A 57,671-nucleotide genomic window follows, 5' to 3' on the forward strand; every position below is an offset into this window, starting at 1 on the left:
ACGTTGGCCAGCGTCACGTTGAGGGCGGTGATGAGCATCTGCGCGTTGACCTGCGACGGCTCGCGCAGCGTCATCGCCGAGGCGAAGCCACTGGTGGCGCTGGTGGCCACCAGCGACGTGGACAGGCCGTGGCCCGTCACGTCGCCAATGCCAATGACGATGCGCCGGTCATCCAGGGCGGCCCGGAACCACCAGTCGCCGCCGCACGCATCCGCGGTGACGACCAGGCCGGCGATGCGCAGCGGCCCCACCTGCACGCCCTCGCGCCCCGGCAGCAGCGTCTCCTGCACGGTGCGCGCGAGCGACACCTCGCGCTCCAGCTGCGCCTTGGCGCGCACGTCCTCCAGCAGCACCTTGATGCGCTCGGCCATGTGGTTGAACACCACGCCCAGCGTCACCACCTCGCGGCCCGCGCCCTGCGCCGTTCCCGCCCGTGCGCTCAGGTTGCCGGCGGCAAGCTGCATCACCTTGCCGGTCAGCATGCCCAGCGGCCGGGTGATGCGCCGGCTCTGGTAGGCCACCAGCACGCCCGCCAGCACCACGAAGCCCAGCCCCAGCCCCAGCATGCGCAGCGTGGTGGCGCGCACCGTGGCGCGCTTGTCCTGCTCCAGCGACGCCAGCTGCTGCTGCAGCCCGCCCAGCGAGTAGCTGATGACGACCAGCCCCTTGCCGCTGCTGGAGCCGTAGTCGATGGGCTCCTGGATTTCGGAGATGGGCTGCCCCCGGTAGAAGGCGCTCACCAGCCGGCGCTCGGCGCGGCGGACCGGCGCGGCGTCCTCCTTGTCCTCGCTGGCGCCTTCGCTGTCCGCCATCCGGACCCCGTCCGGGTCGAAAATCTGCACCCGGAGGATGTTGGGGTTCGTCTTGACGATGGAGCCCGCCACCTCTTCGAGGAAGGCGTAGTTGTTGTCGCGCAGGTTTGTGGCGGAGGTGAGCGCGATGGTCTGCCCCACCGTCTGGCCCAGCTCGCGCGCCTGCTCCTGGATGCGATCCTTGGAGACGAGCGCCGTCTCCTCGAACTGGGACTTGGTGGAGGCCACCGACAGCGCCGCCAGCAAGCCCACGATGAGCACCACCAGGACGCCGGTGGTGAGCAGGAGAATCTGGTCCAGCCGCAGGCCCTTGATCTGGGCCACGTTGGGCAGCTCGCCCGCCTCCAGTGGCGCGATGAGGGTGCGGGTGCCACCCTCCGCCAGCCCCAACGGGCCCGTCAGGCGCGTGGCGGTGGACTCCCGCGCGCCGGTGACTTCCTGGGTGCCTGTCCGCTCGGACGGCGGGAGCGCGGCGTCATCCGGGGACTCGTCGGACGCGGGCGCGGACTTCAGTCGCGTATTCGTACTGGACAAGGGCGGGCCGGGGTGGGGACGCGCTGGGGGAGCGCGGGGGAAACAGGGGTGTTTCGAGACTCTATCTCACTTCTCGTGCTTCGCGAGGCCCTGTCCCCACATCCACGCCGCGCCGGGGAAGACGCCACGGCCGGCATGTCACTGAAGCCATGTCATGCCAATGTCATGGCCCTATTGGAACCCCGCGTCATTCATCCGGGGTACGCCGCGCCCCTCCCCCTTCACCGGGCGCGATGCGGGTGTGCCCGTTACAGTCGGATGTCCATGCGGCCCCACTTCCACGTGGCCGGCTTTCCCGTCCGGCTCCATCCGCTCTTCTTCCTCGTCGCGTTGATGACGGGCTGGACGCTCATCTCCGAGCCCGCTCGGCTCGCGTTGTGGGTGGGCATCGTCTTCGTGTCCGTGCTCCTCCATGAACTGGGGCATGCGCTGGCCTTCCGCCGCTACGGCTGTCCCGCTCGAATCGAGCTGCACGGCATGGGCGGCACCACCCAGACCCACGACGCCGCGCACCTCACTCACCCGCAGTCGGCCTTCGTGAGCTTCGCCGGGCCGGGCATCGGCTTCCTGGCGGGCGGGCTCGTCTGGGGCCTGTCGCAGCTCGTTCCGCTGGGTGAGCCGGGCGGACTGGCGGACCAGGGCGTGCGGCAGTTCCTGTGGGTCAACATCGGCTGGGGGCTCTTCAACCTGCTGCCCATGCAGCCACTGGACGGTGGCCATCTGCTGGCGGACCTGGTGCGCGCCCGCAGCGGCTACCGCCACGAACGGGTGGTGCTTGGCATTGGCATCGCCACGGCGGTGGTGGTGCTGGGACTGGCCATCTGGTCGAAGCAGGTCTGGCTGGGAATGTTCGCGATGATGCTGGGAATGATGAACGTCGAGCAGCTCCGCCGGACGCCGAAAGTGCGCCCCGCCGAGCCGCGGTTCGCCGCCCCCCGCGTCGTCCGCAAGCCCCGGACTGCACCGGCGGGCGCCATCTCCATCGAGGGGCTGATGGACGAGCTGCGGGGAACGCCTCTCCCCCCGGACGCGGCTGCCGCGGATGATGACCTGGAGGGCCCTCACGACCCGGCCCTGGTGGGCGAGATGCTCCTGGACAGCGGGCTGCCAGAGCTGGCCGTGGGCTCGCTCCAATCCGCCTTCACGCAGGCGCCCCTGCCGCGCACCGGCCATGCCCTGGTGCTGGCGCTGCTGCACACCGGGCGGCTCCAGGAGCTGGCCTCGCTGCTGGACAGCTCGCACGCCCGGCAACTGTCCGAGGACACCCTGGCCCTCATTTCCGAGCACGCCGGGACGGCCAGCGAGGCCACACTCACCGAGCGAGTTACCGCGCTGCGGCACGGGCGGACTCCTGCCACGGATGAGCCCCGCTGATTGCCGCGCCGCGCCAGAAGGTGCTCTCCGCCTGACGTCCCGGCAGGCGGCCCATCAACTGCCTTGAGCGGGAGGCACCCATCCGGGTTATAGGGGCGTCCCCTCCAGCCAGAGGAAGGTCGCGCGTGTCTCGTCCCCGACTCATCAAAGAATCCTCAGAAGCGTCCGCGCCGCTCGAGCGGGAGCTCCTGGTCCGCATCCATGACCTCATGGTGAAGACGCGCGTCCTCGAGGAGCGCCTCATCCAGATGTACAAGCAGGGCCATGGGTACTTCTGGATTGGCGGCCCCGGCGAGGAGGCGTTCAACGTCTCCCTGGGCCTGCTCATGAAGAAGGGCCAGGGCCCCGACTTCGACTATCTGCATGCGCACTACCGGCAGTCCGGCACCCTGCTCGCGCTGGGTGAGGAGCCCATCGGCTCCCTGCGGCAGATGAAGAACACGGCCACGGACCCGTATTCGGGCGGCCGCAACTTCGCGGGCCACTACTCCGCCCGGAAGTACAACGTGGCGCCGGTGTCCTCACCCATCGAGGTCCAGTACGCCATCGCCCCGGGCACGGCCATGGTGCAGAAGCGCCACGGCGGTGACGGCATCACCATCGTCACCGGTGGCGACGCTGGCACGGCCGAGGGCGATTTCGCCTCGTGCCTGGTGTGGAGCAGCCGCCCCGCCAACCCGCTGCCCATCCTCATCATCGTCACCAACAACAAGTGGGGCATCTCCACGGCGGCGGAGGGCCAGCACGGCGAGCAGCGCATCAGCGACCGCGGCAAGGCCTTTGGCATCCGCAGCAAGACCATCAACGGCAACGACGCCGTGGAGGCCTACACCGAGCTGCGCGAGGCCATGGCCTACGTGCGCACGGAGCGCAAGCCCTTCCTCCTGGAGGCCAACGTGTCGCGCCTCTACGGCCATTCGTCCGCCTCCGGTGCCAACTACGTGGGCAACGAGGTCGACTGCCTCAAGGACTTCGAGGCGAAGCTGGAGAAGGACGGCGTCCTGACGCGAGAGCAGATGGACGCCCTGCGCAACAACTACACCGAGGAGATGGCCGCCGCCGCCCGACTGGTGCGCGACGAGCCACAGCCCGACCCGGAATCCATCTGGAAGCACATCTACGCGGAGGACAAGTAACCCATGGCGAACATGGCACAGGCCATCCGCATGGCCCTGCACTACGCCGAGGAGCACCTGGGCGTCACCGACATCTTCGGCGAGGACGTGGGCGCCCCCCTGGGCGGCGTCTTCACCTGCACGCAGGGTCTGAAGACGACGTGGAACTCTCCCCTGGACGAGCGCGGCATCATCGGCGCGGCCATGGGCATCGCCATGGCCGGCGGACGGCCGGTGGCGGAGATCCAGTTCTGCGACTACGTCTACAACACCATCGACCTGCTGAAGCTGGCGGGCAACACCAGCTGGTCCACGTTCGGTGACTGGAACCTGCCCATGGTGGTGCGCACGCCGGTGGGCAGCGGCATCCGCGGGTCCATCTACCACTCGCACTCGTTCGACGCGACGATGACCCACATCGCCGGGTGGAAGGTGGTCATGCCCTCCACGCCGCTGGACGCGTACGGGCTGCTCATCACCGCGTGCCAGGAGAAGAACCCCGTCATGTTCCTGGAGCCCAAGGCGCTCCTGCGCGTGAAGGGCGAGGAGCGGATTCCGGGCGAGCCGGATGATGAGCGCGCGCTGTCGAAGCTGATCGACGCGCCGCTGGGAGACCGCTCCCAGTGGAAGCCGCAGTGGCCCGCGGGCCTGGAGGCGTACGCGGTGCCCTTCGGCAAGGGCAAGATCGTGCGCGAGGGCACGCAGCTCACCGTGGTGAGCTACGGCCGCACCCTGCCCCTGTGCGCGAAGGCCGCGGAGACGCTGGCCGCGGACGGCATCAGCGCGGAGGTCATCGACCTGCGCTCGCTGTGGCCGTACGACTGGGAGCTCATCAAGGCCTCCGTCCAGAAGACGGGCCGCGTCCTCTTCGTCAACGAGGACACCGAGGTGACGAACTTCGGAGAGCACCTGGTGCGCCGCACGGTGGAGGAGCTGTTCTACTCGCTGCTGGCGCCGCCCCGGCTGCTGGCCGGCAAGTTCCTGCCGGGCATCGGCCTGGCGGACGCGCTGGAGATGGCGTCGGTGCCGCAGTTGGGTGACATCACCACCGCCATCCGCTCGCTCGCGGGCGAGCAGCCGTAAGAGCGACACCCACAGTCCCCTGCTCGTGAGTCCCTTGTCTCACGGGAGAAGCACCCCGGGCCGCCATTCCTCTTTGGAGGGATGGCGGCCCATTCGTTAGACTCCGAAGGCTTTGTCACAGCCAATCGTCCGGACAGTCACTCCCGTCGCTGGTGCCGATGCGCCGGCCTTCCGTATTCGTCGCGCCCGCCGGGGTGACGCTGAAGCCATGGCGTCACTCCTCAAGGAGCTGGGCTACCCCCAGGGGACGGACCAGCAGACGGTCCACTGGGTCGTCAGCCATCCGGAGATTGAAATCTTCGTGGCCGGCGACCCGCAGGACCGGCCCGTGGGCATGGTGTCCTTCTCCCACCGTCCCCAGCTCCGGCTGCGCGGGCGCGTGGCCACCATCGACGAGTTGGTGGTGACGGAGACCTGGCGCCGCCGCGGCGTGGGCCGCGCGCTCATCCGGCAGATTCTGGAGCGCTGCAAGGTGCTGAGCGCGAAGCAGCTCCAGCTCGTCTCGCCCATGACGACGACGCCGGAGACGCGCAACTTCTACACCGCGTGTGGGTTCTCCGAACTCGACTCGGGCGTGTTCCGCCACGTCGATACGGAGTCCCAGCGCTAGGGAAGCGCCGGGGCTTGCCCCCGGCTGCTACCGCTTGATGCTGTCCACCACGCGCTGAAGCCGGGCCCGGTCCTCGTCGCTCAGGTCCGTGAAGCGCACGCCAATGGCCTCGGCCTCGTCGCGCACCCAGGCGATGACGCCGGTGAGGTGGAACTCCTCGCCTTCAATCGCCATGGACAGCCGGACGTGGGAGCCCACGTCGTAGGACTTCCGCGTCAGCAGGCACAGGCCGCCCGCGGAGATGTTGATGGAATACGCACGCAGCGCCCGCGCCGCGTCCTGCGTCTGGTTGAAGCGAACCTCGAACCGCGCCGCCACACGCTCATCCGCCCGCCGGTTCGCGTATGCGGCTGGATCCCCGTTCTCCATGTCATCCGCCGTCTTGGTTGTCATACGCACCCGATAGCCCCCACGTTCGACGCTACTGGCGAACACCACGCTGCTTCCCACACCCACAGTTCCACAGGGTGACGCGCCGGGCCAACCTCGAGGTCCCGGGCGTCCGCCAAGTGTCCGCTGCTTTCCACGCCTGATTCAAGGGGCCCCCTCTATCGAATTCGGGTGCCTATGTCCTCGGTGACTTCCCCGGGAGAGCTCTGGAATGCGTGTGGACCGCCTCTATGTGTTGACTGGAACCCTGGCTTTGGCCCTCTGGGCCGCCGCCTGCAACGGCGGCAACGGGCCGGGCTCTGGCGGCAAGAGGGACGCGGGCACGGATGGAGGCGGAACGCCCACCGTGGACGGTGGCGGGACGGACGCGGGCGGCGGCGGGCGGGACTTCGCCTGCAACGTGGCGCGGCAGGAGGGCTGTGCCGACGGCCAGGACTGCTACTTCGCGGACCTGGCGGACGGCGGCACCGGCAGCCGCTGCTTCGAAGCGGAGTGCGACGTGGTGGCCCAGGACTGCGCCCAGGGCCAGCGCTGCACGTATGCGATGGAGAATGGCGTCACCCAGCGGCGCTGCGTGGCCCCGGGCACCGCGGACGAAGGCGCGCCCTGCACGCTGGCTCCCAGTGACGGGGGCCTGGCCTACGACACCTGCCGGCAGGGATTGTTCTGCCGCGAGGCACCTGACGGCGCAGGAAGTGGCTTCACCTGCCAGCGCCTGTGCCATGCCACGACCCAATGTGGGAACGCGAGCGAGTGCAACACCGTGCTCCGCCTGGAAGGCACCGACGAGCTGCCGCTGGTCTGCGGCCCGCCGTCCACGGCGTGCAACCCCTTTGGCGAGGACTGCGATGCTCCACTCAGCTGCTACCCGTCCACGTCCGGTCCGCTGTGCGCGGGCAGCGGCAATCGGACGGAGGGGCAGTTGTGCGACTTCAGCAATCAATGCGCGCCGGGAAGCGCGTGTGTGAATGCGGGAGGCGGCCTCACCTGCCGTCCGCTCTGTCAGCCCGGTGGCACGCCCGCTTGCTCTACGGGCAGCTGCCGGGCGTTGGATAGCAACCCAGGCGTGGGGGCTTGCGTCCCCTAGACAGCAGGCCGGTCGCTGTGGCGGGCGGCCAGGCAGACGAGGCTTCGGAGGCGGAGGGTTCCCAGACGGCCGGCTGGCAGGGCACGGTGTGGTGTGCATCCTGCAAAGCCGGGAGGAATGGGAATGGGAACGAAGCCGGGGTGGCGGAGGGTCGTCGTGTTCGCGAGCAGCGCGCTGCTGGCGTGTGCTGGCGGCGTGGCGGACTCACCCGACGGGGACCTGCCGCCAGACGACGACAACCGCACTTCCACGATGGAGCAGAACGCGCCGGACGCGTCACTGGAAGTCGCGCCCGTGTTGGTGCTGAACGACGGGCGGCAGGTGCAGGCCGTGCCGCCCTTCGCGCCGTCGGCGACTTCGTTCCAACCGGGCTTCCATCAAGCGCTCCGCGCGTCTCACTCAGCGGGAAGCGTGACGACCTTCCGCATGCGCGTGCCAGTGGCGCGCGACGGCGGGCGCATCCGCGTGACGTTCCGCGCGGGCGACGGAAGCATGACGCTGGTGCGCGCCACCGTGGCCCAGGCGGGCGCCAATGGAGCGCTGGTGTCCACGCCGGTGAAGCTCACCTTCGATGGCGCGGAGGGCTTCACCGTGGACGCGCGCTCGCGGAAGACGTCGGACCCGGTGGACTTCCCGGTGGCGTTCCGGGACGAGCTGGCCATCACCTTCGAGGCCCGTGGCGCGCTGGCGGCCAGCGCCATCAGCGCCTTCCCAGGCAGCTTCGCGCGCGCGGGGAACCATGCGCTCGTGACGGGCGCGCTGGGCGGCACCCTGTTCGACCGCGCCGTCGGCGTGGCCACCGTCGACGTAGAAGGCCCCACGGGCCGCGCCTTCGTGGCCATCGGAGACAGCATCACCGAGGGCTACGTCGACACGAAGAACGACACGCGCAACGCCTGGCCCGCCAAGGTGGAGGCCGAGCTGGGCGTGCCCGTGGTGAACGCGGGCGTGAGTGGCCAGGGATTCTACGACGCGCTGGCGCTGCTCGACGGCGAGGTGCTGGCGCTCCGGGGCATCACCGACTGCATCGTCCTGCTGGGCACCAACGACCTGGGCGACAAGGACTCCCTGTCCGTCATCCAGGCGCGGATGAACACGATGCTGGGCCGGCTCGCGCCGTTCTGCCGCACCTGGGTCAGCACCCTGCTGCCCAAGGAGAAGTCGAACTACGCGCCCTACGAAGTGGTGAAGACCCAGCGGCTGGAGCTCAACACGTGGCTCCGCGGCGGCGGCGCCGGCCCGGAGCTCATCGACCTGGAGGCGGTGACGCGCCAGCCAGCGAACGTGCACCTGTTCCTCGACGGGCTGGAGGTGGACGGCATCCACCCCAGCGTCGAAGGCCACCGGGTGATGGCGGACGAAGTCACGCGCGTGCTGCGCGAAGAGGGCGGCCTCTAGCCGCGCCCCCGCGCTCAACCCTGGCGCGAGCCGAGCACGCCGTGGAGCACCAGCAGCTCCGCGAGCCCCGGCGGCGCCAGAATCCAGTCGTCCTCCGTGGGCACCCAGCGCACCGGGGCCCCGGCCCCCTCCAGCAGGCTGTTCACCTGGAGGAGCAGCGGCTCGAAGGTGGAGACGGGGGCCTCGCGGCTCCCCTCCGGGGCCGACACCTCGTGTCCACCGGGCTCCAGGCGGAAGGCGGCGCGGCCTGACTGGGGCGTCACCTCGAAGCCGGGCAGGTACGGCTGCATGGCGGCCTGGAGCCGCTCCAAGAGTGCGCCGTCCTCGTAGGGGTGGGACAGCTCCCAGTCGAAGAAGGTGGGCAGCTGCGCGAGCAGCTCCTGGTGCAGCGGGTTGGCGCGGCTCTGCCGCCAGTGGTGCTCGGCCAGGTCATAGGCCGTGGCGGGCACGCGCAGCTCGTACTTCTCCAACTTCGCGAGCAGCTCGCCCATCCGCTCCACCAGGTCCGCGGGCGGCTCGGCGCGGGACACCCAGCCCCAGTCCGCCACCGACTGCCCGCGCCGCTGGCCCTCCACCCGGTCCCCTTGACGCAGCTGGAGCTGCGGCTCCGGGGCCTCCTCTTCCGGGTACAGCCCCGCGTGCAGGAGCGGCCCGCCCGATTCGGGCCGCAGCCGCGCGAAGCGGTGCGCCGGGTTGACCTCCACCACGCTGAACGTCTCCCTGGCCATCGCCGTCTCCTCGGATGTCCGACGTCGCGGAGCCTACCCGGTGTTGCGCATTCCGGCGGCGATGCCGTTGAGCGTGAGCAACAGTGGACGATCCACCTCCGCCTGGCCCTCGCGCTTGCGCTTGAGCAGCTCCACCTGGAGGAAGGACATGGGGTCCACGTAGGGGTTGCGCAGGGAGATGCTGCGCTGGAGCTGCGGGTTGTTGTCGAGCAGCTTCGACTCGCCCGTCAGCCGCTTCACCTGCCTGCGCGTGCGCCGGTGCTCCTGCTGGATGCGCCGCCACAGCGAACGGGTGGCGGGAGGCGCCAGCGACGCGTAACGCCCGGCGATGGCCATGTCCGACTTCGCCAGCACCATGGTGACGTTGTCGATGACGGCGCGGAAGAAGGGCCACTCCCGGTACATGCGCTTGAGCTGCGCCGCCCCACCCTCCTCCTTCGAGAAGGCCTCCAGCGCCGAGCCCACGCCGTACCAACCCGGGAGGATGGCCCGGTTTTGCGTCCAGGCGAACACCCACGGAATCGCACGCAGCGTGTCCAGCCCCCCCGCCCTGCGCTTGCTGGGGCGCGAGCCGATGGGCAGCGACGCAATCTCCTCCACCGGCGTCGCGGCGGTGAAGAACTCCAGGAACCGCGGGTCCTCCCACACCAGGGCGCGATACGCCTTGCGCCCCGACTCCGCCAGCGTGTCGAACACGGTGCGGAAGGTGCGCTCGGCCTCGGGCTCCGGTCGCGGCTGCGCATCCAGCGTGTGCAGCAGCACGCCGCCCAGGATGAGCTCCAACGTGCGCCGCGCCAGCTCCGGGCGCGCATACTTGTGGTCCAGCGCCTCGCCCTGCTCCGTCGCCTTGTAGCCACCCGCCACCGCGCCAGGCGGCAGCGCGAGAATCGCCTCCTGCGCGGGACCACCGCCACGCGCCACGGACTCGCCGCGGCCGTGGAAGAGTCGCAGCGGGACGCCCGCCTCGCGAGACACCGCCGTGAGCGCCACCTGCGCGCGGTACAGCGCCGCGCTGGCCGCCAGGAGCCCCACCTCCTTGCCGGAGTCGCTGTAGCCCACCATCACCTCCTGGCCACCGCGCACGTCCAGGTGCTTGCGGTACTCCGCGTCCGCGAAGAGCGTGCGCAGCACGTCCGGGCCCGAGTCCAGCGCGCCCAGCTGCTCGAACAGCGGCACCACATTCACCGTGGCGCAGCCCCGCATCTCGTCCCACAGGCCCGCGTGCTTCAAGCAGCGGAAGGCCGCGAGTACGTCCTCGGCGGTGCTGGCCATGCTGAGGATGAGCGTGCGGCACGCGGGCTCACCCGACTCCGATTGGGCCTCCTTCAGCCGCGCCAGCACTTCCAGGAGCCGCGCCCCGCCTTCCGTCGGCGCCGGGCCCCCGTTGAACGAGCCCGCCGCGCTCACCGCGTCCTCGGCCGGCGCGCGCACCTCCAGCTCCGCCAGCGACAGTCCCAGCGCGAGCACCCGCTCCCGGACCTGCCGCACGTCGCGAAGTCCCGCGTGCGTGCCCTTCGACGCCTCCAGCGCGCGGCCCAGCACGTCCAGGTCCGCCAGCAAGGCCTCCGGCGTGCGGTAGGCGCCCTGCGGCATGGGGACGCTCGCCCCGGCGCGCTGCTGCGTCACGTAGTGGAGCGCACGCTGCAGCCGCTCCTCCATGAAGCGCAGCTTGTGCCGCAGCGGCTCGCCCGGGGTGCGGGGACCGTAGCGGCGCTCGGCGTCGGGCAATTCCTCCGCGTCCTTCGCCACCGAGTTCAGCAGCTCCTCGGACGGCTTCGCGTGACGCGCCGATTGGGACAGCCGACCGCCCAACCGCTCCAGGTCATACAGCAACCGCCGCAGTCCACGGGCCCGGTGCGCGCGCAGCGTGTCCGCGAACACGTCGGGCGTCACCAGCGGGTTGCCATCCATGTCCCCGCCCACCCATGAGTGGATGCGCACGGGCGTGTCCACCGGCCCCAGCGGCTCGCCGTAGGCACGCTCGAAGGCCCAGTCCAGCAGCTCGGGCAGCAGGGCCAGCTCGTCGGCGAGCACCTCCTCCACGTACCAGAGGACGTTCTTCACCTCGTCACCCACGGTGGGGCGCTCGCGGCGCAGCTCGTCCGTCTGCCACAGGAGGGTGATTTCCTCGCGCAGCAGCGCCAGGTTCACCGAGGACTCGCGCTGCGTCAGCTCGCAGCGGTCCCGCTCCTCCAGCAGGCCCGCCATGCGGTAGAGCTTCTCCAGCAGCGTGCGGCGAACGGCCTGCGTGGGGTGCGCGGTGAGCGTCAGCGTCACGCGCATGGTGCGCATGGCCTCGCGCACGCGCTCCGCGGGGATGCCCGCTTCCTTGAGCACGAGCAGCGTTGCCTCCAGCGAGCCGCGCTGGGGCTTGGCGGACGCGGCCTCCGCGTGGGTGCGAGCGCGGCGGATGCGGTGGTGCTGCTCCGCCAGGTTCACCAACTGGAAGTAGACGGAGAAGGCGCGCAGCACCGGCTCGGCCTGTTCCAGCGGCAGGCGTTGGAGCACCTCCGCCAGCTCGGCTGCCACCGCGCGCCGGCCGGCCACGGGGCCTCTGCGGCGCTGGATGGCGAGGCGGCGCACTTCTTCTTCCAGGTCGAAGAGCGCCTGCCCTTCCTGTTCGACGAGGACTTCTCCCAGGAGCCGGCCAAGCAGGCGGACATCCCGGCGCAGCGGCTGATCCACGGCACGCAGTCGGGCCATATGGTGCGACGGTAGCCGCTGAGCGGCGGACTGGCCCGCATTTCCGCGCGAGAAAGTGACGTGCGCCCGCGAATCACGGCGAGGTGGCTGTCATTCCCGACAGACTCGGTCCCGAAACGCGCCAGCACGCGCCACCGCCCGAAAGCCACCCGACCCCGTGGCTCCAGAGCCACACACCCGCCCGGTCCAGGCCTTGCACAACAGGCCACCCGTGGGCCGCGAACGACACCGCGGCCGAGGAGCTTGTCGCCATGTGGACGATGCGGGGGTGGAAGGTGACGTTGCTGTGTGGCTGGCTGGCCGCGCCGGTGGCCCAGGCCGAGACGGCGATGCTCGACGGGGTGCCGCGGGAGGCGAGGGCCGCGCGGAGCGCGGAGCTGCTCCCCTCCGAGCCGATGTTCCCCGACGCGGGCCCAGGCGAGCTGGACGGCCCCGTCCTTCGCTACGCGGAGCCGGTGTCCTGCCCCGCCGCGCCCGAGGGCCGGGTGTGGGTGGCGGAGACGCAGGCGTGCGACGACGCCGGCTGCGAGTCGCTCACGACGGTGTGGGCGGGCTCGTGGACCGTCGAGGACGCGGGGCTGGAGGTGCGCTGTGAGACGGACCGCGTGGTGCTGGCCGCGGGCGAATGGCGGATGGTGCTCACACGAGGCGCGGGCGGCGGGCTCGAGGTGAGTGAGCTGACGCCGCCGGAGCCCGAGTCGCTGTCGGCGGCGCGTCCCTCGGAGCCACCGGCCTCCGAGGGCTGAGCCGGGCTACACGCCGATGCGGCGGAGCATCAGAATGGGGCCTTCATCCAGGCGCCTGTCCCGCAGGTCGATCTCGCAGTCGATCATCCAGTCGCCGTGCCCTTCCGGGTCGATGATGCGCTGCTGGGTCTCCCACAGCCGCGTGCCCGACTCCTTCAGGAAGGTGTTGGCGGGCTTGCGCGCCTGGGGCGTGAGCACCACGACCTTGTGCTCCTCGAAGTACGGCGCCATGGCCTGCTCCAGCTTGGGGGCCGTCCATTCGCCCAGCGCGTTGTCCAGCATGGCCAGCGCATCCATGTAGCGCTTCTGGCCCAGCGCCTTGAGCAGCCGGTGCAGTTCTTCGCGCACGCGCGCGGCGAAGGCCTTCGGGTCGTCGGTGAGTTCCTTCGGCTTGAGCTCCACCACCGGCTTCGCCTCGACGGCGGCGTCCGGGTTGCGCATGCGCTCCCACTCATCCAGCAAGCTGGAGTCCACCTGTCGGAGCGTGGCGCGCAGGTGGTCGATGAAGTCCTCCACCTCCTCCGTGCGGAAGCGCTCTGGCACCGTCTGCACCAGCGTCTTGTACGTGTCGTTCACGTACCGCAGCAGCACGCCCTCGCTGCGCTGGAGGCCGTACTCACGGATGTAGTCCGGGAAGGACATGAACCGCTCAAACATGTCCCGGACAATGGACTTGGGCCGGATGTTCTCCTCGCCCACCCACGGGTGCTTCTGCGCGAACTTGTTGAAGGTGCCGTAGATGAAGTCGCGGTTGGGCTTGGGCCACTCGAGCTTCTCCAGCTCCGCCATGCGGTCGTCGTACTCCACGCCCTGCGCCTTCAGCTCGTTGATCTTCTCGCCCTTGAGCTGGTTCAGCTGCGCGTAGAGCACCACGTCCGGGTTCTCCAGGATGGCCTCCACCAGCGACACCACGTCGAGCGCGTACGTGTCCGTGGTCGGATCCAACAGCTCCAACGTGTCGAGCAGGTACAGCGACAGCGTGTGGTTGAGGCTGAAGTCGTGCTGCATCTCCCCCGCCACCTTCACCGTGGCGCCCGAGCCGCCCTGCCCCTTCTCCACCTCGATGATTTCCGCGTCGCGCAGCGTGCGGAAGTCGCGCGCGGCCTCCTTGAGATGCCGGCGCTTGAGGTAGTCCGAGTCGTGGCTGCGCTGCACCAGCTTCACCAGCCGCTTGTACCCGCCATTGCCTTCTGTCTGGTGGTCGCTCTGGAGCAGGTTGAGAATCATCCCGTGCGACACCGCGAAGCGGGACTCCAGCGGCTCCGGCATGCCGCTCTGGAGCCGCTCGAAGGTGCTCCGGTCGTACTGGACGAAGTTCTTCTGGGGCGGCTTGGCCTTGGGCGTCTTCTTCTTGCCCGCGGCCTCCTTGGCGGCCAGCTTGATGTTCTCGATGACGTACTCGGGCGCCTGGGCCACCACGCTGCCCTGCGTGTCGAAGCCCTTGCGGCCCGCGCGGCCGGCAATCTGCTGGAAGTCGCGCACGCTCAGCGTGGTCAGCTTCTCGCCGTTGAACTTGAAGAGCTGCGTGAAGAGCACCGTGCGGATGGGGATGTTGACGCCCACGCCCAGCGTGTCCGTGCCGCTAATGACCTTGAGGTGCCCGTGCTGGGCCAGCTTCTCCACCAGCAGGCGGTACTTGGGCAGCAGGCCGGCATGGTGCATGCCGATGCCGTGGCGCAGGAAGCGCTGGAACTCCTTGCCGTAGGGCGTGTCGAAGGGCGCGTCCTGGAGCGCCAACCGGATGGCCTCCTTCTCCTCCTTGGTGGAGAAGTCCACGCTCATCAGGTTCTGCGCCTGCTCGGCGGCGGTGCGCTGGGTGAAGTTGACCAGGTAGATGGGGTACTTCCCACGAGCAATCAGGTCTTCAATCGTCTCGTGCAGCGGCATCTCACGGTAGTCGAAGTCCAGCGGCACGGGGCGCTCGGCGCTGCGCACGGTGGCCACTTCCCGGCCGGTGAGTTTCGCCAGGCTCTCCTCGATGACGTGCGTGGGGCCCAGCGTGGCGGACATCAGCAGGAAGGTGGTGTCCGGCAGCGCGATGAGCGGCAACTGCCAGGCCACGCCGCGCTCGCGGTCCGAGTAGTAGTGGAACTCGTCCATGACGACGTAGTCCACGCGTGCGCTCGCGTCGCGCAGGGCCAGGTTGGCGAGGATTTCGGCGGTGCAGCAGATGATGGGCGCGTCGCGGTTGATGCTCGCGTCGCCGGTGAGCATGCCCACGTTCTCCGCGCCGAAGGCATCGCAGAGGGCGAAGAACTTCTCGTTCACCAGGGCCTTGATGGGGCAGGTGTAGAAGGAGACCTTCCCCTCCGCCATGGCCTTGAAGTGGAGCGCCGTCGCCACCAGCGACTTGCCGGAGCCGGTGGGCGTCTTGAGGAACAGGTGCTTGCCCGCCAGCAGCTCCAGGATGGCCTCTTCCTGGGCCGAATAGAGGCTCAAGCCATTGGCCGCCACATAGCCGACGAAGCGGTTGAGGATTTCGTCCGCGTCCAGGGGCGGTTCGCCCTTCTTGGGGAGCAGTGCGGCGAGCGGCGCTTGGGTTTCAGGGGTGGCCATCACCCGTGGACAATAGGCGGCGCGCCCGGCCCCTACCGGGAAAATCGCAATCGGCGGCACGGGGCGTGACGGCAGGCGCCCCCTTCCCGCACGGAAGGGCCGGGGGAAGGCCCCCCTGGAGGGGTGTCCACGAGTCCCCGTGAGCAACGGCCGGGGGCGCGATACCCGGGCCCCGGCCCCCTCCATACCGTTGCCCCTGGACTGAAGCTCAGGGGGTGGGGATGCGGAGAACCGTCAGACAGAAGATGACGCGCCTCAAGCGCGCGGCACTGCTGGGAGGTCTGGCTTCCGCGCCCTGCCTCTGGAGCGGCTGTGAGCAGCGACGGGGCCCCACGGTGGACGAGGCCGATGTTGCCGAAGCCCCGATTGTCGCGGGGCTGGAAGGCGGTCCCCCCACCGCCACGATTCCAACGGCTGACGGCGGGAATGCTGGCGCAGGGCCGGGCCCAGCACCAGGCCACGCCGATACCGGCACGGGTGGCGCGGGAGCCCACGGCGGGACCGGCAGCCGGAGCGAGACGCCAGGCACGAGCGCATACATACCCGGCAGCGGCCCGCGGGACAGCGGCAGCAGAGCCGGTGGTGGCAGCGCCCCCCGGAACAGCGGCAGCTGGACCGTTGGTGGCAGCGGCCCGCGGGACAGCGGCAGCCGGACCGGTGGTGGCAGCGGCGCTGGCCGAGGTCGCTTCGGAGGTGGGGGAAGCCTCACGGGTGGCCACAGCGCCACCGGTGGGGACAGCCTGTCGAGCGGCAACAGTGTGACGGGGGGCGGCAGCAGCACCGGCCAAGGCGGCAGTGGCTCGGGTCGAGCCACGGGCTTGCGCAACTGAGGAAGCAGCGCGGGTGGCTCGGCCTCGGGAAGTGGAGGGCTGGACAGTGCCAGTGGCGGCGACAGCGCGTCCGGCGACGGCAGCGGCGAGGGAGGCTCGCGGTCCGGTGGGATGCTGGGGCTCTGACGCCGCCTCACGCGGTGCACCTCACCGCCACGCCGTCGCAATCGCGCTGGAGGAACGGCCGGAGCGCGTATCGCCTGGACCCGACGCGCCTCGAAAAGCAAACGGGATGAGCGGACCGTGCCGCCCATCCCGCGCGTTCAAGCCCAGGTGACGCGGCCTCCGTCGTCGGCTGAGTCGTCTGGATGACCGGGGCCTGCGCTCCCTGCTGCCTGATGTCCTCCAGCACGTCGTTCATCGACGCCATCAGCGCATGCGGCCCGGAGCCCGTCCACGTCCCGGCTTCCTGGAGCATGGGAGCTGGCGGCGCGGCAGGTCCACGCGCTGTCCCGCCTGGCCAGCGGTCCCTTCATCGCCGTCAACTGCGGCGCGCTGCCACCAGAGCTGCTGGAGAGCGAGCTGTTCGGCCACGTCCGGGGCGCCTTCACCGGCGCCACGAAGCCGCGCGAAGGCCTGTTCGGCGTGGCGCGCGGCGGCACCCTCTTCCTGGACGAGGTGGGCGAGGCCTCTCCCCGCGTACAGGTGAAGCTGCTGCGCGTGCACCAGGAGCGGCGCTTCCGCGAGGACCTCTATTACCGGTTGGCCGTGTTGCCCATCGTCATGCCGCCGCTGCGCGAGCGCATCGAGGACATCCCGATTCTGGCCACGCGGTTCCTGGAGCAGGCCGCCGCGCGCAACGGCCTGCGGCTGCCGCTGCTGGCGCCCGAGGACGACGTGCGCTCGGAGCACGTGGCCCGCATGTTCGACCCGCCCACCTCCGCGCGAGCGCGGTCGGATTCCACGCGCGAGGAGGAGCCGGAGCTGCTGAGCGCCTCCGGTGAGCTGCCGACGCTGCGCGAGGCGAGAGACCGCTTCGAGCGGCGCTCCAAGGGCAACGTGGCCGCCGCCGCGCGCATGGCCAGCCGCAACCGCACGGACGTCTACGAGCTGCTGCGCCGCCACGGGCTGTCCCCCGCCGACTTCAAGTAGCGGCCGTCGCCCCCCCGTCCACCGAAGCGTTGTCGCGTGCACATCTCGCTCGTGCTTCACGGCCATGGCGGTGTGCTTTTCAACTGCCCAACCTTCAGCTGAACAGCAGTTGAGGGGGACGACAGTCATGCGAATCACACGAGCGATGTTGGGTGTGGCGATGGTGGGGACGGCCGTGATGCTCGCCGGCTGCGGAGAGAGCAGCGCTAGCGAGAACACGCTGGGGCCCCAACAGGCGGCCGCGGGTCATCCAGTGACGCTCACGGACGGCCAGATTCTGGGCGTGCTCCTGGTGGCCAACGCGGGCGAGGTGATACTGGGCCAGGTGGGCCAGGCGCAGGCTACCGACCCGACGGCGCGTGACTTCAACGCACGCATGGTCACCATGCACTCAGAGGTCATCCAGCGCCTGGAGAAACTGGCCATGGCCCAGGGCATCGCGCCCGCGGAGAGCCCGGTGTCGCAGCACCTCCAGCAGACGGCGCAGAAAACCGTCGACCTGCTGAGCGCCACGCAGGCCCCTGCCTTCGACCTGTCGGTGATGGATGCGCAGGTCGCCGCCCACGCCGGTACCGCCCTGCTGGGGGATTCTCTGCTCGCGATGCAAGTACAGAACCCAGCGCTCAAGGAAGAGCTGATGGCGATTCGGAAGACGGTCCAGGCCCACCTCCAGGAGGCCTCGAACATCCAGACCACCCTCTACAACGCGAAGCAGCCGTAGCCGCGACGCGCAGCCGTCCGCCCGGCAGTCGCAGCCCCGGGCGTGACGGCGCTTCGCGCGTGACGGCTTCCGAACAGTGCCCCTGTCCCTGGGGGCGATTGCATGGTGAACGCCCGGTTCCAGCGAGTGCTGGGAATTGGTGGAGCAGCCGCCACCAGGCCCCGTCAGAGCGACGCGCGCTTCAAAGCACCTTCACGGCCTTCACCATATCTGGCGACAGCTCCTCGTGCTGGAGGATGGAGAAGCCCAGCTTCCGGCTGATGGTCTGCATGGCGCGGTTGCCCGCGAGGATGTCCGCGACGATGCGCTCCATGCCCCAGTCCCGGCCGATGTCCACCAGTCGCTTCAGCATCTCCGCGCCCAGCCCCTGCCGCTGCACCGGGTCGCTGATGAGGATGGCGAACTCCGCGTCGCGCGTGCCTCGCAGCCGCGTGAGCCGTCCCACGCCGAGCAGCTCTCCGTCCTTGCGCTCCGCCACCAGCGCCATCTCCCGCGCGTAGTCGTTGAAGCAGATGCGGGACAGCCGCTCGTGCGCCACGCGCGTGCTCAGCTGCATCAGCCCCGCGTAGCGCAGGAACACCGTCTGCTCCGACAGCGTGCGGTGGAACTCCGCCATCTTCGGCTCGTCCTCCGGGCGGATGGGCCGCAGCAGAATCTCCTCGCCGTTGCGCAACCGGTAGGGCGCCACGTACTGGTTCGGGTACGGCTCGATGGCCAGCTTCGGCAGCTCCGCCTCCGTCACCGAGGCCGGGTGCAGCACCACGCGCGCGTCCAGTGCCAGCAGCCGCTCGGGCGAGGCCAGCAGCGGGTTGATGTCCACCTCCTTCACGAAGCGCTGCTCCGCCACCAGCTGGCTGAAGCGCACCATGAGCTGCTCCAGCGCCTTCAGGTCCACCGGCGGGCGGCCCCGGACGCCCTTCAACGCCTCGTAGATGCGCGTCTGCTCCATCATCCGCCGCGCCAGCGTGGTGTTCAACGGCGGCAGCCCCAGCGCCCGGTCCCTGAACACCTCCACCAACGTCCCGCCCGCGCCGAAGAGCAGCACCGGACCGAACTGCGCGTCCACGCTGCTGCCCACGATGAGCTCATAGCCATCCAGCCGCACCATGGGCTGCACGGAGACGCCGTCGAACGCGCTCCCCTGCCCCATCGCCTCCAGCCGCGTCCGGATGTCCCGGAAGGCGGCGCGCACGGCCTGCGCATCCGGAAGGTTCAGCCGCACGCCGCCAACTTCGGTCTTGTGCGTCACCGTGAGCGAGTGGAGCTTCACCACCACCGGGAAGCCCAGGGCCGCGGCCTCCGCCACCGCGGCGTCCTCCGTCACCGCCAGCCGCGTCTCCACGGTGGGGATGCCATACGCGGCGAGCAGCTTCTTGGACTCGTACTCCGTCAGCAGCGTCCGCCCTTCCGCGCGCGCTGACTCCACCCACCGGCGCACTTCGTCCCGGGCGCTGCCCACCGCCTGCGCCAACGCGGGCGTCTCATACAGGCCCGCCAGGTTGTACGTGTATCGCCACATGTAGTTGAAGATGCGCGCCGCCGTGTCTGGATAGCCGAAGGTGGGGATGCCCGCGTCGTTGAGGATGCGCTCCCCCGCCGCGACCTCCGAGCCGCCCATCCAGCTGGCCAGCACCGGCTTGCCGTGCAGCTTCGCGTAGGGCTTGAGGCGGTCCGCCGTCTGCGTGGGCTCCGTCATGTCCTGCGGCGTGAGGATGACGAGCAGCCCGTCACTGCCTTCGTCCTGGCCGGTGACTTCCAGCGCCTTCGCGAAGCGCTCCGGGTCCGCGTCTCCCAGGATGTCCACCGGGTTGCCGTGGCTCCACTGCGGCGGCAGGAAGGCGTCGAGGGCCTGGAGCGTGGACGCGCTGAGCGTGGCCAACTCACCGCCCCCCGACACCAACGCGTCCGTGGCCAGCACCCCGGGGCCGCCCGCGTTGGTGAGCACCGTGAGGCGCCGGCCCGCGGGGCGCGGCTGCCGGGCCAGCGTCTCCGCCATGTAGAAGAGGTCGGCGATGGAATCCACGCGCAGCACGCCGGTGCGACGGAAGGCGGCGCTGAGCACCTCGTCACTGCCCGTCAGCGAGCCCGTGTGGGACGCCGCCGCCTGCGCGGCCTGCGCCGTGCGGCCGGCCTTGATGACGATGATGGGCTTGGTGAGCGCCACCTCGCGCGCCGCGGAGAGGAAGGCCCGCGCGTCGCCAATGGACTCCATGTACAGCAGGATGGAGCGCGTCATCGGGTCGTCGGCCAGGAAGTCGATGAGGTCGCCCCAGCCCACGTCCAGCATCGAGCCCACCGACACGAAGGCGCTGAAGCCCACCGCCTCGCGCAGGCTCCAGTCGAGGATGGAGGTCAGCAGCGCGCCGCTCTGGCTGATGAAGGCCACGTTGCCCGGCCGGGCCATGGCGCCGGCGAACGTCGCGTTGAAGCCGCTGGGCGGGCGCATCACCCCCAGGCAGTTGGGGCCGATGATGCGCACCTGGGCCGCCTGAGCGATGCGGAGGATCTCCTGCTCCAGGCGCTCCCCCTCCGCCCCAATCTCCTTGAAGCCCGCGGAGAGGATGATGGCGCCCCGGATGCCCAGCTCCGCGCACTCCTGGATGACGCCGGGCACCGCTTGCGCGGGCGTGACGACGATGGCCAGGTCCACCCGCTCCGGCAAGGCCCCCAGGGACGGCCATGCCTTGATGCCCAGCACGTTCGGCCGCTTCGGGTTGATGGGGTAGACGGTGCCGCCAAAGGGGTTGCTGATGAGGTTCCACAGCACGGTGCGCCCCACGCTGCCGGGCCGCTCGGTGGCCCCGACGACGGCCACGCTGCGCGGCGCGAAGAGGACGTCCAGCGGCAGCCGCGTCCGCTGCAGGTGGAGCACGTTGTAGGACGGGTCCGTCTTCGAGGTGCCAGGGGCGCGCGTGTCCATGGCCTCCGTCATTGCGGCCGGGCTCGCCAGGGCGCAATGGCCTTCTCGTGCCTGCCCCGTGAACGCCCCCCTCCCAGGTCCTCGCATGAATGGGATAGAACGGGAATAACTGCACTTCCCGTCAAGGAACCAGGAGGCGCGCCCTGCGCATGTCACCCACATGTCGCTCTGACAGCCAGTACGTGACGCAGGTCGATCTGACACTCGCGGACAGTTTCACTGAACGAACTTTCACCGGTAGGCGAGCATCCCACGACCCGCTCGGTGTATACGGGGCGCCTCTATGACTCCTTCCGAGAAGCTTGTTTTCAACCAGACCGTCGAGGCGCTCTTCGTGCGCGCCCTCGAGAACCGCCTCACCCCGGCGTGCCGTGAGCACCTGCGCCGGGCGGGGTTGGAGCTCGACCAGAAGTTGGAGCGGGCCTACACCCTGGAGCAGTGGAAGGAGTTCCTCCGAATCGCCGCCGGCCACGTCTACGGCGGCGTCCCCGCCGAGGCGGCCTACTACTCGCTGGGCGAGCGGTTCATGGACGCGTACTTCGGCACCTTCTTCGGCCGGGCCCTGCTGGGCGTCGTCCGGCTGGCCGGGCCCCGGCGGATGCTGCTTCGCGCGGGCATGGGCTTTCGCGCCGGCAACAACTTCAGTGTGGTCGAAATCGTCGAGCGCAGCCCCACTTCGGTGGAGCTGCGGATGAATGACGTGCTGGCGGACCTGCCCACCTTCTCCGCGGGCCTGCTGGCGCGCGCGGTGGAGCTGTGCGGTGGGTGGCGGGTGGTCAGCATCCCCGAGGAGTTCGACGGCACCGCGGCCACCTTCCACATCCGCTGGTCCGAGGCCCCGGCCGAGGCCGCCCTCACCGCCACGGATGACGACTCGGGCGCGTCCCGGCCTCGCGCGTAGCAACCCCCTGCGCGCCCCGTGGCGCTTCGCCACGGGATGCCGCGCAGCACGCCACGCTCGCAAGACAGCCGAGCGTGGCCACGGGGCCACACGGCGGCCTGCGTCTCAGAGGGAAACGCGCGGCTTCACGGCGGCGCGGACCTGCTGGCATCGCGGCTGCAATCCCATGCGGCATCCCTCGGAGGATGGACGCATGAGCAACCCTGAAGTGGTGACGAAGTCCCCGCGCCGGATGCACTGGGGCGTGGGCGTGGCGGCGCTGGTGATGCTGTTCGCGGGCGTGGGCACGTGGCTGGTGCTGCGCCAGTCGGCGACGGAGCTGCCGCATCCGTCCATGGCGGTCATCCCCAAGCCATCCCATCCCGGCGTGGCGCCGCGCGCGGAGCCGCCGCTGCCCTCCTCCTCGGAGATGGACGCGCTGCTGCGCACACGGCTCGCTCGGGCGTCGCTCATGCCGGAGTTCGCCACGTGGCTGAAGGAGCAGGACCTGCTGCGCCGCTTCGTCACCGTCGTGGGCAACGTGGCCAACGGTGACAGCCCCCGCGAGGCAGTGAGCTTCCTCGCTCCGGCCGGCACCTTCGAGGCACGCCGCAAGGCCGGCAAGCTCGTCATCGAAAAGCAGAGCTACGCGCGCTACGATGTCATCGGCAAGGTGGTGGGCTCGCTCGACGTGGGCGTGCTGGTGTCCACCTACCGCGAGGTGCGTCACCTGGCCGAGCGCCTCCACAAGGAGACGGCCCGCCCCGGAAGCACCTTCGACGCCACGCTCCACCTCGCCTTCGAGCAGGTGCTCGCCGTCCCCGTCATCGACGGTGACGTCGAGGTGCTCCCCAAGGGCGCGCTGTTCGTCTACGCCGACCCGAAGCTCGAAGGGCTGACGGCCGCGCAGAAGCACCTGCTGCGGATGGGGCCGCAGAACCTCCGCCGCATCCAGGACAAGGTGCGCGAGGCGTCCCAGCAGCTTACCCAGCAGGCGTCCCGCCGCTGAAGCGGTCACCAGCCCCACCCGCCTGCCTTCGCCAGCGCGCGTCACCCGCGCTGGCCCTGGCAGGATGCAACGGGGGCCATGCAGATTGCGGCGCTCCGCCATGGGGCGCCGCCTCCGCGCAGAGGGACAAGCCGGGGGCACGGGCGTTGCTACCGGAGAAGCTTTCCTCCGGGACGAAGCGCTGCCAGGCGGCGTGGAGGCCCGGCAAGCACCGGAGCCCCCGCGCCGGTGTCGCCCCTGCGTCCCGTGTTCATGCGCCTGCCTGTCCTCCCCGTGCTGCTGCTGTGTCTGATGCTCTCCGGCATCATCGCGGGCGTCCTGCACTTCATGCAGCGCGACCGGCAGGCGCTGGTGGACCAAATGGCGCGCGAGCGACAGGCGCAGCTGCTGGAGGCCGTGCGCGGCGTCTCCGCCGCCCTGGAGAGCGCGGAGGAGGACCTGCGCTTCGCGGGCGAGCTGCTGGCCCAGCCGGGCACCGCCGAGGAGCACCGGCGCGAGATGCGCGCCCTGCTGGAGGCGGCGGGGCAGTACAAGGCCATCCTCGTCTTCGGAACGGACGGCCAGGAACGGCTCCGGCTGGTGGACCGGCGCAGCGCGGCGGCGATGACGCACCAGTTCACCGCGGAGGACCTGGCCCTCACCGTGGCGCAGGCCCGAAGTCATCCGCCGGGCCACGTCGTCTCATCCCCGCCCCTTCCCCGGGCCCAATCGGGCTGGCTGCGCGCCTTCGCCACCGCGCTGCCGGAGGACGCGCAGGACAGCGGCGCCGTCGTCGTGGTGCTGGTGGACGCCGAGCCGCTCTTCGCCCCGCTGAAGCTGCTCGCGTCGGACTCGGAGACGCAGCTGCTGGTGCTGGGAGTCCATGGAACGCCAACAGCGTTGACCCACCCGAACCTGGCGGACAGGTACCGGCGGCTGGACACCGACGGCCACCAGACGCCGGGCCTCACGGCGCTGGCGCGGGCGCTTCGCGCGGGCGAGTCGGGCACGCACGTCATCGAGCGCAAGGAGGCCGCCCGGCTCGGACTGGGCGACTCGGAGGTGGTGGCCACCTTCAGCCCGGTGCGGTTCAAGAATGGCGCGGCATGGCCGGTGGCGACGCTCGCGTCGACGCGCGTGCTCCGGACCCATGAGCGCGGCCTGGTGCTGCGCCTGTCGCTGGCGGCGGTGCTCGTCTCCGGGTTCCTCATCGCCTTCGGTGTGTACGTGGTGCTCGCGCACAGCCGGGCGGAGGCCCTGCGGGAGAGCCAGCTCCATGCGCAGCGGCTGGCGCACCTGCACGACAAGACGCAGAAGATTCTCGACAACATCCCCACCGGGGTCCTGGCGCTCTCCTCCTCCCGGCACATCTCCGCCGCCAACCGCGCGCTGAGCGCCCGCATGCCGGCGGAGGTCGTGGGCCAGCCCCTGACGGCGGCCTTTCCCCAGGCCCAGGCCCCCGTCATCCAGCGGCTGGAGGACCTGGTCCACGCGGCCACGAGCGACGGCCGGGTGCGCAGCCTTCACGGTGAACCGCTCTGCCTCTTCGAAGAGCCCGGCCAGTACAACGTCCACGCGGTGCCGCTGGAGCCGAACACGCCGGAGGTCCACACGCTGGTCGTCATCGAGGACCTGAGCAGCCTGCGCGCGCTGGAAGGACAGCTGCTGCGCGCGGAGAAGCTGGCCACGGTGGGCGTGCTGGCGGCGGGCATCGCCCATGAGATTGGCACGCCGCTGGGCATCGTCCGCGGCCGGGCCGAGTACGTGCAGGAGAAGCTGGGCCGCGAGCACCCGCAGGCGGCGGGCCTGGGCACCATCGTCGAACAGATAGACAGGGTGAGCCGGACGCTGCGCCAGCTGCTCGACTTCTCCCGGCTCCAGCCAGCGGACGCGCAGGCGGTCCCGCTGGAGCCGCTGGCGCACAGCGTGCGGGAGCTGCTGTGGATGGAGGCCGAGCGGCGGCGCCTGAAGCTGGAGGTGACGGTCGCCTCGCCCATGCTGGCGGTGGCGGCCGACCCCGACCAGTTCCAGCAGGTGCTCATCAACCTGGTGCTCAACGCGTGTGACGCGTGCGAGGCCGGCGGACGCGTCCGGCTGAGCGCGAGCATGGACACCGCAGACGCACCGGGCGCCTGGGGCATGGTGCGCGTGGACGTGGAGGACAACGGCTGCGGTATTGCCCCCCGCCACGTTCATCAGGTCTTCGACCCTTTCTTCACCACCAAGAAGCGCGGCCAGGGCACCGGATTGGGCCTGACGATGGTGGCGCACATCGTGCGCAACCACGGAGGCCGTATCGAACTGGACAGCGCGCCAGAGCGAGGCACCCGCGTCACCGTGCGCTGGCCCGCCGCGGCGCCCGCCGGAGAGGAGCGACATGTCGTCTAGAGCCAGGGTCCTCGTCGTCGACGACCACGTCGAGATGGGGCAGATGTTGAGGGAACCGCTGACGGACGACGGCTACAAGGTCGACATCGCCACCGGCGGCGCGGATGCCATCGCCCAGCTGCGCGCACGCGTCTACGACGCGGTGCTGTGCGACCTGCGAATGCAGGACGTGGACGGCTTCGACGTGCTGGACGCCGCGCGCAAGCTGGACCCGGACCTGCCCGTGGTGATGATGACGGCCTTCGGCGGCGTGGAGAGCGCCGTGGAGGCGATGAAGCGCGGCGCGTTCCACTACTTCACCAAGCCCTTCCGGCTGGACGAGGTGCGCCTGTCCCTGGAGCGCGCGCTGGAGCAGCGCCGCCTGCGCACCGAGCACCGCACGCTCAAGCAGCAGGCCGCGGACCGCGGGGGCCTGGGCGCCCTGGTGGGCAGCAGCGCCGCGATGCGCGACCTCTACGCGTTGATTGAGCGGGTGGCCTGGTCCAGCGCCCCGGTGCTGGTACGCGGCGAAAGCGGCAGCGGCAAGGAGCTGGTCGCCCGGGCCCTGCACTTCGAGGGCACCCGGCGCGCGGGGCCCTTCGTGGCCGTCAACTGCACCGCGCTGCCACACGCGCTTCTGGAGAGTGAGCTGTTCGGCCACGTCAAAGGCGCCTTCACCGGCGCCACCACGGCTCGGCGTGGCCTCTTCGTGGAGGCGGACGGCGGCACCCTGTTCCTGGACGAGATTGGCGACATGGCCCCCGAGCTCCAGGCCCGGCTGCTCCGCGTGCTGGAGGACGGCGAGGTGCGGGCCGTGGGCGCGGACGGCACGCGCACGGTGGATGTGCGGGTAGTGGCCGCGACGCACCAGGACCTGGAGACGCGCGTCAAGGAAGGCCGCTTCCGCGCGGACGTCTTCTACCGGCTCAACGTCGTCACGCTGCGGCTGCCACCCCTGCGCGAGCGCCGCGAGGACATCCCCGCGCTCATCGAGCACTTCCTCCAGCAGGCCAAGGCACGCAATCCGCGCTCCACGGTGCAGCGGTTCTCGCCGGAGACGCTGGCCGCGCTGGGGGCCCTTCCCTGGGCGGGCAACGTGCGCGAGCTGGAGAACCTGGTGCAGCGGCTGGTCGTGCTCGGCTCGACGGAGGTGGTGGACCTGCCGCAGCTGCGTCCCCACCTGCCCTCGGACACCAGCCAGGAGAACCACCCGCTGGCCGCGGCGCTGCGCACCATCGTCCCCCTGAGGCAGCTGGAGACGGAGTACATCGCCTGGGCCGTGGCCCGCTGCGGGGGAAACAAGACGAAGGCGGCGGAGCTGCTCGGCATCGACGTCTCCACCATCCACCGGCGCGAGCGCGCGGAAGGCAATCCGCAACGCTGACCTGGGCACGCTGCAACGGTGAGCGGGCCAGGGTTGAGATGTCTCAGAGGGACGGGAGCACGGCACGGGCCTTGTAGATGACACAGGGCATGAACCGAACCCTCCTGTCTCTCCTTGCCGCGGTCAGTCTGGTTGGTTGCGCCTCCAAGCCCAAGACGTCCTCCGTCACGGACAACCTGCCCGACCGGCAGCGCAGCCCCGCCGCCACGGCGGAAACGTCCAACCGGACCTCCGATGAAGACGAGGACGCGGCCCGCCGGGCCACGGGCCCGCTGTCCGCCGAGCCGGTGTACTTCGAGCTCGACTCGGCCACGCTGCGGCCCGAGTCCCGCGACATGCTCGCGCAGCTCGCCACGGGCCTGCGGGAGCGGCCCCTCACGCGGGTGACGGTGTCGGGCCACACCTGCGAGCTGGGGACCACGGAGTACAACATCGCGCTGGGCCACCGGCGCGCGGCCGTGGTGCGCGACTACCTGCGCAACCTGGGCGTGGAGCCCAAGCAGCTCTCCATCGTCTCCTACGGCGAGGAGCGGCCGCTGTCCGAGGCCCACACAGAAGAGGCGTTCCGCAAGAACCGCCGCGCGGAGTTCACCTTCTCCTCGAAGGAGCAGGCCACGCGCGGGGGGCTATAATCGCGCGCGCGATTGATAACCCAGCGCTATCAATCCACGAACAACTTGTTCCTCCCAGTGTTCGACGTGCGCCGCTACCTTCCGGCTTCCACAAGGGGGGACACGCATGAAGACGTGGGTGAAGTGGCTCTGGGGTATCTCGCTGGATGTCGTGGTTCTGGGAGTGGGCGCCGTCGCCAGCTTCGTCGCCTTCGCCGCCTGGTCCGAAGGCACGCTCACTCAGTACTGGACCTTCCGTGTGGGGTTCATGGCGGCCCCCGCGATGGTCATCGCGCTGATATCCGCGGGCGCCCTCCGCGATGCCGCCTGGCATTGCTGGCTGCGATTCGGACTGTTCGAAACGGTTTCGGTCCTGCTGGTCTGGGCGGTGCCAGGCAGTCCCTATGTGGCGGGGACGCGTGTCAGTGAAACCAACGTGCTCTTCAGCCTGGCTGTGCTCCTGGACGTGGCCGTCTACGGGCTGGGGTTGTTCCTGATGAATCGATTCATGCGGCGGCGGTCGCGAGGCCCCTCCGTCGAGAGGCGGGTCCAGACGAAGCGACTTCCCTCCACCGGAAGGTGGCCGACACCTGGAGGGGCGGGCCACTGACCTGCCCCGCTCGTTCTCGACTGTCGGAACAATTGGGACGGCTCAACGCACGGAACTGGCCGCCGCGCGGGCTGTCTCCAGGCCGTCGAGGAACGCGAGGATGCGCTGTGCGCAGCGCTCCGGCTGCTCCAACGGAAAGAGGTGTCCCGCGCCGGGAAGCTCCTCCGTCTGAGGCTCATTCAGGGTGAGGCGTGCCCGCTCCAGCGCGTCGCCCGTCAGCGTGTCGGACTCGCCGCCGCGAATCACCAGGGCCGGGACGTTCACGGTGCCCAGCTCCCGCCAGACGTCCTTGGGAGACGTCTCGAAGACACGCGCCTCCCAGGCCTTGGGGATGGTCAGCTTGAAGCCACCGTCCGGGGCCTCGGTGAGGCCGTGGGTGATGTAGTCCTGGAAGCACTCCGGGTCGAAGCGCGCGAACAGCGGCTTCTTGCCGTAGCTTCGCGAGGCCTCTTCCCGTGCGCCCCAAGACTCACGCCGCCGCCTCGCCAGACTCGCGGGAGGCACGCGGCTTCGCAACCCGAGCAGCGTCAAGGCACGGAGCGCCCATTCCCGCGCCCCCGTGAACAACACCGGGTCCAACGCCACCACGGCCCGGAAGAGCGCGGGAGCCTTCGCGCACGCGAGCAGCGTCGCCACGCCGCCCATGCTGTGCCCCACGCCCACGATGCCCTGCACGCCCTGAGCACGCAGGGCGTGAATCAGGTCATCCGCCATGTCATCCCAGGTCCGCATCTCCAGCGGGTCCGAGCCCGGCACGAGACACCGCGTGCGAAGCGTGAAGACGTGGTAGCGCGGCTTCAGGTGCTCGATGAGCTTCCGGTAGCACCCCGGAGGAAAGCCATTGGCGTGGGCCAGGTGCAGCACCGGACCGGTGCCACCCCAGTCCTCCATCTGAAGGGCTTCGCGCATGTCCCGTCGATTACCCCGGACCGCGGCGAATGTCTTCCGTCACTCGGAGGCGGACCGCCACTGCGGGTGCGCCAGCACGCGCGCCTCGATGTCGGGCGTGAGCTGCCCGCCATGAGGCGCCCGGGAGGACGAGCGCTTCCATCGCTCCAGCCACCGCTCTCCGAGCGGCGCCTCCAACGACTCCCGCCGCGTGGCGCCCACCGTCGTCTCGCCCTTCGTCCCCGTCGACACACCCGCGCCCACGAAGAACCCGGCCAGCAGGAGCGTCACCCGCGTGGGCGTGGCCGCGCTGTACGTGAGCAGCAGCGTGCCCACCCCGTCCTCGCGGCAGTGCCGGCGCACACGGGCCAGCACCGACTCGGTCCACATCTCCGGATTGGACGCCGGTGAGAACGGGTCGAAGTAGACGAGGTCCGCCACGGGCAGCGCGCCATCCAGGTGCGGCACCGCGTCCCCCAGCAGCAGCCGCCAGCGGATGCCCTCCGCCTCCCACACCCCGTCGCGCATCAGCGTCTGCGCCGCGTCACGAAACGGCTGGAGGAAGGGAAAGCCCTCGGCGTCCGCCAGTGCCAGCCGCAGCGGCGCCAGGTCCACCTCGAAGCTGACCACCTCCAGCAGCCGGCGCTGCTCCGCGCCCAGACTCCTGGCACAGGTGAGCGCGGCCACCGCGTTGGTGGCGGCGCCCAGCCCCACGTCATGAATCACCAGCGGCGGCCCTGGCTGACGCAGCCGGTCCGCCAGCCGTGCCTGCTCCACATAGAGGCGCAGCGCTTCCTGCCACGGCCCCACGGAGGGGTGCATCACCTCGCCATGGCCCAGGTGCCGCACGGCGCGAGCGCCATTGCGCAGGGTGATGAGCTCGAAGTCGCCGTCGCGCGGGTTGGCTTCGGGTGCGGTGCTCACCCGACCTCCTTCAGCGTCACCTCGCGCGCGTTGGCCTCGTCCTTCAAGTCCTTGGGCGTGGCGATGGCCGCCTTCAGCTCGCGGTACACCTGCGCGTACGTACCACTCAGGATGCCCTCGCGGATGCGCCCCATCAGCTTCTGGTAGTGCCGGACGTTGTGCACGGACAGGAAGCGCGAGCCCAGGTGGTGCTTGCCCCGCATCAGGTGCTGCAGGTAGCCGCGCGTGTAGCGCTTGCACACGTAGCAGTCGCACTCCGCGTCCAGCGGCTCGTCGGAGAGGCGGAACACGCTGCGGGAGATGCGGATGAGCCCACTGAACGTGTACGCATACCCCTGCTGCGCCATCTTGGTGGGGATGATGCAGTCGAACATGTCCACGCCGCGCAGCACGGCTTCCACCAGGTCCGTGGGCGTGCCCACGCCCATCAGGTAGCGCGGCTTGTCGGCGGGCAGGGACGCGGTGGCGCGCAACGTCATGGACTCGCGCTCCACCTTCGTCTCGCCCACGGCCAGGCCGCCAATGGCGAAGCCGTCGAAGGGCAGCTTCGTCAGGAAGGCCGCGCTCTCGTCACGCAGGTTCGGGAAGACGCCGCCCTGGACGATGCCGAACATCGCCTGCCCGGTGTCCCGCGCCGCCTTCGCCTCCAGGCTGCGCACCGCCCAGCGGTGGGTGCGCTCCATGGCCTCGCGCGTGCCGGCCTCGTCGGTCCGCGAGTCGATGCACACGTCCAGCACCATCATGATTTCCGAGTTGATGGCCTGCTGCATGGCGATGCTCGACTCGGGGCTGAGGAGCTGCCGGCTGTTGTCGTAGAAGCTGCGGAAGTGGGCGCCCTTCTCCGTGATGAGCCGGTCCTCCGGCAGGGAGAAGATCTGGAAGCCGCCCGAATCGGTGAGCACGCCCCCGTCCCACTGCATGAAGGGGTGGATGCCGCCGAAGCGATTGAAGACCTCGGCGCCCGGCCGGAGCATCAGGTGGTAGGTGTTGGCCAGCAGGATGCTGGCACCCGCCTCCTTCACCTCCTCCATGGCCAGGTGCCGGAAGCCCGCGTGGGTGGCCACCGGCATGAACATGGGGGTTTTGAAGGAACCCCGGCGTGTGTGCAGGATGCCTGCACGGGCGCCCGTGGGGTCGGTGGTGAGGAGCTCGAAACGAACGGCCATGGGCCGGCCCTTATACCCGTCATGCCCGGCAGGCACCGCATCCATCTGCCCTGCCCGCTCCCCCACCCGCAATCCAGGCCTCCTGCCCTCCTGGACAGCCGTACAGGCATCCTGGCATTCCGTCCGAGGCGGAACGCCGCCGGCCTCCCGGCATCTCACGTCCTCCGCCGCCGCTTCCGAGGTCCGAAGTCGACACCGGGGAGGCATTCTCCCGCCTCCCCAGCGGTTACATGGAGTCCTCGCGGTCTCCTGCAGAACGCGAAACACCACGCCGCTTTGGCCCACCGCACCATTTCCGCTACAACGCCGCCGCCATGTTCAACGTCATCAACGTCTCCAAGGCCTACGGGCCCAAGAAGCTTTTCGAGGACGTCAACGTCACGTTCTCGCCGGGCCGCCGCTACGGCCTGACCGGTCCGAACGGGGCCGGGAAGTCCACGTTCATGAAGATCCTCGCCGGGGACGAGGAAGCGGACATGGGCAACATCGTCCGGCCTCGCAAACTGGGAATCCTGCGCCAGGACCACTTCCGCTACGAGGACAACCGCGTGCTCGACGTGGTGCTCATGGGCAACCGAGCCCTGTGGGCGGCCATGTCCGAGAAGAACGAGCTGCTGGCCAAGTCCGACATCACCGAGGAGGACGGCAACCGGCTGGGCGACCTGGAGGGCGTCATCGCCGAGGAGGACGGCTACTCGGCGGAGAGCGACGCGGCCACCCTGCTGGCGGGCCTTGGCATCGACCAGGCCTTCCACGAAGAGCCCATGAAGCAGCTCACCGGCGGCCTCAAGCTCCGCGTGCTGCTCGCACAGGCGCTGTTCGGCAAGCCGGAAGGCCTGCTCCTCGACGAGCCCACGAACAACCTCGACATCGACTCCATCCGCTGGCTGGAGAGCTTCCTCCACGACTACGAGGGCGTGCTCATCACCATCAGCCACGACCGGCACTTCCTCAACGCCATCTGCACGCACATCGCGGACATCGACTACGAGACCATCATCCACTACCCCGGTGGGTATGACGACATGGTCCGGCAGAAGGCGCAGGTGCGCAGCCGCGTCGAGTCCGAGACGGAGGAGAAGAAGAAGAAGATTGCCCAGCTCCAGGACTTCGTCGCGCGCTTCCACGCCGGTACCCGCGCCTCGCAGGTGCAGAGCCGCATCAAGCAGATCGACAAGCTGAAGTCGGACGACCTCAAGCGCTCCAACATCGCGCGCCCGTTCATCCGCTTCGACCAGAAGGTGGTCAGCGGCAAGCAGACGCTGATGGTTGAAGGCATCCACAAGTCCTTCGAGGGCCAGGAGGTCATCAAGCCCTTCAACACCCTGGTCTGCAAGGGCGAGAAGGTCTGCGTCATCGGTCGCAACGGCGTGGGCAAGTCCACGCTGGTGAAGATGATTGCCGGCCAGTTGGAGCCGGACGGCGGGAAGATTGGCTGGGGCCACCAGGCCTCCGTGGGCTACCTGCCGCAGGACCACCATGGCGTCGTGCGCAAGGGCACCACCTGCTTCGGCTGGCTGCGTGACCTGCACGACAAGCTCACCAACGAGGAGATCTCCGGCGTGCTGGGCCGGATGCTCTTCTCTGGTGAGGAGCGGATGAAGAACACCGACACCCTCTCCGGTGGTGAGACGGTGCGGCTGCTCCTGTCCAAGCTGATGATCATGCAGGACAACGTGCTGGTGCTCGACGAGCCCACCAACCACCTGGACCTCGAGTCCATCGCCGCGCTGGCCGAAGGCCTCCAGAAGTACGAGGGCACGGTCATCGTCGTCACGCACGACCAGGAACTCATCTCCGAGGTGGCCACCCGCATCTGGTCGCTCCAGGCAGGCAAGGAGGTGCTCGACTTCAACGGGCCCTACTCGGAGTTCGTGGAGAAGCACTCCGACGTCGCCGCCCGCCGCCGGTAGTCCGACAGACACTGGTGGAAACACGAATCGCCGCCCGGCCCGGGGATGCGCTCCCGGGACGAGGCGGCGATTGCCGTTTCACCCTGCCCTGGCGGGACTACGGGTTCCGGACGCCGAACGAGGAGCCGCCCACGAACCAGTCATCCCGCGTGTCCGAGTCCGTGGCACCGATGCGCTGCACGGAAGAGGACCGGCCCTGGGTGACGAAGGCCTGAGACCAATCCACGGAGACCTCCCATGCAGTCGGGAAGCTCGCATACGTGCACAGCGCGCCGTTGCAGTTCGCCGGCAGCCACAGGGACTCGTCTTGGAGCGCCTGGAGCAGCGCGGGATAGCCCGCGAAGGAATTGCTCGGAACGACGACAGCCAGCGCATCCTGGGTGACGTCGAATCCGTCCTGGATGCGCAAGGTCCGGTTGCCGGTCCCCACGCCGAGCGTGGTGCCATGGAAATCCCAGGCGGTGTCATAGTTCCAGAAGAAGGAGGAGGCGGGGTACTGCGTCTTGCTCAGCGTCTCCGAGCCCGGGGCATCCGCGCCCGGTGTAACGCGGTCCGGGTTGAGGTGGATGACGATGATGTCCCCCGACGCGACCTGCACGTCCGGCAGCGTCGCCAGGGTGGCGTTTCCATCCAGGAGCGTGGCCCCCATGACGGAGCCGCTCGTCAGGACAACCAACTCCACCAGGTCCCGGTTCTGCTGAACATTGGGCGCCACCTCGGACAGACGCAGCCGGGCCGGCACCTGGTAGCCCGTGAAGCTGGTCGAAGCGGCCGTGCTGTCGACGGAGACGCCGCGCCGGTCCCGCACGCTGCTCGCCACCGTCACCGTGTACCGCTGCCGCGGCGTCTGGCTGGCGGTGCTGAGCCAGACCTCGCCGGTACTCAGCACGACCGCATCCATGACGCTCAGTCCAGGGATGGAGAACTGGCTGCCGTTGCGCTGGACAGAGAGCGGGTCGATGGCGCGGGTGAATCGCAGGATGACCGAATCGTGGTGCATCGCCTGCGCCCCCGTCACCCGAGGCGCCGGGCAGGAGTGGACGGTGGCCTGGCTCTCCGTCCACACGGAGGGCTGGATGGTATGAGTCGTCTGTGTCCCGCTCATGAAGACCCAGAGCGGAGACACCACCGTCAGTGAGCACCCCTGCGAGAGCGCCAAGGTGTCGTGGAACGGCTCCGCGACGCGCAGCCGCAGGGCCGCCGCGCCTGGAGAACCTTCGGGAACGCCCGCCGTCGTGAATGGCGCCTGGACATGGCCGAGCCCGGCATTGGAGAAGCCCGGGTTGCCAATGGTGCCGGTGATGGAGATGTACTCGGACTCGTAGGCGGGCGGCGTGCCCGTGGTGACATCCACGCCGCTCACGTCCTGGACCAGGTCCGACAGCGAGTGGCCCGTGCTGAGCACGGCGTACGCGGAGATGCGGGCGCGCGTCTGGCCATTCACAAGGCTCTTCTCGGAGACGGTGACACGCACCCGGGCGCCCGCTTGCGGCGCGGGAGAGAGCGTGAGCGGGTCCACCTCGACGAAGAGCGCGGGCCCGGCCTGCTCGGCCTGGAGGAAGAAGCCCGCCGCGTCATTCACCACGTTGCCCACGGCCGGCTTGACATAGGTGATGCGAGCACCGCTGATGACCAGGTTCACCGTGCCGGTCGCGGCATTGCGAACCGCCTGGATCTGCTCCGAGGCGAGCCGGTCCAGGGAGGGCAGCACATAGACGGCCTGCTTCGCCAGCTCCACGTTGCCCGCGTGGTCCACCGAGGCGAAGCGCAGCGTCGTGCTGGCGGAAATGGAGATAGGTCCCGCGTACACCGGCGAGCCCGCCTCCGGCGCCGAGCCGTCCAGCGTGTAACGCGTCTCGCGGCACCCCGAGCCGTTGTCACTGCACGACAGCGTCACGGTGACGGCATCCGTGTACGAGCCGCCCCCGGGCGAGACCGTCGTCACCGGGGCCACCGTGTCCAGTGTGTACTGTTCGGACTTCGCCGGCTCGGCGTTGCCCGCCAGGTCCACGGAGAAGAAGCGCAGCGTGGCGCTGGTAGAGATGGAGATGGCCGCCGAATAGCGGAGGCTGGAAGTCGTGGGCGCACTGCCATCCAGCGTGTAGTACGTGGCCGCGCAGCCACTGCCGTCGGCGTTGTCCGTGCAGGCCAGCACCACCGACTGCGTGCTCCGGTAGGTGCCGCCCGCGGGCGTCGCCGTCGTCACCGGGGCCACCGTGTCCAGCGCATACTGTTCGGACTTCGCCGGCTCGGCGTTGCCCGCCAGGTCCACGGAGAAGAAGCGCAGCGTGGCGCTGGTGGAGATGGAGATGGCTGCCGAATAGCGGAGGCTGGAAGTCGTGGGCGCACTGCCATCCAGCGTGTAGTACGTGGCCGCGCAGCCACTGCCGTCGGCGTTGTCCGTGCAGGCCAGCACCACCGACTGTGTGCTCCGGTAGGTGCCGCCCGCGGGCGTCGCCGTCGTCACCGGGGCCACCGTGTCCAGCGCATACTGTTCGGACTTCGCCGGCTCGACGTTGCCCGCCAGGTCCACGGAGAAGAAGCGCAGCGTGGCGCTGGTGGAGATGGAGATGGCCGCCGAATAGCGGAGACTGGAAGTCGTGGGCGCACTGCCATCCAGCGTGTAGTACGTGGCCGCGCAGCCACTGCCGTCGGCGTTGTCCGTGCAGGCCAGCACCACCGACTGTGTGCTCCGGTAGGTGCCGCCCGCGGGCGTCGCCGTCGTCACCGGGGCCACCGTGTCCAGCGCATACTGTTCGGACTTCGCCGGCTCGACGTTGCCCGCCAGGTCCACGGAGAAGAAGCGCAGCGTGGCGCTGGTGGAGATGGAGATGGCCGCCGAATAGCGGAGGCTGAAAGTCGTGGGCGCACTGCCATCCAGCGTGTAGTACGTGGCCGCGCAGCCACTGCCGTCGGCGTTGTCCGTGCAGGCCAGCACCACCGACTGCGTGCTCCGGTAGGTGCCGCCCGCGGGCGTCGCCGTCGTCACCGGGGCCACCGTGTCCAGCGCATACTGTTCGGACTTCGCCGGCTCGACGTTGCCCGCCAGGTCCACGGAGAAGAAGCGCAGCGTGGCGCTGGTGGAGATGGAGATGGCCGCCGAATAGCGGAGGCTGAAAGTCGTGGGCGCACTGCCATCCAGCGTGTAGTACGTGGCCGCGCAGCCACTGCCGTCGGCGTTGTCCGTGCAGGCCAGCACCACCGACTGCGTGCTCCGGTAGGTGCCGCCCGCGGGCGTCGCCGTCGTCGTGGGCGGGGTACGGTCCTCCGCTGAAGCCTCCCGCGTGTAGAGCTCCGACACCACGTCGGAGACATTGCCCGCCCAGTCCACCGCGATGAAGCGCACGCGGGTGGTGGCCGTCAGCACCAACGGCCCCTGGTAGACGGACGAGTCCAGGGAGGGAATGGCGCCATTGGTGGTGTAGTGGATCGCCGCGCAGCCGCTGCCCTCACCGTCGTCACACGTCAGCGTCACCACGCGCGTCCCGGTGAACGTGCCACCCCGTGGCGTCGCGGCCACCTGGGGCGCCTCCGTGTCCACGACGTAACGCGCCTGCCGCACCGCCTCGACGTTGCCCACCCGGTCCACGGAGAAGAAGCGCAGCGTGGTGGACGTGGCGATGGACAGGGGCGCCGTGTAGCGCGGCGAGGCCTGCGTGGGAACGCTGCCATCCAGCGTGTAGTGCGTGGCCGCGCAGCCGCTGCCCGCGCCGTCGTCACACGTCAGCGCCACGCTCCGGGGGCTGCTGAACGAGCCGCTCGCGGGGTTGACCACCGTGCTGGGCGGCTCCGTGTCCGCCGAACCCACCAGGGTAAATGTCGCCGTCCCCGGCGCCTCCGCGTTGCCCGCCGCGTCCATGGAGTAGAAGCGCACCGTGGTGGTGCTCCCCAGCGTGAAGGGCTCGCGATACTGCGTGGAGCCGGTGCCGGGCGTGGAGCCATCCAGCGTGTAGTACGTGGCCGCGCAGCCACTGCCGCCGCCGTCGTCACAGGCGAGCGTCACCACCACGGAGGTGGTGAAGTCGCCTCCCGCGGGCGTGGCGCGCGTCGCGGGCGGCGTGAGGTCGGTGGGAGGTGGAGGCTTCGATTCGCCGCCGCCACAGGCAAGGACGAGTTGAGCCGTGAGAAGCACCGCGCCGCAGCGCAGTGGCCAGAAGGGGGTCTGAGACATCGGAACTCCAGGGCGCACGTCGAGCGCGCGCCGGGGCAATCAGGGTGCGGGGGGAATGTCCGAGGGGGACTGCCAGTGGACGACGGCAGCCACTGTCGTCCAGCCAACAAGGCGCGCACGCTCGCACTGGGGGTAGGCGCTCCGCAAGCCCGCTGCGACGACAACCCTTCACACCGGAATTGCGCCGCGAGTCAAAAGCCACCCGTCGTCACGCACGAACGCCCCGGCTTCACTGGGAAAAGAAAGACGCTCTACCGGGGGGCCGACTTGCGCAGCAGGAACAACCCCAGGCCCATGCCCACGGTCCACTTGAAGGCCGCCGCGAGCGGCGTGTCGCGCAGCCTGGGCGGAGCAGACGGTGGGTCATCCAGGGGCCGGCCCGTCACCGGGTCCACCACGGGCTGGAAGCCCGGAGCGCCCGGAAGCGACGCGCCTCCCGCCTCCAGCTCCGTCTTGGTGGCGGCCAGCGCCTTGCCCTGCTCCGGGACCTTCTGGCCCGGCGCCTTTCCGTCTGGGGAGCGGTGCTCGAGGATGGCGTTGATTTCCGCGCCCAGCAGGATGACCTGCGCGGAGATCCACATCCACAGCAGCATGACGATGACACCGCCGATGGCGCCGTAGTTGACGTCGTACCTGCCGAAGTTGGCCACATACTGGGAGAAGCCCCACGACGCGAACACCCAGATAAGTACGCCCACCACCGAGCCCGGGGTGATGAAACGGAACTTCTGATTCACGTCCGGCAGCACGTAGTACAGCACCGCCCACAGGAACATCATCATCAGGCCCGCTACCGGGAGCCGCAGCCACATGAGCACGGTGCCCAACCCTCCGGGAAGCTTGCCAGCGATGACGGGCGTGACGATGACCGCGAACGCCGCAAGGATGGCCACCGCCGCGCCGCCCAGCGTCACCAGCAACGCGATGCCGCGCAGCCTCCAGATGGGACGCGACTCCGTCACGCCGTAGACCTTGTTGAGCGCCGTCATCAGCGCCACCACGCCCGCGGAGGCCGCCCAGACGGCACCGACACCGCCCACCGTCAGCAGCCCCACCGGCCGGCTGTTCGCCAGCGCCTCGATGCGCTCGCTCAGGATGGACGTCACTTCCCGGGGCGCCACCCGCGCCAGTTCCTGGATGAGCACCTGGGCCTGGGCGGGCTCGATGAGGAGGCCCGCCAGCGACACCAGGAACAGCAGGAATGGGAACAGTGCCAGAATCATCCGGAAGGTGAGCGCGCCAGCGACGTCCCCCACCTCGTCGCGCGTCCACTCGTCCTTCAGCGCCAGAAAGAACTTCTTCCAGCTCATTCCCTTGCCAGGGAGAACCATTCCGCCTCCTCGGAGGTGTTGCGACCGGGGGAACGATGCGCATTCCCCACACCCCAGGCGACCTCCAGCCCCCAGCTTCCCTGCATGCGGCCGGAGGACAGGCGAGCAGGAAGGCCCTGGAAGGCGCCTTCCCAGAAATCCCTCCGTTCTCGGGGCTCCCCCCTAGGCAGGAGAGCGTTCATTGGCGTACACCTTGGACGGGGGCCGCCGGTCGGTTCCGCCGCGGCCCCCTCCCCCGAGGACGCCATGTTCGTCTCCTGTCTCCTGAGTGTCAGCCTGGCGCTGAGCGCCGGCGCCGCACCCGGAATGCCCCCGGGCACCCAGGCACCCACCCCTTCGCACACGCTGTGGCTCGTCCAGGCCCTGTACCCAGGACAGGACGCGTTGCTGCAACGCACCGAGGAAGGGATTGCCGCGCTGATACCGCAGGACGTGCAGGCGGAGCAGCTCATCGGCCGGGGCGCCCTGGCAATGCACCTGAAGGGCCAGGGCGGCGACCTGCGCTGCGTGTCCGGCGAGGCGCGCTGCCGGGAGCCGCTGGAGGCGTACCTGGAATCACTGGGCCTGGAGCGCGTGGTGCTGGTGCAGGTGGGCCAGGACGACGCCGGCTACCGCTTCCGCGCCGTCAGCGTCCGGCCCGGCACGGGCGCCCGGGGCCAGGCGGAGACGGCGAACCCGGCGTTCGAGAAGGCCCTGGCCGGCGTGCTGGTGAAGTTCCTGTCACTCAACGCCACGGTGGTGGCGGAGACGACGCCCGCGGGGGCCACCGTCTTCATCGACGGCGTGAAGGTGGGCTCCACGCCCTTCACCACGGAGGTACTGCCGGGTGAGCACACCTTCCGCTTCGAGCTGGCTTCGCACCTTCCGAAGGAAGAGACGCGCGTGATGAGCTCGCGCCAGCAGGTGAAGCTGGACGCCGCGCTGGAGAAGGTGCCCGCGCGGCTGGTGGTGAAGGCGCAGCCGGAGGGCGCGGAGATTCGCGTGGACGGCCAGCCGGTGGGGACCACCGCGGTGGACCAGGGCATCCAGCCCGGCACGCGCATGGTGTCGCTGACGCTGGACGGCTACGAGCCCCACGAGGTGAAGGCGGAGATCGCGCCCGGCGGGACATACACGCTGGAGCACGCGCTGACGCCCACCTCCATGCAGTCCTTCAAGCTGGCCATGCGCCGCCGCAAGGAAGCCACCATGGCGCGGCAGAGCTACCTGGAGGCCTCGTTCGAGATGCAGCGCCTCACGGGCACGTCGCTGGCGTCCCAGCCGCTGAGCACCTCGGAGGAGTTGGAGAGCCTGCGCACCCGGGACGTGCGCGCGCCGGGCTCGCGCAACCTGCGCGGCGTGGGCGTCGAGTACGGCCGATACGGGCAGTTCTTCGGCGTCATGCTGGTGGGCGCCACCTACGCCTCCACTGGCGACACATGGACGCTGGGCATCGACGTACCGCCTGGCGTGGGCGGCGTAGGGCCGGACGGCGTGTCGTCGCTGGACACGCAGGTGCAGGCAGTGTCGCTGCGCGCGCTCCAGCCGCAGCTGCGCTACGTGCTCGGGCCCGTGTCCTTCGCCATCCAGGTGGGACTGGAGGGTCGAGGACTGCTGGTGAAGGAACGCGCGGGTGACGCGGCCATCTTCAAGGACGGCCTCTACGCGCTGGACCTGCACGCGTCCGGACAGGCCACCGCGCGCATCTTCGTGTACGAGGGCCTGTACGCCTCCGTCGCGTACCAGCACAGCTTCACGCTGCTGAAGAAGATTGCCGGAACGAGCAACATTCGCGGAGGGCTGGGCTATGCGTTCTGACCTGCGGCGCCTGACGTGGGCTTGTGTGCTGCTGACGTGTGGCCTGTCCCTGGCCGAGCCCCTGGTGGGGCCCTCCGTCGGCCGTGGCGATGCGCTGCTGGCCGAGGGCACCCGCCTCTACAACAAGCGCAAGCACAAGGACGCGGCGGAGGTTTTGCTCCAGGCCACGCGCGCCAATCCGTCCCTGCTGCCCACCTACCTGGGCCTGGCCCGCGCGCGCATGGGGGCGAAGGACGTCCCCGGTGCCTGCGCCGCCTACCGAGCCTACGTGCGCAGCGCGCCGGACATCCAGGACCGCACCAAGGCTCAGCGCGAACTGGCCCTGTGCGAGCGCAAGCTGAAGGCCGCGCGCCGCAAGAAGCGCAACAAGGTGCCGCCCGACATGACGGCCCGGCACGTGGAGCTGAAGGCCGGCTTCTTCGCCGCGCTGGAGGAAGGCCGGCTGGTGGGCCCCGGCGCGGCGGGCGAGACGCTGCGCACGCTGGTGTCCGAGGGCTACCTGGGCACGGACCTGGGAGACATGGCCGCGCGGCTGAGCGCGGCCTCCAAGGCCACCACCGACGACCTGCACCAGCGGGCCCTGGCCGGTGAAGCGCTCCCCACGGCGCGCCTGCGAGCGTCCGGCGCGCTCTTCGACCTGGCTCGCGACACGGGGGAGCCGTCCGCCACGGCCGCTGCCCAGGCGCCTTTCCTGGAAGGGCTCGCGGCGCTCCAGAGTGGAGACTCCGCCGGGGCGCAGCGACTGTTCGCGAAGGCCGCATCAGCGGCGCCCGAGCGCGCCGAGTACCGCGTGTGGCGCGCCGCCGCGCTCCAGCGCGCCGGAGATTTGGACGGCGCGCTGACGGTGCTGGAGACGGACCTGCCGCAAGATGCGCGCACGGACGTGCTCCGCGCCGCCTCCGCCCAGCGGAAGTCCCCCGAGGCGGGAGCTCGCGAGTTGGAGCGCATCCTCTTCCAGCGTTACGCCCCGGCCACGCGCTGACCGCGGTCCCCTCCCCTCCGGCCCTGCAAGGACACCATGTCGCTCTTCATCTGCCAGCGGTGCGAGGTCCAGCATGAGAAGTGGGACGGCGCCTGTCCGGCCTGTGGTGGCACCGAGCTGCTGACGGTGGCGCCGGCCGTGGACCGGATGCTCGGCCGTGTCGTGGCGGGCCGCTTCCGCATCCTCCGGCGGCTGGGCCAGGGCGGCATGGGTTCGGTGTACCTGGCCGAACAGGTGGGCATCGGCCAGCAGGTGGCGATGAAGTTCCTCAACAGTGGCCTGTCCATGGACCCGGACGTGGCCCGCCGCTTCCTCAACGAAGCCAAGAGCTACGCGCGGGTGGCCCACCCCAACGCGGTGACGCTGCACGACTTCGGGCAGGACGAGGAAGGCAGCCTCTACATCTCCATGGAGTACGTGGAGGGGGATGACCTCAAGAGCCTGCTCGCCACGTGCGGCCGGCTCGCGCTCGACGAAGCCGTGGACATCGTCCTCCAGGTGGCGGACGTGCTCGCCTATGCCCACGCGCGACAGGTCATCCACCGCGACCTCAAGCCGGAGAACATCATGGTCCGGCAGGGCATGCGCGGCTGGCACGTGAAGGTGCTGGACTTCGGCATCGCCCGAATCACCGACGGCGCGACACGGCTCACCATCCAGGGCTCGGTGGCCGGCACGCCGCGCTACATGTCCCCCGAGCAGGCCATGGGCCTGGACGTGGACGCCCGCGCGGACGTGTACGCGGTGGGCATCGTCCTCTTCGAGCTGCTCACCGGTCAGCAGCCCTTCGACGGCAACAGCGTCTCCGAAATCATGCAGAAGCAGGTCCACCAGCCCATGCCACGACTGGCGCAGGTGGTGGCGGACTTCCAGCACCCGGCCGTCGACGCCGTCATCCAGAAGGCCACCGCGAAGAACCGCGCGGAGCGCTACGCCACCATGGAGGCCTTCGCGTCGGACCTGGTCAACGCGCTGCCCACCCTCACCAGCCGCCGCGCCGTCAGCGGCGTCAACCCCGCCATCACCGGCGGCGGCCTCGAACCGGCGCGGCCGGCCACGCTCCTCTTTGGCACGGAGGGCTCCGAGGCCACCCTGGTGCGCGCCGCCCCGGCGGAGGCCGCGCCGGTGACGGGCACCGCGCCCATTCCGCTGACCCAGCCCGCCGCGCCCTCCGGGCTCCGGGTGGGGCCGGAGGGCTTCAACAAGACGGCGCACGCGGCCTCCCCCTACGCGGCGCCGAAGCGATCGAAGTCCAGCGCGGTGGTGGGGCTGGGCATCGCGGGCGTCCTGCTCCTAGGCGGTGTGGGCCTCGTGGCCCTCCGGGGCGGGAGCGGCGACGACGTCAAGGTGGGAACCCTGGTTCCAGTCGGTTCCCCGGCGCAACCGGCGCCCCCTGTGGCGCCACCCGCCAAAGAGGCCGGAGCGTCACCTCACGCCACCACCGGGACGGTGGAGACGGCGCCTGACGATGTCGCGACCCGGCAACTCAAGGTGCTCGCGGCGGGACAGGCCATCGACATCGGCAATGACTTCAACGAAGGCCGGCTGGACAGCGCGATGAAACGGCTGGCCCAGGCACGGAGCCTGGGATTGGAGGCCGTCGAACCCGAGCTGGCGGCACTCGCGGGCAAGGTGGAGGACGCCTCGAAGCGCATGGCCCGCGCCCGCGCCCTGGAGAACGACGGCAACTGCGAGACGGCCATCACCCTCTATCGCGCCCTGAAGCGCGACCATCCGCAGCTCGTGGAGGCCCAGCGAGGCATCCGGCGCTGCCAGGACATGCTGCCTCCAGAGGTGTCCGACTAGGCGGTAAAGCCCCGGCCGGCATGGGCTGGGGCTTAGGCTCCAGGCGCGCGGAGGAAGCCGCTCTCGACGAAGTACTTGAAGTCGGTGCGGAAGAGGGACTCGTCCACCAGCGGGCATTCGATGCCACTGCCCTCCAATCCCGCGCGCGTGTTCTGGTGTTCCACGCGTCCCCAGGATGAAAACAGTTGCAGGGGCCCCGCGCTGCCCGGCTCCTCCCGCGCTCCAATCAGCGGAGCGAGCGCGAAGAGCGCGTTCTCCTTCTCCAACTCCTTGAGCCGCGTCGCGTCGCCTGCCTCCATGCCGCCGAACTTCTGCCGCCACCGGCAGAGCGTCTGCTCGGCGACGCCGTGCTTCCGGGCCACCTCCACCACGCTGGCCCCAGGCGCCTCCGCCTCCCGCAGGATGCGGACCATCTGCTCCTCGGTAAACCTGCTCTTCCTCACGACCGACCTACCTCCTGGCCGCGAGGACTCTCTCACTCTTCAACTGGTCCGAAAATTGGGGAGCAGACCAAACACTGTTCCCCCTCCATCGCGGTCAACCTCTGGTGGTGGGACATCCCATCAGCGGTTCGCGTCGGTCCGGTGGCGGCACGCATTGCCCTTGGGATGAAGCTGCAAGAGGCTTATGCCTCCCTGCACCGCAGCCCGCCCCGTGTCTGAGCAGTGATGAGCGAGCCAGGGAACGGAGTGCTGCGCTTCGCCATCATCTGGGGCGGCCAGACGGTGTCGAAGCTCGGCAGCGCCCTGACCAGCTTCGCCCTGGGGCTCTGGGTGTATGGCCTCACCAGCTCGGTCACGGATTTCGCGCTGATCTCCGTGCTGACCATCCTGCCCGGGGTGCTCGTGGCGCCCATCGTGGGGGTGCTGGTGGATCGCTGGGATCTCCGGAACGCGATGCGTCTGGGAGATTGCGGCGCGGGGTTGGTCCCCCTCGGCTATGCCATTCTTCTCTCGTTGGATCAGCTCGCGCCCTGGCACGTCTACGTGGGCACCGCCATCGCGTCGGTGAGCGGTGCGTTCCAGCGGACGTCGTACACCGCCCTGACCCCAGCACTCATCCCCGCGAAGCACCTGGGCCGAGCCAACGGCCTCGTCCAGGCGAGCGATGCCGCCGTGCCCCTGATCGCCCCCCCCTTGGCGGGGTTCCTGATGAGCGCCACCAGTCTGGGCACGGTGGTCTTGATCGACTTCATCAGCTTCCTGGCCGCCATCACCACGTTGTCGCTCATTCGGAGCCTGCTCGCTGGGAGCGGGGCCTCCTCGGATGCGGGCACATCCGCGCTGCAACAAGCCCTCGAAGGGTGGAACTACCTCAAGGAACGCCGGGGTCTGCTCGGCCTGCTCACGTTCTCCGTCATCACCAACTGCTCGCTCTCCGCCATGCAGGTGCTGCTTCCTCCGCTGGTGTTGGACATCGCCAACCCAGCCGTTCTCGCGGGCCTGCTGTCCACGGGGGGCCTGGGGCTCCTGGTGGGGAGCGTCGTGATGACCGCGTGGGGAGGGCCGAAAAACCGCATCCATGGGGTGCTCGGAGTCGGGATTGGCCTGGGGACGGTCGTGGTGCTCGCAGGGCTGTTCCCCACCCTGAGGATGCTCGGCTATTGCACCTTCATGGCCGGATTCTGCATCCCCATCATGGATGCAAGCAGCCAGGCCATCTGGCAGGGACAGGTCCCCGCCGCACTCCGGGGGCGCGTCTTCGCCATGCGCGGGATGATTGCCTGGTCCGTCCAGCCGCTGGCGTACCTTGCGGCGGGTGTCACGGCGGACCACCTGGACGGCGTCTCCTTCTCCATCCCCGCGCTCTTCGGGCCGCTGGAACAACTCGACGCGCGCAGCCGGGGCATCGCGCTGTGCTTCATCGCCGCCGGCCTCTTGACGCTCATCGCGGCGGTGCGGGGCTATAGCGCCCGCCACGTCCGCGAAGTCGAGGAGATGCCGCCAGGCCCCACCTTGACCGGGGCCGTGTCCCCGCCTTCGCGGTAAGGGGCGTCAGTTCCGCGTCAGCGTCAGGTCATCCACCTGAATCCAGGCGTCGCCGTTGTTCGCCCACATCCCCGCGAACACCTCCACGCTGTGCTGGGCGCCGGAGTTGAACGACACCGACAACTGCGTGTAGTTGCCCAGCGGCTGAGCGAAGCGCACCTCGTTGAGGATGGGCCCGCCCCGGAGCAGCCGCGCGCCGAAGTAGCCATCCGCGTGGTTCGTGGACGTCTTCACCCAGCCCGTCAACGTGTACTGGGTGTTCGGCGTCACCGCGACCTCCTGCTTCACGGCATTCCACCCCGTGTCGTTCCGCGCCCATGCGTTGTTGGCGCCCGTGCGCGCATAGCCGAGTCCCCGGTCAATGCCCGCCTTGCCTTCGGTGTACCAGGGCGACGTGGCGTTGTGGGTGGACTGCTGTTCGAAGCCCGCCTGGTGGATGAGATTGCTCCCGCGCGTCAGGCTGACGTCGTCGAGTTGCATCCAGGTATCGCCGTTGTCGGCCCAGAGGCCGCCATACACCTCGATGAGCGCGTTCGGCCCGGAGTTGAAGTGGACCACCCGCTCCGTGTAGGCCCCCAGCGCGCCGAAGGGCACCTCGCCCAGGATGGAGCCATTGCCCGGCCCGCGAGCCCCGAAGTAGCCCGCGGTGTTGTTGGCGGAGCTGCGGACCCAGCCGCGCAGCGTGTAGTCCGTGTAAGGCTGGACGATGACGCTCTGCTTGAGCGCATTCCAACCGCTGCTCGCGTGCACGAAGCCGTTGTCCTGCCCACTGCGCGCGTTGCCGAGCGCCCGGTCCACGCCGCCCGAGCCTTGCAGATACCAGGGCGCCATCACCGGCGTGGCCGCCTGTGTCTCGAAGCCGGGCTCGGAGAGCAGGTTGTCGCTGTGCGCGTCGTGGGCCAGCGTGGCCCGCATGAGGAAGGTGTTGTACGGCGTCCACTGGGACATGACGAAGTACAGCGAGTTTCCGGTGTTGCCCCAGGGGTGGATGAACGCGTTGTAGAGGCCCGGGTACACGGCTCCACTGGCGAGCACCTTCTCTCCGCTCCAGGACCCCGTGGGCGTGGCGGCGTCACGCATCACCACCGCCTGCCGGTGCTCGTTCAGGTACGTCATCAGGAAGCGCCCGAGCGGAGCGTGGTACGAGACGGACAACTCACCCGCGATGCCGATGGCGACGGGCCGCGCCGCCGCCTGTGACACGCTCCAGCCGTTTCCATCCCAGTAGCGGTAGGCGTTGATGTCCAGGAGCGCCGTCTCCGGCACGCGGGCCAGGTGGACGTTCCCGAACCGGCCGTTCGGCGTCGCGTACATGTAGACGAACCCGCCGTTCCTGACGAAGGCCGCCATCTGGAAGTTGTTCGTCCAAGCCGGCGTGTTCTGCCAACGCGCCGTCGGGTGCTTCACCCAGTTCTGCCCCTGGTCATCCGAGTACGCGATGCCCGCGTGGTTCGTGAACCACATGCCCGCCTCCCCCCAGTGGTGGATGGACATGTAGTGGATGTAGTGCCGCGAACCGATGGTGACGCCCGCGGTGGGGATGACGGTGATTTCGTCGAAGTTGACCTTCCGGGACGCGAGGATCTCCTTCGCATGCCGAGGCCCGTCCTGAATCATGGTGGAGAAGGACAAGCCGTCGGCCAGGTTCGTATCGGACGAACGCGCCAGGACGTTGCTGCGCCAGCCGCCCCCACAGCCGCCATTGCCACACCAGCCCGCGCCGAAGGTGTCCCCGAACAGGACGAACACCTCGCCACCGCCCTTGTCCCAGACGATGCCCAGGTCCGTCCCATGGACGTCGTGGTTCGTGTGCGTCTGGTTCGGGTTCGGCAGCAGCTCACCGGCGGGCGTCGCGCCCGTCACCCGGGAGACCTTCGTCACGTTCGACGGCGTTACGGCCGCCGCCGTGGTGCCCCACAGGAGCGCCCACGTGGCGTGCAGCAGGAACGTCCGCTTCCATGTCGTCATGCGCTTCATGGCCACCTCTCTGGTTGTCACGGTGCGACCCGGACGGGAGAGGCGACTCTAGCCGCATAGCGAGACTAACCTTTAAATCAAGACACGACGGACGACCGGAGTGTCAGCCCTGCGCCAGCACGCGGACAAGGACGTCAATCATGGTGGCCCAGCCCTGCTCCGTCCGGCTCGCGTAGTCGGCCCACTTCGCGTCCATCTCGTGGGTGAGCGTCAGCTCACAGCCGGTGTCGCGCGGTGTGATTTCCACCGTCACCCGGCTGAGCTCGTCCTCCTCCTTGTCGATGTGCCAGGTGAAGACGAGCCGGCGCGGCCGGTCAATCTCCAGGTACGTGCCCACATGGTCGATTTCTTCTCCGGCCCGCCGCACGAAGAACGAGAACTTGCCGCCCACGCGCGGGTCGATGGCGAGCCGCAGCACCTCCTCGTCCCGGACCGTCGGCCCGGTCATCCACTGGCCGACCATCTCCGGCTTGAGCCAGGCGTCGAACACCCGCTCAGGCGACGCGTTGAAACGCCGTGTGACGCGAACCTGGACGCTCTGTGCTGAGGACATGGCTTTTCCTTTCAATCCGAGGGTTGGCGCCTTTGATAAACCACATGGTTCAACATACTCCCGGCCGTGGCAATGAACAACCACTTGGTTGACCTTCGTCACGGGTGAGCCCGGGGCGTTTCTGGTAGAGCCTGGGGCATGCCTCAGCGCCCCACCGTGGCGGAAGTGGAATCCATTCTCCGCGCGCCAGTCCGCCAGAACTGGGAGCAGTTCACCAAGACGCTCAAGACGCTGCCAGCGGATGTCGACCCCGACCTTGCGTCACAAGCTGCGTTGAGCCTCATTCACGGGCAGCCCGCGTCCCACTGGTTATTCGGGCGTACCTGCCAGCAGCTCCCTGCCCCTGTCATCCGCGCGCTCCTGGGTCGGCTCGAAGCCGACTCCCGGCCCCACGCCTACTTCCTACGCGAAGCGGTCCCCCAAGAAGCCTCCGACGAAGAGCTCCGAACGACATGGAAGGCAGCACTCCAGGGCTTGCTCGACCTGGAGACGACCTATGCGTGGGGCTCGAAGCAGCGCAAAGCAAAGTTCCAGGCGCTGGCGAACACCCCATCCTTGCTCCAAGCCATCCAGACCGCTGTCGTGGCCTGTGAGCAGGTGTCGGTGGACATGCTGGCCGTGCTGACGGTGGATGCGTCGGACTCCTCGGTCGATGCGCTCATTCCCCATGTGGAGCGGGCCGTGCAGAGCCAGGGCTGGGAGTTGGACCGTCTGGAGGACTTGCGCAAGCACGCGCGCTCCACCCCCGTGATGGACGACATGTTCGCGCGAATGGAGGCCCTGCTCCAGGGACGTCGCGCGCGCTCGCCCGCGCTCGACCTGGCCCGGCACCTGGGCTTCGGTGAACTAGATGCCATCTGGTTCAGAACCTACCTTCTTGCTGGGGACACCCATGCGACGAACCCCCTCGCGCATCAGTGCAACATCAACGTGGATAGCCGCACCCCTCGCTGGTTCAGTGTCTGGCAGACATCCCGAATGGATGGCCTCGACAGAAACGCCTGGAGCGACACCCACTTCGACAACGAAAAGCTGCACAAAGACATCCGGGGACTTGGCGCATGCGAGTTGATGCAACTTCCTGATTGGGTTGCGCGCACGGCCAAGCGCCTCGGCGCAGCGTGGAACATCAGCGACAGCGCGTTGTTTACGAACCTTCGCGGGAAGAAACGCGCAAGACTCGCGGAGTGGCTTCGCTCGGGCACATGAGCCGCCCGGCTCACCCCACCCTGCGGCCCCCGATGTGCGCCCCGGCATTGGGCGACAACCGGCGATAGAGCGGTCCGGCCAGCGACGACATGATGCCCACCGCGATGAACGGCAGCACGAAGCGGTCCGGCGTCAACGGCGCCTCGCCAGCGCCGCGCGCCAGGTGCAGCATCAACCCGCCGAAGCTGATGCCCAGCCCCAGCGCCATCTGCATCGTCACCACGGACAACGTGGACGCGTTGCTCACCGTGTCCGGGGGAATGTCCGCATACGCCACGGTATTGATCGCGGTGAACTGCATCGAGCGCATGAATCCGCTGACCACGAGCACGCCAACGATGAGCGGAATCGGCGTGCTGTTCCGGAAAAAGGCCGGCAGCGCGGTCAGGACGGCGGACGCCAGGTTGGCGAAGATGAGCGTTTGCCGGAAGCCGAACCGCCGGATGATGTAGGGCGCCACCGACTTGCATGCGAGCGCGCCCACGCCGCCGCCGATGGTCACCAGCCCGGCCTCGACGGGCGTCCAGCCCAAGCCGACCTGGAACAGCAGCGGCAGGAGGAAGGGCGTCGCCCCCAGGCCCATGCGCGTCAGGGTTCCGCCAATCATGCTGGCCCGGAAGGTGTCGATGCGCAGCAACCGGAGATTCAATACGGGCCGCTCCACGCGCAGCGCGTGCCACACGTAGGCCCCCAGCGACGAGAACGCGACGGCCGCGAGCCCCAGTTGCAACGGCAGCGGCATCAGCCCGATGCCCACCGTCTCCGCCGCGCCAATCAGCGTGGTGATGGCGACGGCCGCGAGCACGAAACCCCGCGTGTCGAACGGCCCCGGGTCCGGCTGGTGCAGCGGCGGAACGAAGCGCGCCACCGCGAGCATGCCCAGGATGCCCACGGGCACGTTGATGAAGAAAATCCACGGCCAGTCCGCGACGCCCAGGATGAGGCCCGCCAACGGAGGCCCCACCAGCGGGCCCACCAGCGCGGGCATCGTGAACCAGCTCAAGGCGGCCACCAGGCGCTCTCGCGGCGCCGAACTCACCACGATGATGCGCCCCACGGGCGTCATCAACGCGCCGCCCAGCCCCTGGAGGGTGCGGAAGATGACCAACTGGGTCAGCGACTGTGAGAACCCGCAGAGCACCGAGCCCAGCAAGAACACGCTCATCGCGAACATGAAGACGCGACGGGGCCCGAAACGGTCCGCCACCCAGCCGCTCGCGGGCGCGAGCACCGCCAGCGCCAGGATATAGGACGTCAGCGCCAGCTTCAGGTGGATGGGGTCGGTGTCGAACGCCAGCGACAGCCGAGGCAACGCGGTGGACAGAGCGGTGGAGTCCACGAACTCCATGAACAGCGCGCTGGCCACCGCAATCGAGGCCAGTCGCGAGCCCCGGGGAGAATCTCCACCTGCGCCGGTGCTGCTGGGAACCGGATGCTCAGGCACGGTTCAGCCCACGTACTCCGGAAGCAAGGGCGCGTCGCGGAGTCTCGGGGCCTGGGCATCCTTGGGCGACAACAGCGGCTCGCTCACCGGCCAGGGAATCGCCAGGTCCGGGTCATTCCACGCAACGCTCCGCTCCGTCTCCGGCGCGTAGAGCGCGGTGCACTTGTAGTGGAAGTCCGCGGAGTCACTCACCACGCAGAAGCCGTGGGCGAAACCCGGCGGAACCCAGAGCTGACGGCGGTTGTCCGAGGACAGCTCCACCGCCACCCACTGGCCGAAGGTGGGCGAGCCGCGCCGCACGTCCACCGCGACGTCGTACACGGCGCCCGCCAACACCTGCACCAGCTTCCCCTGGGCCTGGGGCTCCTGGAAGTGCAGGCCCCGCAGCGTCCCCTTCGCCGAGCGCGAGTAGTTGTCCTGCACGAAGGGCCCGGGAATGCCCACGGCCGCGTACCGCGCCGCATGGAACATCTCCATGAAGAAGCCGCGGTCATCACCGAAGACCTTGGGCTCCAGCAGCAGCACGTCCGGAATCTCCAGCGGCGTCACCTTCACGAAATGGCTCCCCGGTTCTCCGCGAGCGCCCGCAGGTACTGGCCGTAATCGTTCTTGAGCATGGGCTCGGCCAGCGTCAGCAGTTGCTGCGCGCCGATGTACCCCATGCGGAACGCAATCTCCTCCGGGCACGACACCTTGAGGCCCTGGCGGCGCTCGATGATTTCGATGAAGTTCGACGCCTGCATCAGCGATTCGTGCGTGCCGGTGTCCAGCCACGCATAGCCGCGCCCCATGAGCTCCACGTCGAGCTGGCCGCGTCGCAGGTACTCCGCGTTGACGTCGGTAATCTCCAGTTCGCCCCGCTTGCTCGGCTTGAGGCCCGCGGCGATGTCCAGCACCTGGTTGTCGTAGAAGTACAGCCCGGTGACGGCGTAGTTGGACTTCGGCTTCAGCGGCTTCTCCTCCAGGCTCACCGCGCGGTTCTTCGCGTCCAGCTCCACCACGCCGTAACGCTCCGGGTCCTTCACGTAGTACCCGAACACCGTCGCGCCCGAGGCACGTGACGCCGCGCGCTTCACCAGCTCGCTCAGGCCGTGGCCGTAGAAGATGTTGTCGCCCAGCACCAGCGACACGCTGTCACCGCCCACGAACTCCCGGCCGATAACGAAGGCCTGGGCCAGCCCCTCTGGCCTGGGCTGCTCCGCGTAGCTGAAGCGCATGCCCCACTGCTCGCCGCTGCCCAGCAGCTCATGGAAGCGCGGCAGGTCCTGCGGCGTGGAGATGATCAGCACGTCCCGGATGCCCGCGAGCATCAGCGTGCTCAGCGGGTAGTAGATCATCGGCTTGTCGTGCACGGGCAGCAGCTGCTTGCTGACCACGCGCGTCAGTGGGTACAGCCGCGTCCCGGAGCCACCGGCGAGGATGATGCCTTTCATGTCCACCTCGGCACGTCAGTGTCCCCGAGCCGCGAGCCAGGTCGCGTGGAAGCGCGACAAGGACTCCGCGAGCGCCAAGGGAGGAACGGAAAGTTCGGCGCGGACCTTGTCGGTGCGCAGACCACTCTTGAGTGGGCGGGGGCTGGCGAGCTTTAGCTCCGCCATGCGGGTGGGGACGATGAGCCTTGCATCGAACCCGAACACCTCGCACAGCGCGAGGCCAAAGCCCACCCTGTCGATGACCGTTCCGCCGCAAGTGTTCCACACTCCACCCAGCCGCCGCGTCCCCAGCTCCACCAGCATGGCGGCCACGTTGTCCGCGAAACTGGGCGACACAATCTGGTCCTCGAAGAGGCGCACCTGCTGCCCCTTCTCCAGCGCCGTCACCAGCCAGGCACCGAAGTTGAGCCGGCCCTCCACCGGAGGCCAGCCATACACCACGGCGGTGCGAGCAACGGCGCAGCCGGGCGCGAGCACGCGCGCGGCCTGCTCCCCCATGTGCTTCGTCACCGAATACACACCGCGAGGATTCGGAATCGCGTCCTCGGAATAGGGCCCGGCCTCGCCGTCGAAGACGTAGTCGGTGGACACATGCACCAGGTGCGCACCGGCCTTGCGCGCACTCCGCGCCACGGCGGCGGCGGCGGTGACATTCCCCGCGTACGCGGCCTCCGGGTCCTTCTCGCAGGCATCCACCTCCGTCACGGAGGCGCAGTGGATGATCACCTCGGGCGCGGCGGTCTCCACCGCGGCGGCGACGTCCGCCTCTCGGGTGAGGTCCACGCTCGCGTAGCCATACTCCCCACCGGTGCGCCGGGCGCCGCGGCCCAGGCCCACCACCTGGTGCCCGCCCTGGTGGAGCAAGGAACACACGCGGCTGCCCACCAACCCGTTGGACCCCGTGACGAGGAAGCGCATGGCTCAGGCCCTCCCCTGCAGGCGCGTGCGGTACTGCGTTTCGAAGTACTGGCGATAGGCGCCGCTGGTGACGCGCTGCCACCACGCCGGGTGGTCCACGAACCAGCGCACCGTCTCCGCCAGGCCCTGCTCGAAGGTGTGCGCGGGCGTCCAGCCCAGCTCCGCGCGAATCTTCGACGGGTCAATGGCGTAGCGCCGGTCGTGCCCCGGCCGGTCCTTCACGTACTGGATGAGGGACTCCGGCTTGCCCACGAGGCCCAGAATCGCCTTCACGATGTCGATGTTCCGCCGCTCCGCCCCACCGCCGATGTTGTAGACCTCGCCGGCCCGGCCCTTCTCCAGCGCCAACAGCAGCGCATGGCAGTGGTCCTCCACGTGGAGCCAGTCGCGCACGTTGCCTCCGTCGCCGTACACCGGCAGCGGCTTGTCGTGCAGGGCGTTCACCACCATCAACGGAATCAACTTCTCCGGGAACTGGTAGCGACCGTAGTTGTTCGAGCAGCGCGTGACGACGACGTCCAGGCTGAACGTGTGGTGATACGCGAGCGCCACCAGGTCGGAGCTCGTCTTGCTGGCCGAGTACGGGCTGGAGGGCTGCAATGGCGAGGACTCGGTGAAGGCGCCAGTGGGGCCCAGCGAGCCGTAGACCTCGTCGGTGGACACCATGAGGAAGCGCTTCACGCCGCGGGCGCGGCTGGCCTCCAGGAGCTGCTGGGTGCCCAGCACGTTGGTGGTGACGAACACCTCCGGCCCGAGGATGGAGCGGTCGACGTGGCTCTCCGCCGCCAGGTGCATCACCGCGTCGATGGCGTGCACGGACATCAGGTGCTCCACCAACTCGCGGTTGCCGATGTCCCCCCGGATGAAGACGTGCTGGGGGTCGCCCTCCAGCTCGGACAGGTTCTCGAGGTTGCCGGCGTACGTGAGCTTGTCGAGGTTGACCACCGTCCAGGCAGGCCGCTCACGGCGCAGGTACTTCACGAGGTTGGACCCGATGAAGCCACAGCCTCCTGTCACCAGTACGTTCATTGTCCCGTGGACCTCATGCGCTCGAAGCGAGCGCCTGCGTATCGAAGGGGTCCACGACCGTCAAGGCGCGAGGAGGCCAGGCTTGTGGGCGGCCCTGCACGGCGGTAAGGGAGCCGGTCGTGAGCACACCGCGCCCCCCTCCCCGCCGGACCGGGCTTCCCGCCATCCACCAGGTGCTCCCCCGGCTCGCCTGGGGCGACGCCGTGGGCAATCAGGTGCGATATCTCCAGGGCCTGCTGCGCCGCTGGGGCCATGCCTCCGAAATCTACGCCGAGGCCTGGGACGACGCCTGCAAGGACCAGGTCCGCCCGGTGCGTGATTACGAGCGGGAAGCGGACCACAACGCAGTCCTGCTGGTGCATCACAGCTTCGAATCGCGGCTGGTGCCCCGCATCGCGAAGAGCCCTGGCCGCAAGGTGCTTGTCTACCACAACGTGACACCCGCGCGGCTGTTCGAGGGCTTCGAGCGCAAGGTGGCCGCCGCGTGTGACGCCGCGCGGGATGAGCTGCTGGCGCTGCGCCCCCACGTCGAAGCGGCCTTCGCCTACTCGCGCTTCAGCGCCGAGGAGCTGGTGGCCGCGGGCTACCCGAACGTCGCGGTGCTGCCCTTCGCCATCGACTGGGCGGCGTTCGACACGCCGCCGGACCCGGCGCTCCAGGCCGAGCTGGACGACGGAATGTCCAACATCCTCTTCGTGGGCCGCGCGGTGCCCAGCAAGAAGGTGGATGACGTGCTGCGCGTCTTCACCGCGTACCAGCGGCTCTACCAGCCCCGCAGCCGGCTCGTCGTCGCGGGCTACCTGCATCGGGATGGGGCCTATGGCGCCTATCTGCATGGGCTGAAGGACGTGCTGGGCGCCGAGCAGGTCCGCTTCCTGGGACGCGTCAGCGCCGCGCAGCTCTCCGCCTGCTTCGCCACCGCGTCCGCGTACCTCTCCATGAGCCGCCACGAGGGCTTCGGTGTGCCACTGCTGGAAGCCATGTACCGGGGTGTGCCCGTGGTGGCCTACGGCGCCGCCGCCGTGCCGGAGACGATGGGCGGCGCGGGGCTCGCCACGCGCTCGGACGAGCCACGCGAGGTCGCGAAGCTGCTCGCCGTGCTGGACCGCAATGCCGGGCTGCGCGCGCAGGCGATTGCCGCGCAGCGTGAACGCATCGCCGAGCTGTCGCAGGAGGCCGTGGCCGAACAGGTCCGCGTGGCCTTCGAAGGCATCTGCTCCGGTACGGCGCCGCAGCGCCCGGTAGCCACGACGACGGCAGCCACCGTGGAACTCGTCTGCCCAGGCTTCACCGTACGGCCCGAGGAGCCAGCCTCACGTCTGGCCCGCCGACTGGCCGAGCGCCTGCCAGGTGCCCGGGTGCTTGCCCTGCGCCCGTGGGGTGAAGAGGCATCCCTGACGCCGGAGCCCATCAGCGACGACGGTGTCGCGGTGACGCACTTCACGCCGGACCAACCGGTGGACTCAAACCCCAGGACGGCCCTACCGGGGTCCTCCGCGCTGGAGACGGCGGTGCGGGCTTCGAGCGGGCCCGTGGTGCTGCTGAGCGCGGACACGGTGTCAGCGCAAACCCTGATGCCCCATGTCTCGGCGAAGGCCTTGGGCATCTGTGCACCTTCCAGCCAGCCGGCCCTGCTCGCATCCGCCCGGGAGCACCTGGGTGACAGGTTGGTGGTGGAGGAGCCGGCTCACCTCGAGACGGCGCTGCAGACACTGCTCACGACGCTGGCTTCAACGGGAGTCCTCCCACGTGCGACCTGAAGACCTCATCACGCGCAGCCCCACGGCCGAAGCAGTGGTGCGCGAAACGCAGCAACTGCCCACGCCCTCCAATGAAGCCCAGGATGCGCTTCGCCAGACGCTGGAGGCGGCGGCTCGTCCACCCACGCCCACGCCCTGGCCCGCGCTGCTCCAGGAAGCACGTGGGAAGATGGACAGCCGCTACGCGGAACCGGCGACCTCCCACCGGGGAGTCATCACGGGCACCGCGCTCGTCCTGGCCAAGCGCGCCTTCCGACTCGCCTTCCAGCCCTTCATCAACGAAGTGCTGCGCAAGCAGGTGGAGTTCAACGAGTCCATCCTCGACGCGCTGGCCACCGTGCACGACGTGCAGCGCGAACAGGCGCGTGCCCAGGCCGCATGGCGCAAGGAGTTGGAGCGCAGGCTGGCGAAGCTCGAAGCCACGGGCACCCGCACCGAAGCCGTCACGACCGAGCAGCAGGCGCCCACGCCTGCCGCGTCCTCCAAGCGGACACGCAAGCGAGGCCGATGACGGCCAGGGCGCGGGACCTCGACCCGTCATCCTCGTGAATCCGCGTCCTGCGGAAGGAGGCGTGAAAGCCTCCGGCCTCGACAGGCGATGAGCATATGACTCAGGGGCGGCGTTGAGGATGGCGGCCGTTCGGGTGTATTCCCCATCCGTTCGACGCCTTCCTCTGTCCAAGGTCTGGTCCTTGCGCATCTGCCTCGTCTCCAAAGAACTCGCCCCCTTCGACAGGGGCGACATCGCGACCTACGTGGCAACCATGAGCCGGGCGCTTGCGGAGGCCGGACATGAGGTCCATGTCTTGACGGCGGCGCATGCCGACTGGCAGCGGGCCGTGTCCTTCCTTCCCGGCGTGCACCTGCACGCCGCGGATGAGCGAGAGGTGGACTTCAAAGGTGCGTTTCCACACGCACCACTTCGCCATGCGTGGGCGGCGTACAGAAGCCTGCTGGAACTCCACGCGCGTCATCCCTTCGACGTCATCGAGTTCCCCGACGACGCAGGCGAGGGCTATTTCGCGATGCGCGCCCGGCGGACGCTGGGGCACTTCGAGCCAGCGGTCCTCGCGGTGCGCTTGCACGACTCCACCCACGACCGCCTGCTGCTCAACAGGGTGGCCACGCTCGACATGGACACCACCCAGCGCGAGCACATGGAGGACACGTCCATCCGTGAAGCGGACCTCGTGCTGTCTCCCTCCGGGCCAGCCATGGCGCGAGTCCGCACCAGGCTGGAGCTGAAGCGCAGCGGCGTCGTGATTCCACCTCCGTTCTCGGCACTCCGGGAGCACCGCTCATCCCCTCGTTCCCGCGAAGGACTGCCCCTGGTGCTGTACGTCGGAGACCTGGAGTACCGAAAGGGCGTGCATCTTCTCGTCGAAGCCATGCAGGTGCTCTTCGAGCAAGGAGTCGCCGCGGAGGTCCGGCTCATCGGGGATGACACACGCACCGGCCCGTTCGGCCGCTCCCTGCGACAGTGGCTGGACCAGCGCATCGCCCCCGCCTGGCGAAACAGGTTCCACTTCACACCTCCGCGCGAAGGAGCAGACATCGCCTCGGCGCTCGCCGAAGCAGCGGTGTGCTGCATCCCGTCTCGCTGGGAGCACTTCTCCCACGTGTGCATGGAAGCCATGTCCGCTGGAGCGCTCGTGGTGGGCAGCGATGGAGGGGGCAACGCCGAACTCATCGAGGACGGCCAGAGCGGCTTGCTGTTCCGGAGCGACGATGCTTCACAGCTTGCCCGCGCGCTCGAGAGAGCCCTGTCCACACCGGCGCTACAAGAAGCCGTCCGGCATACAGCGCCCGCCCGTATTGCTTCCTATTGCGCCCCCGCCAGCATCGTCCGCCAGTTCGAAGCGGCCGTGGCGGATGCGAGGCACCAGCGTCACATGGGCCCCATCAGCGCCGCGCCCAGGAAGAAGGACGCGGCCACGCCGTACGTGTCCATCCTCGTGCCCTACTACAACATGGGGCGCTACCTCCCCGAGACGCTGCGGTCCATTCGCGCGCAGACCTTCACGGACTACGAAATCATCCTCGTGGATGACGGCTCGACGGATTCGGAGAGTCGAGCCGTGCTGGAGACGCTCCACGCGCCAGACCTCCACATCCTCCGCAAGCCCAACGGAGGGCTCAGCTCGGCCAGGAACGCCGGTCTGCGCGCCGCACGGGGCCGGTACATCCTGCCGCTGGACCCGGACGACCTCATCCAGCCCACCTTCCTGGAGAAAGCCGTCGCGGTGATGGACAGCACACCAGGGTTGGCCTACGTCACGTCACTCGTCTCCTACTTCGTCGAGACGCCGGACCAGCCCGTGGGCGGATGGATTCCCTGGGGCACCGAACGTGACGCACTCCTCGCGGAGAACGTGGCATCCACCTGCACCGCGCTGATGGAGCGACAGCGCATCGAAGAAGTCGGCGGCTACGACGAGTGGCTCACGGCCTATGAAGACTGGGACGTCTTCTGCTCCCTGGCCGAGCGAGGGCTCGCGGGCTCCGTCATCCCAGAGCCGCTCTTCCTGTACCGGCTGCGCCCGGACTCGATGACCCGCAGCATGCGCGTGAACGACCGTCATGCGCAGATGGCCTACCTGTGCCAGAAGCACCCTGCATTGCCGCTCCACCCGGAGCGCGCACTCCGCATGCAGCTCGGCCGAGCCCACAAGCAGGAACTCCATCTGCGCGCGACAGGCGCGGCCTCCCCACCGCTCCTGAATCGATTCGCCGACAAGATGAACGCCACGCTCAAGCGGTTCGACTTCGCCCATGCCACCTTGAGGCGCGCCGCGCTCTGGGTTGCCGGCGCGGACGACGACTCCCGCCCACTGCGTCATCAG

42 protein-coding genes and 1 pseudogene (2 of these 43 only partly in view) are annotated in these 57,671 nt (G+C 69.3%); 24 read left to right on the forward strand and 19 right to left on the reverse strand.

Going from position 1 to position 57,671, the window contains the following annotated elements; translation table 11 throughout:
* Window positions 1-1,346 carry the 5' portion of a PP2C family protein-serine/threonine phosphatase gene (locus BHS09_RS23060; RefSeq protein WP_140799024.1) on the reverse strand. 430 nt of this gene lie to the left of the window's left edge, so 1,346 of the gene's 1,776 nt are visible here — the first part of the coding sequence; its start codon is at window positions 1,344-1,346; its stop codon lies beyond the left edge, outside the window.
* A 264-nt stretch (window positions 1,347-1,610) separates the two neighbouring features.
* On the opposite strand from BHS09_RS23060, the gene BHS09_RS23065 reads away from it, so the two are divergent.
* From BHS09_RS23065 to BHS09_RS23080, 4 genes are all read left to right on the forward strand, one after another.
* The gene (locus tag BHS09_RS23065) at window positions 1,611-2,720 is read left to right on the forward strand and encodes a M50 family metallopeptidase (RefSeq protein ID WP_237079782.1); all 1,110 of its coding nucleotides are present in this window, start codon (window positions 1,611-1,613) and stop codon (window positions 2,718-2,720) included.
* Window positions 2,721-2,845: 125 nt separating this feature from the next.
* On the forward strand, window positions 2,846-3,856 hold the full coding sequence (locus tag BHS09_RS23070) for a thiamine pyrophosphate-dependent dehydrogenase E1 component subunit alpha (protein WP_140793281.1): 1,011 nt from the start codon (window positions 2,846-2,848) through the stop codon (window positions 3,854-3,856).
* A 3-nt stretch (window positions 3,857-3,859) separates the two neighbouring features.
* Entirely contained in the window at window positions 3,860-4,918 is a 1,059-nt protein-coding gene (locus tag BHS09_RS23075; protein ID WP_140793283.1) for an alpha-ketoacid dehydrogenase subunit beta, read from the forward strand.
* A 208-nt stretch (window positions 4,919-5,126) separates the two neighbouring features.
* On the forward strand, window positions 5,127-5,528 hold the full coding sequence (locus BHS09_RS23080; RefSeq protein WP_237077359.1) for a GNAT family N-acetyltransferase: 402 nt from the start codon (window positions 5,127-5,129) through the stop codon (window positions 5,526-5,528).
* A 27-nt stretch (window positions 5,529-5,555) separates the two neighbouring features.
* Here BHS09_RS23080 and BHS09_RS23085 read toward each other — a convergent pair whose 3' ends face one another.
* Entirely contained in the window at window positions 5,556-5,921 is a 366-nt protein-coding gene (locus BHS09_RS23085) for a TIGR02266 family protein (protein WP_237077360.1), read from the reverse strand.
* A 208-nt stretch (window positions 5,922-6,129) separates the two neighbouring features.
* Between BHS09_RS23085 and BHS09_RS23090 the strand changes: the two genes are divergently transcribed.
* A complete protein-coding gene (locus BHS09_RS23090; protein WP_140799026.1) occupies window positions 6,130-7,005 on the forward strand; it encodes a hypothetical protein in 876 nt (291 codons plus the stop codon).
* A gap of 123 nt (window positions 7,006-7,128) precedes the next feature.
* Window positions 7,129-8,403, forward strand: coding sequence for an SGNH/GDSL hydrolase family protein (locus BHS09_RS23095; protein ID WP_140799027.1), 1,275 nt, complete (start codon window positions 7,129-7,131; stop codon window positions 8,401-8,403).
* A gap of 14 nt (window positions 8,404-8,417) precedes the next feature.
* On the opposite strand, the gene BHS09_RS23100 is transcribed toward BHS09_RS23095, so the two are convergent.
* Both BHS09_RS23100 and BHS09_RS23105 read right to left on the reverse strand, forming a co-directional pair.
* The gene (locus BHS09_RS23100) at window positions 8,418-9,131 is read right to left on the reverse strand and encodes a hypothetical protein (protein ID WP_140799029.1); all 714 of its coding nucleotides are present in this window, start codon (window positions 9,129-9,131) and stop codon (window positions 8,418-8,420) included.
* Window positions 9,132-9,164: 33 nt separating this feature from the next.
* The gene (locus tag BHS09_RS23105) at window positions 9,165-11,834 is read right to left on the reverse strand and encodes a phosphoenolpyruvate carboxylase (RefSeq protein WP_140799030.1); all 2,670 of its coding nucleotides are present in this window, start codon (window positions 11,832-11,834) and stop codon (window positions 9,165-9,167) included.
* A 251-nt stretch (window positions 11,835-12,085) separates the two neighbouring features.
* Between BHS09_RS23105 and BHS09_RS23110 the strand changes: the two genes are divergently transcribed.
* Window positions 12,086-12,580: a hypothetical protein gene (locus tag BHS09_RS23110; protein WP_140799031.1), complete on the forward strand. Its 495-nt coding sequence runs from the start codon at window positions 12,086-12,088 to the stop codon at window positions 12,578-12,580.
* Between the two features lie 6 nt (window positions 12,581-12,586).
* Here BHS09_RS23110 and BHS09_RS23115 read toward each other — a convergent pair whose 3' ends face one another.
* Window positions 12,587-15,136, reverse strand: a complete 2,550-nt coding sequence (locus tag BHS09_RS23115) for a DEAD/DEAH box helicase (RefSeq protein WP_140793299.1) — start codon at window positions 15,134-15,136, stop codon at window positions 12,587-12,589.
* 1,304 nt (window positions 15,137-16,440) lie between these two features.
* Here BHS09_RS23115 and BHS09_RS23120 point away from each other — a divergent pair.
* Both BHS09_RS23120 and BHS09_RS23125 read left to right on the forward strand, forming a co-directional pair.
* On the forward strand, window positions 16,441-17,058 hold the full coding sequence (locus tag BHS09_RS23120) for a sigma 54-interacting transcriptional regulator (protein WP_418764040.1): 618 nt from the start codon (window positions 16,441-16,443) through the stop codon (window positions 17,056-17,058).
* A 127-nt stretch (window positions 17,059-17,185) separates the two neighbouring features.
* Window positions 17,186-17,779, forward strand: coding sequence for a DUF4142 domain-containing protein (locus BHS09_RS23125; protein WP_237077361.1), 594 nt, complete (start codon window positions 17,186-17,188; stop codon window positions 17,777-17,779).
* A 181-nt stretch (window positions 17,780-17,960) separates the two neighbouring features.
* Here the strand turns inward: BHS09_RS23125 and BHS09_RS23130 are convergent, their stop codons facing one another.
* Window positions 17,961-20,699, reverse strand: a complete 2,739-nt coding sequence (locus BHS09_RS23130; RefSeq protein WP_174260578.1) for a bifunctional acetate--CoA ligase family protein/GNAT family N-acetyltransferase — start codon at window positions 20,697-20,699, stop codon at window positions 17,961-17,963.
* A gap of 283 nt (window positions 20,700-20,982) precedes the next feature.
* On the opposite strand from BHS09_RS23130, the gene BHS09_RS23135 reads away from it, so the two are divergent.
* From BHS09_RS23135 to BHS09_RS23160, 6 genes are all read left to right on the forward strand, one after another.
* A complete protein-coding gene (locus tag BHS09_RS23135) occupies window positions 20,983-21,600 on the forward strand; it encodes a DUF2378 family protein (RefSeq protein ID WP_140793303.1) in 618 nt (205 codons plus the stop codon).
* A gap of 193 nt (window positions 21,601-21,793) precedes the next feature.
* Window positions 21,794-22,588: a DUF3014 domain-containing protein gene (locus BHS09_RS23140; protein WP_237079783.1), complete on the forward strand. Its 795-nt coding sequence runs from the start codon at window positions 21,794-21,796 to the stop codon at window positions 22,586-22,588.
* Window positions 22,589-22,840: 252 nt separating this feature from the next.
* Window positions 22,841-24,955, forward strand: coding sequence for an ATP-binding protein (locus BHS09_RS23145; protein ID WP_174260651.1), 2,115 nt, complete (start codon window positions 22,841-22,843; stop codon window positions 24,953-24,955).
* Entirely contained in the window at window positions 24,945-26,318 is a 1,374-nt protein-coding gene (locus tag BHS09_RS23150) for a sigma-54-dependent transcriptional regulator (RefSeq protein ID WP_140799036.1), read from the forward strand. Before BHS09_RS23145 ends, BHS09_RS23150 begins: the two co-directional genes overlap by 11 nt.
* A gap of 89 nt (window positions 26,319-26,407) precedes the next feature.
* Complete coding sequence (locus BHS09_RS23155; protein WP_140793311.1) at window positions 26,408-26,950, forward strand: OmpA family protein; 543 nt, start codon at window positions 26,408-26,410, stop codon at window positions 26,948-26,950.
* A 106-nt stretch (window positions 26,951-27,056) separates the two neighbouring features.
* A complete protein-coding gene (locus BHS09_RS23160) occupies window positions 27,057-27,539 on the forward strand; it encodes a hypothetical protein (protein WP_140793313.1) in 483 nt (160 codons plus the stop codon).
* Window positions 27,540-27,581: 42 nt separating this feature from the next.
* Here the strand turns inward: BHS09_RS23160 and BHS09_RS23165 are convergent, their stop codons facing one another.
* The 3 genes from BHS09_RS23165 to tgt are packed head-to-tail and all read right to left on the reverse strand — an operon-like array spanning window position 27,582 to window position 30,517.
* Window positions 27,582-28,448 (reverse strand): alpha/beta fold hydrolase, encoded by an 867-nt coding sequence (locus BHS09_RS23165; RefSeq protein WP_140793315.1) that lies wholly within the window; start codon window positions 28,446-28,448, stop codon window positions 27,582-27,584.
* A 39-nt stretch (window positions 28,449-28,487) separates the two neighbouring features.
* Complete coding sequence (locus tag BHS09_RS23170) at window positions 28,488-29,351, reverse strand: tRNA (5-methylaminomethyl-2-thiouridine)(34)-methyltransferase MnmD (RefSeq protein WP_140799037.1); 864 nt, start codon at window positions 29,349-29,351, stop codon at window positions 28,488-28,490.
* Window positions 29,348-30,517 carry a tRNA guanosine(34) transglycosylase Tgt gene (gene tgt, locus BHS09_RS23175; RefSeq protein ID WP_140799038.1) on the reverse strand — a complete coding sequence of 390 codons (1,170 nt, stop codon included), beginning with the start codon at window positions 30,515-30,517 and terminating at the stop codon, window positions 29,348-29,350. The genes BHS09_RS23170 and tgt overlap by 4 nt, the downstream gene beginning before the upstream one ends.
* Window positions 30,518-30,831: 314 nt before the next feature.
* Here tgt and BHS09_RS23180 point away from each other — a divergent pair, with 314 nt between their 5' ends.
* Window positions 30,832-32,430, forward strand: coding sequence for an ABC-F family ATP-binding cassette domain-containing protein (locus tag BHS09_RS23180; protein WP_140793320.1), 1,599 nt, complete (start codon window positions 30,832-30,834; stop codon window positions 32,428-32,430).
* Between the two features lie 97 nt (window positions 32,431-32,527).
* On the opposite strand, the gene BHS09_RS23185 is transcribed toward BHS09_RS23180, so the two are convergent.
* On the reverse strand, window positions 32,528-36,601 hold the full coding sequence (locus BHS09_RS23185; protein WP_140799039.1) for a chitobiase/beta-hexosaminidase C-terminal domain-containing protein: 4,074 nt from the start codon (window positions 36,599-36,601) through the stop codon (window positions 32,528-32,530).
* 251 nt (window positions 36,602-36,852) lie between these two features.
* The gene (locus tag BHS09_RS23190; protein WP_140793324.1) at window positions 36,853-37,932 is read right to left on the reverse strand and encodes a YihY/virulence factor BrkB family protein; all 1,080 of its coding nucleotides are present in this window, start codon (window positions 37,930-37,932) and stop codon (window positions 36,853-36,855) included.
* Between the two features lie 246 nt (window positions 37,933-38,178).
* Here BHS09_RS23190 and BHS09_RS23195 point away from each other — a divergent pair, with 246 nt between their 5' ends.
* From BHS09_RS23195 to BHS09_RS23205, 3 genes are read left to right on the forward strand one after another with little or no spacing between them, the layout of a single operon-like run.
* On the forward strand, window positions 38,179-39,729 hold the full coding sequence (locus tag BHS09_RS23195) for a PEGA domain-containing protein (protein WP_237077363.1): 1,551 nt from the start codon (window positions 38,179-38,181) through the stop codon (window positions 39,727-39,729).
* Window positions 39,719-40,711, forward strand: a complete 993-nt coding sequence (locus BHS09_RS23200; protein WP_140793328.1) for a tetratricopeptide repeat protein — start codon at window positions 39,719-39,721, stop codon at window positions 40,709-40,711. The genes BHS09_RS23195 and BHS09_RS23200 overlap by 11 nt, the downstream gene beginning before the upstream one ends.
* 36 nt (window positions 40,712-40,747) lie before the next feature.
* Window positions 40,748-42,517, forward strand: coding sequence for a serine/threonine protein kinase (locus BHS09_RS23205; protein ID WP_140793330.1), 1,770 nt, complete (start codon window positions 40,748-40,750; stop codon window positions 42,515-42,517).
* Window positions 42,518-42,765: 248 nt separating this feature from the next.
* Here the strand turns inward: BHS09_RS23205 and BHS09_RS23210 are convergent.
* Window positions 42,766-42,960 (reverse strand): annotated as a pseudogene (locus BHS09_RS23210) (transposase); the annotation flags it as partial.
* Window positions 42,961-43,185: 225 nt separating this feature from the next.
* On the opposite strand from BHS09_RS23210, the gene BHS09_RS23220 reads away from it, so the two are divergent.
* Window positions 43,186-44,505: an MFS transporter gene (locus tag BHS09_RS23220; protein ID WP_140799040.1), complete on the forward strand. Its 1,320-nt coding sequence runs from the start codon at window positions 43,186-43,188 to the stop codon at window positions 44,503-44,505.
* A gap of 6 nt (window positions 44,506-44,511) precedes the next feature.
* Here the strand turns inward: BHS09_RS23220 and BHS09_RS23225 are convergent, their stop codons facing one another.
* Together BHS09_RS23225 and BHS09_RS23230 are read right to left on the reverse strand one after the other, a co-directional pair.
* On the reverse strand, window positions 44,512-46,482 hold the full coding sequence (locus tag BHS09_RS23225; RefSeq protein ID WP_140793332.1) for a DUF4185 domain-containing protein: 1,971 nt from the start codon (window positions 46,480-46,482) through the stop codon (window positions 44,512-44,514).
* 103 nt (window positions 46,483-46,585) lie between these two features.
* The gene (locus BHS09_RS23230; RefSeq protein ID WP_140793334.1) at window positions 46,586-47,035 is read right to left on the reverse strand and encodes an SRPBCC family protein; all 450 of its coding nucleotides are present in this window, start codon (window positions 47,033-47,035) and stop codon (window positions 46,586-46,588) included.
* A 156-nt stretch (window positions 47,036-47,191) separates the two neighbouring features.
* Between BHS09_RS23230 and BHS09_RS23235 the strand changes: the two genes are divergently transcribed.
* Window positions 47,192-48,244: a hypothetical protein gene (locus BHS09_RS23235; protein WP_237077366.1), complete on the forward strand. Its 1,053-nt coding sequence runs from the start codon at window positions 47,192-47,194 to the stop codon at window positions 48,242-48,244.
* 10 nt (window positions 48,245-48,254) lie between these two features.
* On the opposite strand, the gene BHS09_RS23240 is transcribed toward BHS09_RS23235, so the two are convergent.
* From BHS09_RS23240 to rfbB, 5 genes are read right to left on the reverse strand one after another with little or no spacing between them, the layout of a single operon-like run.
* Window positions 48,255-49,688, reverse strand: a complete 1,434-nt coding sequence (locus BHS09_RS23240; RefSeq protein WP_140799041.1) for an MFS transporter — start codon at window positions 49,686-49,688, stop codon at window positions 48,255-48,257.
* 3 nt (window positions 49,689-49,691) lie between these two features.
* Complete coding sequence (gene rfbC / locus BHS09_RS23245) at window positions 49,692-50,243, reverse strand: dTDP-4-dehydrorhamnose 3,5-epimerase (RefSeq protein WP_140793340.1); 552 nt, start codon at window positions 50,241-50,243, stop codon at window positions 49,692-49,694.
* A complete protein-coding gene (gene rfbA / locus BHS09_RS23250; protein ID WP_140799043.1) occupies window positions 50,240-51,121 on the reverse strand; it encodes a glucose-1-phosphate thymidylyltransferase RfbA in 882 nt (293 codons plus the stop codon). The genes rfbC and rfbA overlap by 4 nt, the downstream gene beginning before the upstream one ends.
* 15 nt (window positions 51,122-51,136) lie before the next feature.
* Window positions 51,137-52,039, reverse strand: coding sequence for an SDR family oxidoreductase (locus BHS09_RS23255; RefSeq protein WP_140799044.1), 903 nt, complete (start codon window positions 52,037-52,039; stop codon window positions 51,137-51,139).
* A gap of 3 nt (window positions 52,040-52,042) precedes the next feature.
* A complete protein-coding gene (gene rfbB, locus BHS09_RS23260; protein ID WP_140799045.1) occupies window positions 52,043-53,068 on the reverse strand; it encodes a dTDP-glucose 4,6-dehydratase in 1,026 nt (341 codons plus the stop codon).
* A 119-nt stretch (window positions 53,069-53,187) separates the two neighbouring features.
* Here rfbB and BHS09_RS23265 point away from each other — a divergent pair, with 119 nt between their 5' ends.
* The 3 genes from BHS09_RS23265 to BHS09_RS23275 all read left to right on the forward strand — a co-directional run.
* Window positions 53,188-54,828: a glycosyltransferase gene (locus BHS09_RS23265; RefSeq protein ID WP_140799046.1), complete on the forward strand. Its 1,641-nt coding sequence runs from the start codon at window positions 53,188-53,190 to the stop codon at window positions 54,826-54,828.
* On the forward strand, window positions 54,818-55,339 hold the full coding sequence (locus BHS09_RS23270) for a hypothetical protein (protein ID WP_140793349.1): 522 nt from the start codon (window positions 54,818-54,820) through the stop codon (window positions 55,337-55,339). The genes BHS09_RS23265 and BHS09_RS23270 overlap by 11 nt, the downstream gene beginning before the upstream one ends.
* A gap of 118 nt (window positions 55,340-55,457) precedes the next feature.
* Window positions 55,458-57,671, forward strand: partial view of a glycosyltransferase gene (locus BHS09_RS23275; RefSeq protein WP_257792113.1) — the 5' portion only. It continues 33 nt past the right edge of the window; the window shows 2,214 of its 2,247 coding nt (coding positions 1-2,214); it begins with the start codon at window positions 55,458-55,460; its stop codon lies off the right edge, out of view.

The sequence above is a fragment of the Myxococcus xanthus genome, from assembly GCF_006402735.1.
GTDB classification, from domain to species: domain Bacteria; phylum Myxococcota; class Myxococcia; order Myxococcales; family Myxococcaceae; genus Myxococcus; species Myxococcus xanthus_A.

Bases quoted from the DNA above. Each gene is read 5' to 3' on its own strand.
- BHS09_RS23205 (WP_140793330.1), top strand. From the start codon at position 40,748: ATGTCGCTCTTCATCTGCCAGCGGTGCGAGGTCCAGCATGAGAAGTGG.
- tgt (WP_140799038.1), bottom strand. From the start codon at position 30,517: ATGGCCGTTCGTTTCGAGCTCCTCACCACCGACCCCACGGGCGCCCGT.
- BHS09_RS23135 (WP_140793303.1), top strand. From the start codon at position 20,983: ATGACTCCTTCCGAGAAGCTTGTTTTCAACCAGACCGTCGAGGCGCTC.
- BHS09_RS23200 (WP_140793328.1), top strand. From the start codon at position 39,719: ATGCGTTCTGACCTGCGGCGCCTGACGTGGGCTTGTGTGCTGCTGACG.
- BHS09_RS23220 (WP_140799040.1), top strand. From the start codon at position 43,186: ATGAGCGAGCCAGGGAACGGAGTGCTGCGCTTCGCCATCATCTGGGGC.
- BHS09_RS23065 (WP_237079782.1), top strand. From the start codon at position 1,611: ATGCGGCCCCACTTCCACGTGGCCGGCTTTCCCGTCCGGCTCCATCCG.
- rfbB (WP_140799045.1), bottom strand. From the start codon at position 53,068: ATGAACGTACTGGTGACAGGAGGCTGTGGCTTCATCGGGTCCAACCTC.
- BHS09_RS23090 (WP_140799026.1), top strand. From the start codon at position 6,130: ATGCGTGTGGACCGCCTCTATGTGTTGACTGGAACCCTGGCTTTGGCC.
- BHS09_RS23155 (WP_140793311.1), top strand. From the start codon at position 26,408: ATGAACCGAACCCTCCTGTCTCTCCTTGCCGCGGTCAGTCTGGTTGGT.
- BHS09_RS23115 (WP_140793299.1), bottom strand. From the start codon at position 15,136: ATGGCCACCCCTGAAACCCAAGCGCCGCTCGCCGCACTGCTCCCCAAG.
- BHS09_RS23130 (WP_174260578.1), bottom strand. From the start codon at position 20,699: ATGGACACGCGCGCCCCTGGCACCTCGAAGACGGACCCGTCCTACAAC.
- BHS09_RS23255 (WP_140799044.1), bottom strand. From the start codon at position 52,039: ATGCGCTTCCTCGTCACGGGGTCCAACGGGTTGGTGGGCAGCCGCGTG.
- BHS09_RS23075 (WP_140793283.1), top strand. From the start codon at position 3,860: ATGGCGAACATGGCACAGGCCATCCGCATGGCCCTGCACTACGCCGAG.
- BHS09_RS23225 (WP_140793332.1), bottom strand. From the start codon at position 46,482: ATGAAGCGCATGACGACATGGAAGCGGACGTTCCTGCTGCACGCCACG.
- BHS09_RS23180 (WP_140793320.1), top strand. From the start codon at position 30,832: ATGTTCAACGTCATCAACGTCTCCAAGGCCTACGGGCCCAAGAAGCTT.
- BHS09_RS23105 (WP_140799030.1), bottom strand. From the start codon at position 11,834: ATGGCCCGACTGCGTGCCGTGGATCAGCCGCTGCGCCGGGATGTCCGC.
- BHS09_RS23185 (WP_140799039.1), bottom strand. From the start codon at position 36,601: ATGTCTCAGACCCCCTTCTGGCCACTGCGCTGCGGCGCGGTGCTTCTC.
- BHS09_RS23110 (WP_140799031.1), top strand. From the start codon at position 12,086: ATGTGGACGATGCGGGGGTGGAAGGTGACGTTGCTGTGTGGCTGGCTG.
- BHS09_RS23095 (WP_140799027.1), top strand. From the start codon at position 7,129: ATGGGAACGAAGCCGGGGTGGCGGAGGGTCGTCGTGTTCGCGAGCAGC.
- BHS09_RS23085 (WP_237077360.1), bottom strand. From the start codon at position 5,921: ATGACAACCAAGACGGCGGATGACATGGAGAACGGGGATCCAGCCGCA.
- BHS09_RS23100 (WP_140799029.1), bottom strand. From the start codon at position 9,131: ATGGCCAGGGAGACGTTCAGCGTGGTGGAGGTCAACCCGGCGCACCGC.
- BHS09_RS23190 (WP_140793324.1), bottom strand. From the start codon at position 37,932: ATGGTTCTCCCTGGCAAGGGAATGAGCTGGAAGAAGTTCTTTCTGGCG.
- BHS09_RS23230 (WP_140793334.1), bottom strand. From the start codon at position 47,035: ATGTCCTCAGCACAGAGCGTCCAGGTTCGCGTCACACGGCGTTTCAAC.
- BHS09_RS23125 (WP_237077361.1), top strand. From the start codon at position 17,186: ATGCGAATCACACGAGCGATGTTGGGTGTGGCGATGGTGGGGACGGCC.
- BHS09_RS23145 (WP_174260651.1), top strand. From the start codon at position 22,841: ATGCGCCTGCCTGTCCTCCCCGTGCTGCTGCTGTGTCTGATGCTCTCC.
- BHS09_RS23080 (WP_237077359.1), top strand. From the start codon at position 5,127: ATGGCGTCACTCCTCAAGGAGCTGGGCTACCCCCAGGGGACGGACCAG.
- BHS09_RS23165 (WP_140793315.1), bottom strand. From the start codon at position 28,448: ATGCGCGAAGCCCTTCAGATGGAGGACTGGGGTGGCACCGGTCCGGTG.
- BHS09_RS23140 (WP_237079783.1), top strand. From the start codon at position 21,794: ATGAGCAACCCTGAAGTGGTGACGAAGTCCCCGCGCCGGATGCACTGG.
- BHS09_RS23150 (WP_140799036.1), top strand. From the start codon at position 24,945: ATGTCGTCTAGAGCCAGGGTCCTCGTCGTCGACGACCACGTCGAGATG.
- BHS09_RS23195 (WP_237077363.1), top strand. From the start codon at position 38,179: ATGTTCGTCTCCTGTCTCCTGAGTGTCAGCCTGGCGCTGAGCGCCGGC.
- rfbA (WP_140799043.1), bottom strand. From the start codon at position 51,121: ATGAAAGGCATCATCCTCGCCGGTGGCTCCGGGACGCGGCTGTACCCA.
- BHS09_RS23160 (WP_140793313.1), top strand. From the start codon at position 27,057: ATGAAGACGTGGGTGAAGTGGCTCTGGGGTATCTCGCTGGATGTCGTG.